Source organism: Oscillospiraceae bacterium, assembly GCA_035380125.1.
Taxonomy (GTDB): domain Bacteria; phylum Bacillota; class Clostridia; order Oscillospirales; family JAKOTC01; genus DAOPZJ01.
Genome location: DAOSWV010000003.1, coordinates 1840 through 58789, shown reverse-complemented (window position 1 = coordinate 58789; position 56950 = coordinate 1840). Strand labels below are relative to the sequence as shown.

The window sequence follows — 56950 nt, the reverse complement described above, 5'->3', positions numbered from 1 at the left end:
GACCGGAATTTCTTTTTTATAGGCCAACCCGTGCTTGTACAGCTGCAAAAAGATCCACTGCGTCCATTTATAATAGGACGGGTCGGTAGTGTCGACCTCGCGGTCCCAGTCGAACGACATGCCCAGTGCTTTGATCTGCTTACGGAACCGGTCGATATTGCGTTTGGTGACCTTAGCGGGGTGAATTTTGTTTTTGATGGCGTAGTTTTCGGTCGGGAGGCCAAAAGCGTCCCAACCGATCGGGAACAGGACGTTATAGCCCTGCATCCGGCGTTTTCTCGCAACGATGTCCATCGCGGTATAGGGTCTCGGGTGGCCGATATGCAAGCCCTCTCCCGAGGGGTACGGAAATTCGACCAACACGTAATAGGGCGGCTTTTCCCCGCCCTGAACCGCATGATAAGGTTTTGTGATCTCCCAGTTATCCTGCCACTTCTTTTCAGTGGCGGTAAAGTCGTAGCGTTCAGCCATGACAATGAACAATCCCTTCTGATTTATGATATCTATGTCACTGATTCAAAATCTGCTCCGCGCTGTATTTCGGCGCGTCGCCCCAGATGCCGATCAGGTTATAAAAGTCGCGTGCCGTGGAGTAAAACACATGGATGATGATGTCGCCGTAATCGAGCAGAATCCAGTTGGAGGAGGTGTCGCGTTCGATATGTTTCGGCTCGTGTCCGGCCTTGGAAAACGCCTCGTCGATTTCATTCGTCAGCGCCTTGACCTGCGTAAAACTCGAACCGGACGCGATGATGAAGTAATCAGCCAGCGTGGACAGCTGTGTGACGTTGAGCACTTCAATGTCCTTTGCTTTTTTGTCGTCGAGTGTCTTGACCGCGAGTTTCACCAGTTCCATTGTCGTCATTTTCTTGACCGTCCTTTCAATGCAAGTTTCGGTTCCAGCCGGCTTTCATAGTCGAATGCCAACCGGAATCGGATTCCAGCCGGAATTCGATTTGGTATGAGATCTGATTCCGGAGGAAAAAGAGTATATATTCAGCTTATGATATTGGCTGCTCATACTTTCCCTCCGATCTTAATCAATCAAGTCCGCAAAATTATTCTTCTCGCTCTGATAGGTCTCGCCGTAATTGAGTCCGGAAACCACCGTCGCGCCGATGTCCGCAAGTGTCAGCTGCTCGTCTTCTCCGTAAAATTCGGTGTTCAGCAGCGATAAAAGGGCTTTTCGATTGACCGCGTAACAAGCCAATCCCTCGACACTGTCGAACTCTACACCGGGCAGTGTATAGCCATTGACGTTTTCCAATGAAACTTCGCGTAAAAACCGAGCAAGTTCCACAAGCTGCCCTGCTGTTAAATCGCTCTCAACCTCGGAGATCACTTCGCCGGTCATCAATGCGGTCAGCTCCGCTGCCGAAAGCTCTTTGGCCCGCTTCATCGCTGCGGCCAAAAACCGCTTTTGGGCCTCTACCCTGCCCAGATCGCCTTGAAAATACCCGCTGCGAAATCGCACAAAGAGTTCCGCCGTGGTTCCGTCGAGTACATGCTCGCCCGCCGTCAGCACCACTGATTTGCTGTGCGTGTCATAAAGCGCCTTGGGCAGATAGATCGGGATGCCGCCGATGGCGTCAACCGCATTTCGAAATCCCTCGAAGGTCAGTTTGAGATAACCGTCCGGCTCGACGCCGAGTTGGGTTTTCAGAACCCAGGCCAGATTGCGGATATCGTGGTTCTGTGTGTAGGGGTATTTGGCGTGGGCATAGACGGCATTGATCTTTCCGGTCGGAATATCACCGCCCACATAGGTGTCGCGCGGGATTGACAGCAGTTTGACCGTCCCGTTTTCGAGATCGCAGAATGCCACAATCAACGTATCTGTGAGACCGTTTTCGTCCTCACCGATGATGAGATACTTCTTTACATCGGGCGTTTTTACCTCGGACGGCACGCTCTCCGCTTTACTGCTGACCGGCGTGGATTCGCTCTCCGGTGCCACGGTCTGCCCGACCGAAAACGGCTTGGAGCTGCACAGCACCGCCGACGTCACCGCGATAATGGCCGCCATGATGGCCAACGCGGCCAGCACGACTTTGATTCTCGTATTTGAAATTGTCACCGACAAATTCCCTCCCCGTCTGTTTTCACAGACAAAATCCGAATAAATCGGACCCCGAAAACTCGGGATAAGAGTTATTTTCTGCCGGTCAGCGCCCAATATTCGGCGCTGTTGCCATTATATCACATTCGCCCCCCGTAATCAATCCATGCCGGCATGATGCCGGTTTCAAACGCGTCCTAAAACCTGCGTTTCTTAAACTTGATAGCGCGCGCTTCCCCACTCGGTGTTTCTCTGTAGGGAGCGACGCCCCCGTCGCTCCGACGGCGAGACACCGGTTTCAAACGCGTCATAGAATCTACAACCCGTAACCCTAATAACTCGGGCTTCCGACCCTTATGTTACCGTAGGGGCGGCCCCATGTGGCCGCCCGCAAAAATTCCCCTCCTTAGCGGGGTTTCCGCAGGCCGGGGTGGCATGAAAAATGAAGACTACCCTTGAAACGCCGTTTTTAACGTCTGTAAACTCGCGTTTAATTTCTCAAAATCCACTGTGCCGTCCTGACGCAATCCGGGTGACTCCATCGTGACCGCGCCGCTGTATCCGGTCGTCTTCAGCTGATTTGCCAGACGGGCAATATCGACTTCGCCTTCACCGGGATGCAGGATCTTTCGGATCGCCTCATACTCTTTGAATCCGCCCGAAAAATCGGCGAAATGGACGTGAGCGATATGCCCGTCTGTCCAATACGGCAGTGCATACGACGCGTCGAATTCCTTGTGAAACGCGCACATGCGCGCATCAAATGTAAACCGCACATCGGGATAACGAGCAATCAATTCTTTCCAAACTTCCAGCGGATCGCCCGCAGCGCAGACGATATTCTCGACCGCCAGCGTCACGCCATGCTGATCGGCGATTTTTTTGCATTCTCCGAACAACTCGATATTCCGGCTGATGTATCGGTCCGAATTCGGCGCACCCCACAGGTGCAGTACCGCAATTTGAATACCCAGTTTTTCGGCTAATGCACAGTTTTCTTCTAACCGCCGCAGTGCGTCCGCACGCTTTTCCGGGTCTTCTTCGGACAAGTCGCTGCCGATACCCTTTTCGGTATGCATGCTGCCGAAAAACAATCCGCTGGCTTTCAACGCGTGAGCCAGTTCATCAAATTCGCCGTACCAGTTGGAAAAGACCATCAGTTCAAAGCCGTCGGCTTCTATATGGGACGCCAATTCAGGTAAAATCCGCCACTCACGGCCGTTATAACGGCCCAAAAACGTGCCGGTGGAACAATAGACGGGGATGCTCAATGTTGATTACCTTCCTTGTATGAAAAACAGGCAGAGCAACCGCCCTGCCCGCTTAAAGAATCGGGGTTGGGGAATTATTCGTTGAAAAACTCTTCGTCTTCCTTATCTTCTTCGTCCTCGTCATCGTCGCCGCAGCAATCGCAGTCGTCGCAATCGCAGCCGCAGACGTCGAATTCGAGCGGTTCGCCGCAGTTGGGGCAGTCGATTTTGCCCGTCATGATGGTGTCTTCGTCCAAATAGACCTCGTCGCCGCATTTCGGGCAGGTCACTTTGTATAGGTCGTTGTCGGCCTCTTCCTCGTCTTCGTCCTCATAGACAAAGCCCTCGAGATCATCCAGATCCTCATCGATTACGCCGATGGCCTCGTCGAGTTCCTCGACGCTCTCCGACAAATCCTCGATGCCCTCGGATAGATCCTCAACCTCAAGCGCCATCTCGGCCAGCAAATCGCAGATCGCAGCATAGATTTTGCCCTCGTTGGTATCGGCTTTGATACCCATACCCTCGATCAGACCCTTGATATACGCAGCTTTTTCAGTCAGATTCATTTGAAACCTCCGTTAGTTTTACTATACTCTCGACATATATTCGCCCGTACGGGTGTCGACGCGAATGGTCTCGCCCTCGTTGACGAACAACGGCACCTTGATCGTGACGCCGGTCTCGAGTGTGGCGGGCTTGGTGGCGTTGTTGGCGGTATCGCCGCGCACACCGGGCTCACATTTGGTGATGAGCAGCTCGACGAATGTCGGCGGCTCGATGCCGAACACGTTGCCCTTATAGGACAAAACCGTGACGTCCATGTTCTCTTTGACAAAGTCGAAAGAATTGCCGACCACGGCTTTGCCGATCGGGACCTGTTCATAGGATTCTTTGTCCATCATGTAATACAGATCGTCATCGCTGTAGAGATATTGCATCTGCTTGCGCTCGACGAACGCGGTGGGGAATTTTTCGGTCGGGTTGAACGAACGCTCAACCACGCCGCCGGTGATAACATTGCGATATTTGGTGCGTACGAACGCGGCGCCCTTGCCGGGTTTGACATGTTGGAATTCGATCACCTGAAAGACGTTTCCGTCCATTTCAAAAGTGACGCCGTTTCTGAAGTCGCCTGCACTGATCATATATTGACCCTCCGAATTTCATTTTGTGCCACAGGCAAAAATTTTATGCCAAAGGCAAAAATATATACCTTTTGCCGTATGCAAAAATACACGCCCTTATTTTATACCAAAAATCCCCGTTTGACAAGCCCTCTCCACGGGATTTTTACGAATTGCAATTCATTAAACCTGTTTCCCGGATTATAAACCCGATAAAACTCCCTTCAGGCGATTGACCAAAGCAAAAGAAAGTGGTATTATAAGGAAAATGATCCATCAAGGAGAATCGTTATGCCAAAAACCTGTGCTTACTGTGGAACAGAACTTTTTGAAGATGACGTCTTCTGCCCCGAATGCGGAAAAGGCCAAAGCGACATTCCCGAAAATACAACTGCCGTGTCTATGCGAAAGGGTTCACTGATTCTGCCCAGAAACAGCAAGTGTTCCCTTTGGGCTGTGATCCTTTTACTGGTTGGAGCTGTCGGCCATTTATTGGAATACCTCCTTTACCTAATTAACAATCATACGATCAGTGAATTATTATGGGGAACAATGTCATTATTTCTTTTAGCTGCTGCTGTTGCGCTGCTTATTTCGCGTTTTACCGGTATGACAATTAAAATCCCGCTTTTCATTCTCTTTTCTTGGTCTGTTTCTAATTTGATATTTAATATGCAGCCCGCGATCCAACTTTTTAAAAGCATTTCTTCTCTCTTCCGCGCGGGTTTCTCTCCCTATCTTTTCGTTATTGATGGTGTTTTTCCTTTTATTTCAACCGTCATGATGCTGCTCTTTTCTTTCCGTCTGGTTAAAAGATCAACAACCGCAATTACAACAGGAATATTGATGTTCACTCTAATGGCGATTCAATTTTGTCAGAAAATATATTATATGGTTGGTTTTTATCCTTATGTCATTTCCGTTTCGAATCCCACTTTAGATGATTTATATCACCCGTTGACACTCCTTTTCGGTGTTATTTTTATTCTCGGTTGTGCGCCCGGTATGTTCCTTACTATCCTCTCCGCCAAGGAGAAGACGAGTTTACATAACGGACAGTAAATTATAAAAGGAGAAATAGATATGCCAGAGAATGAAAAACTTGTGCAAAATCTTTCGAAGAGCAATACCGCATTCGCCCCGAAACCGGGCTGCGCCGTCTTACCCAAATCCCGCCTCTCGCTATGGGCTGCCGTTCTCACGCTGATCGGCGCGCTCGGATTGTTGGGGTATCGGTTGGTTGACCCGATCAATTTCAGCTTCTCTTGGGAATATTTCACGTCATTTTCTCGCGGGCTTGAACTCCTCGAAGCCCTTGCGCTGCTGACCGTATCAATTTTGCTTTTCACAACGCGTGCTTCAGGGAGGAATTTAAAAACTCCGTCGCTGATCTGGGGCGTGGGCACGCTGTTTATGCTGCCCGCTGCCATTTACGGGTTTGTCCAAACACTGCGGCAATATGATTTACTGATGGCCTATTATATTCTGTTGATCTATGCAATACCGGTCGCAGCCGCAGTCTTTGCAATTCTTTATGCTTTCAACGCCCTTAAAAAGCGCCCCGTTTTAATCATCATCGGGGTGCTGCTCGGTGCGGTATTCATCGCGGGGACATATTCGCATATTATTGCGTTGTCGGCTTATACCAATTACCCCATTTCACCTTTTGATCCCCTTTATATCCGTTTCGGCTTCATCCTGCTATATTATCTGCTCTTTCCCACCGGTATGTTCCTCGCCTTTCTTGCCTCCAAACCTAAAGCAGCGGAGTAAATTGAATTTAAGCAAATCAATATATAAGGCGCGGCGGGCAAATGCCCGCCGCGTTTTTAGTCATTTCTGTAATTGTTAAGACGGGGATTTCGCCTTCAGAAAAGATGTAACATCGTTCATTGCGATTCAAAACGGGGGTCAGTGACCCCCGAACCCCCATTAAGGGGGTTAGAACGACCCTCTTAATAAGCCCCATATTTTTTATAGGGAAAAGATTTCGCGCTCTGCGGAGCACGACAAAGGGACCCCGTCCCTTTGAATCTTGCGCTCTTTTTGAAAAAAGAGCGGCAAAAATTTTATGCTTTGGTTTCCTTACTTAATCAAGCATTTTTTACCCATGCCGATCAAATCCTTGCGCCCCGCTTTTTCCAGCGCCTGCTTCACCAGCGGCCTGTTTTTCGGCTCCCTGTATTGAATCAACGCACGCTGCATCGCCTTTTCATGCGCGTCGGTCGGCACGAATACCGGCGACATATCCCGCGGGTCGATACCCGTGTAATACATGCAGGTCGAAACCGTCGACGGCGTCGGGTAAAAATCCTGCACCTGCATCGGATTCAATTTGTGGTCACGCAGATATTCCGCCAACGCGATGGCCTCTTTCAACCCGCTGCCCGGGTGCGACGACATCAGATACGGCACCACATACTGTTTTTTCCCTTCTTTTTCGGTACGCTTCTCAAACTCTTTACAGAACTTATCATACACTTTCGCGGGCGGCTTGCCCATGCGTTTTAAAACTGTATCACACACATGCTCCGGCGCGGCGCGCAACTGTCCGCTCACATGGTGCTTGACCAGTGCATCGAAAAATGCCGGATTCGGGTCGGCCAATAAATAATCATACCGTACGCCCGAGCGTACAAACACCTTTTTCACGCCCGGAAGCGCTCGCAGTTCGGTGAGCATCTTTAAATATCCGCTGTGGTCGGCTTTCAGATTCGGACAGGGCTGCGGGAACAGGCACTGCCGGTCTTTGCAAGCACCGCTTTTGAGTTGTTTGTCGCAGGCCGGGCGGAAAAAGTTTGCGGTCGGACCGCCCACATCGTGGATATATCCCTTGAATTCGGGGTCGGCGATCATCAGTTTTGCCTCCCGCACGACCGATTCGATGCTGCGGCTCTGCACAATCCGCCCCTGATGGAACGTGAGTGCGCAAAAACTGCACCCGCCGAAGCAGCCCCGGTTGACCGTCAAGCTGAACTTGACTTCAGTCAACGCCGGAATGCCGCCCGCAGATTCATACATCGGGTGATAGTTGCGTATATAGGGAAGTTCATACACCGCATCCAGTTCCGGCGTGGTCAGCGGAAACTGCGGCGGATTCTGTACCACATAGGTCCCGTTTCCGTAGGCCTCGACGAGCGGTTTGGCGGAAAACGGGTCGGTGTTTTCATATTGTAGCGCAAAGCTGCGGGCAAACGCCTGTTTATCGGTTTTGACTTTATCAAACGACGGCAGGGTGATATGCCCGCGCATCCCGGTCATGTCGTGGGTGCTGTAGACCGTACCACGGATATGCGTAAGATCGCCGCCGTTTTTGAGCGCGTCGGCAGCCTCGACAATGGCCTTTTCACCCATACCGTATACCAGTAAATCCGCCGCGCAGTCAAGCAAAACCGATCTGCGGACGCTGTCGGACCAGAAGTCGTAATGCGACATGCGGCGCAAGCTGGCCTCGATGCCGCCGATGATGATCGGGACGTCTTTATAGGTGTGCCGGATCAGGTTGCAGTAGACGGTCAGTGCACGGTCGGGACGCTTGCTGACGGTACCGCCGGGGGTGTAGGCGTCATGGTCGCGGCGGGTCTTGTTGACGGTATAGTGGTTGACCATGCTGTCCATATTGCCGCTCATGACCAAAAAGCCCAGCCGAGGTTTACCGAAGATGTCGATGCTCTTCGGATCGTTCCAGTCGGGTTGGGGAATGATACCGACGCGGTAACCGGCGTGTTCAAGCACGCGGCTGATGACGGCATGTCCGAAAGAGGAATGGTCGACGTAGGCATCGCCGATGACGAAGGCGAAGTCGACGTTGTCCCACCCGCGTTTTTTTAAGTCGTTTGCGCTGACCGGCAAAAAATCTGTCATTAAAAATGCCTTTCTAAACATGAAAGTTTTAATCAACTTTTTTCAAAAAGTTGCGAGGTTGAGGGGCAGAGCCTCTCATCGCACTCCGCAGAGCGCGAAAAACTAATACTTCAAATAACGGGGGGATTAGTAAGGGGGCCGTAACAGCCCCCTTACTGGGGGTTCGGGGGCAGTGCCCCCGTCTTGAACTTATCAAACAAAAAATTCATTCAGCTTTTTCTTTGCCGCCTTGATCTCCGTATCAAACGGAAGCATAACCAGCAAATACAAAGCCACGCCGATCCCGAACGGTATCAAAGAAAGTGTCCATTCCCTTTCGATCAACCCCGAAACCGTTGCGTATAACAAAAACGCCATGCCGATCCCGTAAAAAACGCAGGCATAAATCGCTATACGCGCTCGGATTTCGATATTGACCCCTTCACCATCGGCAGAAATTTTACCGTTTAAAACAGGAAGAGACGAATTACGATACTGAATACACCGCATCAGTTTAAATTTATCCTTCGAAAAACTGCCGCAAAACGGTTTCTCTCTGTCTTGCTTGAAAAATTTCCGTGGCTCTGCAATATTCGCTAAAATTGCATACACTTCATCGGCTGTTTTGGAAGTTTTAATTAGAAAATTTTCGTATGGAATTATATGCATGCAACTCCCCCTCAAGACGGGGAAATGTTCCCGTCTTGAATTGTAATCCAAATTATCAAACGGAATGGTCAAGACCATTCCCTACAGTGCCTATTTAAAAAACTGATCCCCGTAGCCGTATTTCTCTTCCACGAAATCAATGTCCTTATCACCGCGGCCCGAGAGGTTGACGAGAATCGAACCCGTTCCGTGTTCTTTGGCATACTTCATCGCATAGGCCAGCGCGTGCGAACTCTCGACGGCAGGGATAATACCCTCCAGACGGCAGAGGTTGAAAAACGCCTCCATCGCTTCGTCATCCGTGACAGAGACATAGTTGACCCGTCCGCAGTCGTGCAGATAGGCATGTTCCGGCCCGACCGACGGATAGTCCAATCCGCTCGCAATTGAGTAAACCGGCTGCGGATCGCCTTTTTCATCCTGCAATAAATAGCTCTCAAAGCCGTGCAGAACACCCTTTTTGCCCAGCGTGATCGACGCGGCGTTATCGCCGACAGCCAGCCCGCGACCCATGGGTTCAACCCCGTAGATCTCAACCGGCTCGGGTAAAAACGCTGTGAACAAGCCCATCGCGTTGGAACCGCCGCCCACACACGCGGTGATGGCATCGGGCAGCATGCCCGTCATCTCCTGAAATTGTTCCTTAGCTTCGATTCCGACCACCATCTGGAAGTCGCGCACCATCTTGGGGAACGGATGCGGTCCGACCACCGATCCGATGCAATAAATCGCATCGTTATATTCTTTCAAATAGGCTTCGAACGCGGCGTCGACGGCTTCTTTCAGGGTTTTCAAACCATGCGAAACCGGCACCACGCGCGCACCGAGCATCTTCATGCGGGTGACGTTGGGGGCTTGCTTCTTAATATCAACCTCGCCCATATAGATATCGCATTCAAGGCCGAAATAGGCCGCCGCTGTGGCAAGTGCGACGCCGTGCTGACCCGCACCGGTCTCGGCGATAATCTTTTTCTTACCCATATATTTGGCCAAAAGACCCTCACCCATGCAGTGATTGAGCTTATGTGCGCCGGTATGGTTCAAATCTTCACGCTTCAGGTAAATCTGGCAGTGCCCGAATTTCCGCGATAACCGCTCACAATGATAAACCGGGGTCGGGCGGCCTTGAAATTCGCGGCGAATGCGGCGAAGTTCGTTGATAAACTGCGCGCTGCGGCAGATGGTCTCATAAGCGTCGTCAATTTCCTTAAATGCGGGGATAAGCTCCGGCGGCAGATATTGTCCGCCGTATTCGCCGAATCGCCCGTCCTTGTCGGGGAAATTTTTCAGGTAGTTGTCAAAATCGCGGTAATTCATGTTCGATTTCCTTTCTTTTTATGCTTTAAAAGTTTTCGTCGACCTTTTTCAAAAGGACGTGGGGTTAAGGGGCAACGCCCCTTACCGCACTCCGCAGAGCGCGAAATACTTTTAATTAAAAACCTGAGGGGATTGTCAAAGGGGCAGGAATGCACCCTTGACGGGGGTTCGGGGGACAGTGTCCCCCGTCTTGAACTTTAATTAACAGGGGTTTGGCCATACGGCAAAGGTGGAACAGGGGGCTCCCAGCCCCCGAGGCCTGCTGGCCTCTCCCCCCTATTAAGGGGGTTAGCAACAGACCCCCTTAATAATCCCCCCTGTCGTTTTATAGGGAAGGGATTTCGCATTCTTCGGAATGCGCCGAGGACTCAAAAAAAGGTGGGCGAAAACTTTGAAGATTTTCGCCGAAATTCACACGCTGAACAGGACATCCCCGTAACTCGGGAACGGCCAAAATTCGCGGTCGGTCAACGTCTCGGCCTCGTCGGCTGCGGAACGCAGTGTAGTCATCGCCGGAATAATCCGGTCGCGACTGTATTCGGCGCGCTTCTTCAAGTCACCGTTCGGTGCATCCGCAATCGCATTTTCAAGCTCCTCCGTTGCTTTATAAATTTGATTGGCCAACTTCGACAGCTTATTGCAAAGTGCAACGCAGCAGTCCTCCCCTGCCAAAATCCCGATCTCCTTCTTTGCCGCTGCGGTCTCGGAGAGCTTGCGCGTGTAAGCGTTGACGGCGGGCAGAATATCCCGCTTTGCCAGTTCGAGCATCGTCTGTGCCTCGATCCCCAGCACTTTGCAGTACGAGTCCAGCATGATCTCACAGCGGGAATGCAGCTCACTTTCGGTGAAAATTTTATGCCGCGCAAAGAGATCAATGTTTTTTTGATCGTCAAGACGGGGAATCGCATCGGCTGCCGTACGCAAGTTCAGCAATCCGCGCTTCTCGGCTTCGACAACCCATTCGGCGGCATAGCTGTTGCCGTTAAAGATGATTCTTTTGTGTTCTCTGACGGCCTGATTCAACAACTTGTCGATTTCCGCTTCAAAATCGCCCGCCTTTTCCAACCGGTCGGCATATCCGGCCAACACGTCGGCGACGATGGTATTTAAAAACGTGTTGGGATCTGCAATTGATTGGGGTGCGCCCGGCATACGGAATTCAAATTTATTTCCGGTGAAAGCCAACGGCGAAGTACGGTTTCGATCGGTGGTGTCCTTTTTGAGATTGGGCAGCACATTGACACCCGTATCCATATCACCGGGTCTGCATTTATCATAGATTCCGCCGCACTCTATCGCCTCGAGAATACCCGTCAGCTCATCGCCCAAAAACATTGAAACGATGGCCGGAGGGGCCTCATTTGCACCTAAGCGATGGTCGTTTCCGGCGCTTGCAACCGAGATGCGCAGCAAGTCCTGATGCTTGTCGACCGCCTCAACCACGGCGCATAAAAACAGCAGAAACCGCTTGTTGTCCTGCGGCTTCTTGCCCGGGTCAAGCAGATTGATGCCGGTGCCGGTCATCAACGACCAGTTGTCGTGCTTGCCGCTGCCGTTGATGCCGTCGAACGGTTTTTCCTGCAGAAGGCAGGCCATTCCGTGCCTATCCGCCACTTTTTTCATCAATTCCATCGTCAGCTGGTTGTGGTCGGTGGCATTGTTGGCGCCGCAAAAAACCGGCGCAAGCTCGTGCTGTGCGGGTGCGACTTCGTTATGTTCGGTCTTGGCGTAGATGCCAAGCTTCCAAAGCTCGAGGTTGAGCTCCTGCATAAAAGCCATCACCCGAGGCTTGATTACCCCGAAATAGTGGTCTTCCAGTTCCTGACCCTTAGGCGATTTCGCGCCGAACAGCGTGCGTCCCGTCAAGACGAGATCCCGGCGTTTACGCCAGACCTCTTTATCGATCAGAAAATATTCCTGTTCCGGTCCGACCGTGACGTTGACGCGTTTGACATCGTCCATTCCGAACAATTTTAAAATTCGCAGCGATTGTCTGCTGAGTGCTTCCATAGAACGCAGCAGCGGCGTCTTTTTATCGAGCACCTGACCGCCATAGGAATAAAATGCGGTCGGAATGCACAATGAATCATCTTTTATAAAAGCATAAGAAGTCGGATCCCAGGCGGTATATCCGCGGGCCTCAAAAGTGGCGCGCAGGCCGCCCGACGGAAAACTCGAGGCATCCGGTTCGCCCTTGATCAGCTCTTTGCCGGAAAACTCCATCAGCACTTTACCGTCTTTGCGCGGTGAGATAAAGCTGTCGTGTTTCTCGGCGGTGATGCCGGTCATCGGCTGGAACCAGTGCGTAAAATGGGTCGCGCCTTTTTCGAGTGCCCAGTCCTTCATCGCGGCGGCGACCGCGTTTGCGACGGTGATATCAAGTTCGCGCCCGTCCTGAATCGTCCGCTGCAGCGAGTCGTAAATATCTTTGGGAAGCCGTTCACGCATGACATCCTCGCCGAAGACCATGCTGCCGAACAGCTCCGGAACCCCACCACTCGAATAATCCGGTTTCATAGTAAGATCACACCCGCTTTCTCACACGTATCCATTGTTTTCTTATCCCACAGCGAAACTTGTACCTCGCCGATGTGCGCTTTCTCCAGCAGCAGCATGCACAAGCGTGACTGGCCGATGCCGCCGCCCATCGTCAACGGCAGCTTATTCTCGAGTAAAAGTTTGTGAAAATAAAGGTTTTTACGGTCGGTTGCGCCGGCTTCTTCAAGCTGCTTTTCGAGCATTTTTTTATCCACCCGAATACCCATCGAAGAAATTTCGAACGCACAGCCCAGCAGATCGTTATAAAACACGATATCACCGTTCAAAGTCCAGTCGTCATAATCGGGCGCCCGCCCGTCATGGCGCTGACCGGACTTCATTTTACCGCCGATCTGCATGATAAAGGCTGTCCGATGGGCTTTCAAATATTCGTTCTCACGCTGTTTCGGCGTCAGATTCGGGTATAAATCCTCCAGTTCCTGGGTCGTCACAAAACTGACCCGGCGGCACAAATTCACTGTGATCTGCGGAAACAATGCCTTTAACTCGTCGAGGGTATCACAGATTGCGCCGACTTCCTTTTCGACGATCTGCTTTAAAAATTCCGCCGTGCGGTGTTTTTTATCGATCACAAGTTCCCAGTCCCACTGGTCGGTATAGACCGAATGCAGGTTATCCAGTTCCTCATCGCGGCGAATGGCGTTCATATCTGTTACAAGACCTTCGAGCATTCCGAAGCCGTAACGCCACAGTGCCAGCCGTTTCCATTTTGCAAGCGAGTGTACCACAACGCCTGTCAAATCGCCGTCTCTGATGTCGAAACTCACGGCGCGTTCCACGCCGTTCAAGTCATCATTGATACCGGATTTCTGATCGACAAACAGCGGCGCCGACACGCGCTTTAAGTTGAGCGAAGAACACAGCTTGTCCTCAAACGCCCTTTTGACAAAACTGATGGCGCGTTGGGTGTCATACAGCGACAGCGCCGATTTGTAACCCTCGGGTATGGTTGTGATGCTCATATTAATTACTCCTTCTAATGCAGGGGCGCGCATTGCGCGTCCGTGGTTGCTTTTATTTTTCGTATTCGCATATTTCGCGTCCGTTGCAACGGGTTTTTTCCATCATCTGTTTCAGCTGCCTGAACGCCCTCCATTCATCCTGTCTTAATAAGGCGGTCTTTATTTTTTGTACATTTTCCTCCGTCGTGTTGGTTGAAGTGCTGATTACAACGTCATAAAACCCGTGTTTGTGCATTTGAGCCAACTGACGGTCGATTTGGTTTAACCGTTCCGGCGTTTTATATCCCCGTTTCTTAGCGCGCTTGAACAACTCGTCCCGGTCACAATCGACCCGCACAAACATAACGGGATATTCGAATAATGCATCAACGCAATCATAAAACCAATCGCCGCCGTCGCATAAAATATGGTCAACAATGACGTTAAGCCCTTTTTGTGAAAAATCACGGATCAGCATATGCATCACGGGCACCGCCCTGTTCATGATCTGAGGGTCTTGAAACTTTTGTCTGTTTGCCGTGAACGGACATATAACATCATTAAGGGTATCTAACGCTACGTAATAGTACGGCTCGTCAAAGGCCGCTTGGAGCGCTCTTGACAGCGTGCTTTTCCCCGCGCTTGTCACACCGTTCAATATCACGATGTTCCCATTTTTCAAAATCTCTCACCTCCGGTCATAAATCACTTTAATTGCTTCCTCATGACAAGTCCTTGTTTCGTTTCAAAAAACACGGTGAATCCGGATTTTTCGTACATCTCGGTATAACCATTGAAATCAGAGGATTGATCGCCGTGTTCTTTGTATGGATATGCCTCAACAAAATCAAAACCCTCTTGAGCCGCGTCTTCACACACCCGCTCCAATAGCCGCGTGGCAATGCCTTTTCTTTTCATCGGAGGCGCAATCATAAAACAGTATATAGATTTCACCTTTATTCCCGAACTCGATTCTTCCACAGGTATGTCGCTCATAAAACGCCGCCAGGAATAACACCTCAGGCAATCCGCTTTCGTATTGGCGTTGCACCACCCCACGATTTCATCGCCGCAATAGGCGAGATAACCCTGTATGTGACCGCCTTTGACACAATGTATGGCGTAATTTCGCCTTTTTTCCCGCGAAGAGAGGTTTTTACTTTCGTAACCGCCGCTGCTGCTGTCCTCATTACACCAGCACACGCAATAACATTTGTGTTCATCTACGTTGTCCTCATGCGGCGTCGCATCAAAAAAGCGTACATAATCTTCCGCAAGATCCGGTGTCAGCTTTCGTATTGAAATATCCATTCCATTGCTCCTATAAATTTACAGTGGCTTTTTTAAATAATAAAGCGCTGCGGAACTTCCGCAGCGCCTGACCGCAGCGTCCGTTTATGCGTGCCCGCCGATTGAGGTCGATTTTTCAGGCCAAAGGTTTTCCGCAGCCGCTGCAGAATTTTGCGCCCGCAGGAACCGGTGCGCCGCAGTGGATGCAGAATTGCGGCTTCGGAGCATCGGCGGGAGCCGGAGCGGGTTCGCCGAGTTTCTTTCCGCACTGGCGGCAGAAATTATAACCCTCGGGATTGACAAAACCACAGGCTTTGCAGGTGGACTTTTCAAGTGCCGCCTTTTTCTCCTCCTCGGCTTTCGCCAGGTCGGCCTGCAGGGTCTCCAGTTCGGCTTTCAAGGTGCCGATTGCGGTTTTTGCCTCGCTGTATTTGGTATAATCGTCGCCGAACCGTTCGGGATTCTCCTCCTCGACCGCCTTTGTCCCGATATCGGCCAAAGCTGCATACTGCTTTTTCAGCAGTTCGGGGAGCTGTGCATTCTTTTCTGCAATCTGCTTTTGGATGGCCTCAACTGTGATCGTCATGTTTTCTCCTCCTTAAAAAATCCGCCCGATGAAAAACGGGTTGTGCAGGAAAGTTTATGCCGCCGTCTGTCCGGCCATTCCGCGCGCACGTCAAAGCGGCGCCGGACGATTCGTCATGCGTTTTTATTTTATCATAATGAATTGCAAAATGTAAAGGGGTACGCTTGCAAAATGAGGTAGAATCATTTATAATGAAGAAGATGAAAATGTCCGCCGGTACGGGGGTGCAGGCCCTGCGCGGCAGACCGGCGTGAACCATGTCAGGCGGGGAACCGAGCAGCATTAAACGCCAGTGTCTGTGCGATGCGGTGTGCTTGCATCTCCATACGAGCGGACATATTCATTTAAACTCTATAGATGAATCCGAATCCGTCTGTTGTTAGCAGCGGCATTTTTAAATATATGCCGTAGGGGCGGCCCCATGTAGCCGCCCGCAAAGAATCGTATCCGGATATTAAACAAAGATTGATCCATGGAATCGAATGATCCATGGAATCGAAAAGGCTAGACAGAAGACTATATTCTTGTATTGAAAAGGACGGTTAACATGTACAAAGCGCTTTACCGTAAATACCGTCCGCAGACGTTTGACGACGTCATCGGGCAGCCCTATATCGTCCGCGCGTTGAAAAATCAGGTCGCAGCGGGCCAGACCGGGCATGCCTATCTGTTCACCGGTGTGCGCGGTACGGGCAAAACCACCTGCGCCCGTATTCTGGCCAAAGCCGTCAACTGCCAAACGCCCGTTAATGGTGAACCTTGCGGCAAATGCCCAAGCTGCCTGACCATCGCTGAGGGCTCGACTGCCGATATCTGCGAAGTAGATGCCGCCTCCAATAACGGCGTAGACTATATCCGCGAACTGCGCGATGAGGTGATTTTCGCCCCGGCGCAGGTCAAATACCGCGTCTACATCATCGACGAAGTGCATATGCTTTCGGGGGCGGCCTTTAACGCCTTGTTAAAAACCCTCGAGGAACCGCCGGAACACGTCAAATTTATTCTTGCGACAACCGAAGTACAAAAACTTCCGATGACGATCCTCTCCCGCTGCCAACGCTATGATTTTCGCCGCATCCCCGCATCAGAGATGGCCGATTTATTGATGAATATCGCCAAGCAGGAACAGATTCCGCTGGAACAGGACGCCGCATTATTGCTCGCTTCCTCCGCTGACGGCGCGATGCGCGATGCGATCTCAATGCTGGAGCTGTGCGCCGGAAGCGGCGAGACCATCACCGCCGAGATGGCGGCTAAGACACTCGGTGTGGCTTCGGGCGAACACATCGCGGAACTGGCCGAGGCGTTTTCGCAAAAAGATCTCGCAAAAGCGACTGCCTGTTTTGAACGCGTCTATGCAGACGGCATCGATCCCGAACGGCTGTGCGAAGAACTGCTTGAATTTTACCGGGAATTGTTATTGTCCAAAATCGGCGCTGCCGGACCTGAGGGCGTGCGCGGCGACGAGGCTCGCAAACTGGCTGCCAAGGTGAGTTATGATGAGATCAGCGGCTGCGTGGCTGCGATACAGGATTGTTTTGAGCGCATCGGGCGCAGTGTCGCCCCGCGGCTCGACGTCCAGCTCTTAATCGTCAAACTCTGCCGGGGCGCAGAACGCAAATCCGAACCTAAACCCGCCGAAGCGCCCATTGCCAAACCCACACCAGAACCGCAAAAGCCCGAATCAAGACCTGTTGAAAATCCCGAACCCGCCAAAACGGAAAAAGAGGAACCCAAAGACGACGGCGCAACCGAGCCCCTTGCCGAATGGCAGGACATTCTGACCAGAATCTCTTCCGATGAACCCGCTTTATACGGCATTTTGAACGGTTCAAGCGCTTACAAGTGCGGTGGGAAAATTTTAATTGACTCCCCCAACCAGTTTTTAAAAACGCTTTTAATGCGCGACAGCAATTTGGCCAAGCTGCGTGGTGCGGTCGACACGGTTTTCGGCCCCGACAACGAGTTTAAGAAAATCGGCATCTACTCGGCCTCGGACTGCGAAAAAAAGTCTGCCGACCCGCTCGACAAACTCATCGAGACGGCGCGTGAGAAGAATATCAAGACCAGCGTGAAAGAATAAACCATCCTTTAAAAGAAAGGACATCAAACCGATGAAAGCCAACATTCCCAAACAGGGCGGCGGCATGCCCTCCAACATGAACCAAATTCTCAAACAGGCCCAGCAGATGCAGGAACAAATGGCTGCTGCGCAGGAAGAACTCGCCCAACGCAACTACAGCGTCAGCGTCGGCGGCGGCGCGATCGAAATCACCATGGACGGAAAACATCAGGTCACCGCCCTGAAAATTTCTCCCGAGGTCGTCGATCCCGAGGACGTCGAGATGCTCTCCGATCTGCTCATCGGCGCGGTCAACGAATGCACCCGCAAGGTCGACGAGGACAGCGAAAATACCATGTCCGGGATCAGCGGCGGCATGAACATGCCCGGCATGCCGAATATCCCCGGTATGCCCCAACTTTAATGCGTTACGAGATCACGGCTCTTGAAGAGCTGACCGAGCAGTTTCGGAAACTGCCGGGCATCGGCGGTAAAAACGCACGCCGCATTGCTCTGCACATCCTCGGTTTGCCCAAAGACGACTCGAAAAAACTGGCCGACACGATTCTTACCTGCACCGAACGCATCCGTCGCTGTTCGGTCTGCCAAAACCTGAGCGACGAGGATGTCTGCCCGATCTGCAAGAGTGAAGACCGCGACCGTTCCACGATCTGCGTCGTGCAGTACCCGCAGGATATGCTGGCGGTCGAGCGCACCGGTGAATACAACGGGCTATATCACGTATTATATGGAGTACTCTCTCCGTCCTGTGACGTCAAGCCCTCCGATCTGACCATCAAGCAGCTCGTTCAGCGGCTTGGCGACGGCACGGTCAAGGAGATTATCTTAGCCACCGGCACGACCGCCGAAGGCGAGGTCACAGCGATCTATCTGTCGAACCTGTTAAAACCCATCGGCGTCAAAATCACCCGACTGGCCTATGGTATTCCGGTCGGCGGCGAACTCGAATACGCCGACGAGATGACCATGCTGCGCGCCATCGAAGGCCGCATCGAACTGGGCGGGTAGAACCCGCGGTCATTACGCGCGTTAAAATCTGCCGATTTTGTAACTTCGTAGCCGCGCTGCCAACCTCGGTGTTTCTCTGTAGGGGCGGATATCATCCGCCCGTCCAAAACTTAAAACACAACCAATCGTAAAGGTGTCATCCTGAGCGGAGCGCATTTATACGCGTAGCCGAAGGATCTCGCCACCCGCCGGTTTCCGGCAACGATTAAGGGAAAACATTATGCAACAAAAGACCAACCGCACCATTGCGGAAAACCGCAAGGCATATCACGACTATTTCGTCCTCGAAAAATACGAGGCCGGAATTTCGCTTGCCGGTACCGAGGTCAAGTCGGTGCGGGCGGGAAACGTCAACCTCAAAGACGCTTGGTGCGATGTTGATAAGGGCGTTTTACTTTTAAAAGGGGTTCACATCAGCCCATACGAACAGGGCAACATCTTCAATCAGGACCCGCGCCGCGACCGTCCGCTGCTGATGCACAAGAATGAGATCATGAAATTATTCGGGCGCATTAAGCAAGAGGGACTCACCCTGATTCCTTTATCACTTTATTTTAAAAACGGCCGGATCAAAGCCGAAATCGGGCTTTGCAAAGGCAAAAAACTGCACGATAAACGCGATACCGAGGCCAGAAAATCGGCCGACCGCGATATCGAAAGAGGCCTTAAGGAGCGTTATTAATGAAATTCGACACTTTAAATCTGCGGAGATTTTACCCGCAACTGTCCGCCGAAAGCGGTCATCCGATTCTGAAAGCTTATTGCCGAGACGTATCACGCGAAATCGATCCCGAGCGTAAATTCCCGGTGATGCTGATCTGCCCGGGCGGCGCCTATTCATTCGTCTCCGACCGTGAGGCCGAGCCGATCGCCCTAAATTACCTCGCTGCCGGTTTTAACGCCTTTGTGCTGACTTATTCGGTCGCGCCCGCACGTTATCCCTCCGCCTTACTTCAAGCGGCAGCGGCGGTGGATTTTATCCGTAAAAACGCCGTCAAATACCACGTAGACCCTGATAAAATCTCAATTTGCGGCTTTTCGGCGGGCGGCCATCTGGCAGGTTCCCTGGCTTGTTTCTGGAATGAAGCCTTTCTCGCCGAAACCTTAAATACTGCATCCGAGAATCTGAAACCGAACGCTGCGGTTTTAGGTTATCCGGTCATCACCGGCGGTGAAAAAGCCCATCGGGGCAGCTTTGACAACCTCTGCGGCGACGATGCGGCGCTGGTTAAAAAGATGTCGCTTGAAACCGCGGTAACGAAAGATACGCCCCCGATCTTTTTATGGCATACGGCTGACGACGGCGGTGTACCGGTTGAGAATTCTCTTTTAATGGCGTCGGCGCTGCGGGAAAAGCAAATTCCGTTTGAACTGCATATCTTCGCAGAAGGCAGCCATGGCCTTTCGACCTGCGGATATCAGAGTGCAGGTCCGAATTCGCCCCATATGATCAACCCCGAAGCGGCAAAATGGTTCGAACTTTCGATCGCATTCTTAAAAAAACAATTGGATTTGAAATTATAACTCGAATGTGATATGATTATACTGATATAAAAAGTTAGGAGGCATCAGCATGGACGACCCTAATCAAATCATCGGCACCAACAATTTTGTCGTACAGGTTCGTTACCGTCGCAACGGCACTTGGCAAGGCACGGTCTCCTGGATGAACGGCAACAAACAAAGCGACTTCCGCAGTGTTCTTGAGATGCTCAAACTGATGGAAGACACCATGAACAACGACGAGACCTATTTCGAGGAATCCCAAGACCTGTAAACACAAAATCAAAATGCAGCGAGCAAAACTGAAGTGACATTCCCGTGTTAAATCCGGTTATGTCACTTTCTGTTTATAAAGCCTTTAAAAAAACAAATGGTGATCTCAAACGATCGCATCGTTTTTGATCACCGAAAATAAAGGAGTGAAAAATGAGGAAAATATAAACAGAAAGGAAATTGGTACAAGCGATCGGTACTTATCGCCTGTTCCGTTGTATATAATACCCAAAAGATGTTATGAAATTGTGAGGAGTCATGTAGAATATTGTGGAAAAACTGAAACGCGTTTATATCGAAATCACAAATATCTGCAATTTGAACTGCAGCTTCTGCCCGCACTGTCCGCGTGAAAAACGTATGATGACTGTGCGGGAGTTTGAACATATCATTCAGCAGATTGTGCCGACCGGTGCGCAGGTCTATTTTCATGTCAAGGGCGAACCGCTGCTTCATCCTGCTCTCGACGACTTTCTGGCGCTTGCACATCAATACGGCATGCCGGTCAATTTGACTACCAACGGTACGCTGTTAAAGCAAAATCACACGCTTTTACTCAACACCCCTGCTCTGCGTCAGGTCAACATTTCGCTGCACTCGCAGGAAAACGGATATGACCCGGATTATCTCAAAGAAGCCGCACAGTTCGGGTTTGACGCAGCAAAACAAGGCCGCCCGATCATCTCCTATCGCCTATGGAACGGTGAAACCGGTAAAGGGATGGATCAAAATTCGCTGTCTGCACTAAATATGATTGCATCATATTTCGGGCAGCAAATCGATAATCCGAAAAGAGGACGTGAAGCGGCAAAATTCGCCCAAAACGTTTATGCGGCGTTTGAGGAACAGTTCGAGTGGCCGACGATGAGCGCACCAGAGATTGCCAAACGCGGGAAATGTCTCGGCGGAAAAGAGATGCTGGGGGTTTTATGTGACGGCACAGTGGTGCCCTGTTGTCTGGACGATGGCGGTGTAATCGCATTGGGAAACATTTTTAAAACCGACCTTGAAGAGATTATGGCTTCGTCGCGTTACAAAGCGTTGGTCGCGGGCTTTTGCGGCGGGAATATCTCGGAACCCCTGTGTCGTAGATGCCGTTATCGCACGCGATTTGATAAGTAGAAGTTTTGTTTTATTAACATAAAATTTTCGCCCGCCTTTTTTAAAAGGCGGTAGGTTCAAAGGGCAAAGCCCTTTGTCGCGCTCCGCAGAGCGCGAAACTTCTTTCCCATAAAAACAACGGGGCTTATTAAGGGCTTGAAATTTGAGCGCCGCCAGTGGCGGATACAGCGAAAATTTCAAGGCGCTGCAACAGGGAGTATCGCGAAGTGAATAACGAGCAAGACGACCATGTTGCAAGAGGGCGATGATACCTTTTTCGCCGTAACAGCCCCCTTAATGGGGGTTCGGGGGCTGGGAGCCCCCGTCTTGAATCGTTAAACCCTCATGGATATATAACTGAAAGTATTAGAGAACTTAAAGACATTACGTAGGGGCGATTCGCAATCGTCCGTATATCTTTCACATATCCAAAGGAAACTCATCTCCGTCTTTGCGAGGAAAAGCGTGGGGCAAAGCCCTACGCGCGACGAAGCAATCCAGAAATATAAGCATCCGATTACCTCATATCTGGATTGCCGCGCTTCGCTCGCAATGACGATTAAAATTTTATCATAAATGATTTGACTGCGACATTGCAAAACAAAAATCGGGGAGACATGTCTCTCCGGTTTCTTTGTGCAGTTCAGTTCAAGACGGGGAACACTGTTCCCCGAACCCCTGACAAGGGGGTTAGCAACAGACCCCCTTGTCAATCCCCCCTGTTTTTATAAGGGGAAAAAATTTCGTGTTCTGCGGAACACGATAAGGGGCGCCGCCCCTTAACCCCGCACCTTATGAAAAAAGTTGATTAAAACTCTTATGTTTTCTGCCGAAACTACTCCATCACGGCGTTGCGCATGGCCAGATAGTTTTCCAACGGCAAAAAGTCCGGTGTGCTGTTGCCAGTTCCCAGCGCATAACCCGTCGGCGCCGCTTCCAGCATCGCTTTGCAACGCTTGCTTATCTGCTCCGGTGTACTGCGTGTCAAAAAGTCCAAATCCATTCCGCCTAAAACGGCCAGCCGGTCGTGATACCGTTTGTAAAATTCCTCGACCGGAATGATCTTGTCTTCGTAACTGTGCCGCGCATCGACTTTGATGTCCTCAATTACGTCTTCGATGACTTCCAGCGGATTGCCGCAGGAATGCAGCCCGACCGGAATGTTATGTTTGTGCGCCACTTCGACAATCTTCTTGTGCCACGGGAACACATATTTGCGCATATCCGCCGGCGAGAGGAATGTCTGGGTATTGAATCCCCAATCGTCATTGTCCATAAACATGCCCACTGTGTCAAACGAAGCGCAGATATCGTAATATTTCACCAGCCGGCTGCCGATGTGATCCGCAATCTCCTTGAGCAGATCGGGGTCGTCATATAACATCATGCAGATGTTGTCATAGCCGATGATTGCGTTCATATTTTCAAGCACGCCGCAGGGCCCGCGCGCAATCAGCTTCATGCCGTCGGGCATCCAATCTTTTGCCTTGGCCAGCAGGCTGTAATCGCAGTCCTCCGGGTTCGGCCACTTATATTTTTCAAAACTCTCTCGGTCCTTAATGGTGCCGTCGCGCATCGAGACGCTCTCGGCATGTGCCCGTTCCATCGTGGGAAAAGAAAAATTGCCGCCCACGACACTGGTAAAATCATACCCGCCGACCGCGTAACCCTTGATCATTGTTTGCAGTTCTTTTGCCGGATCGTTGTGATTCAATTTTTCACCGGCGAAAAACTCCATCAGCCGTTCGCTGATAAACAACTCGAATAATACCGGTCGGTCCGGTTTTTCACGCCTCATCACTTTTTGCAGCTGGGAGAAATCGGGTTCGCGCGTTTTCATATCCTGCACCCTTTCACATTTAATCGGAACTATTACAACTGATTACCGGATTCACACAATGTGGAATTATAGCATATCGCGGGTTGCCTTTCAATATCCATTTTCGGTTTTTTCTCTTGTATGGCCCCGTTTTATGCGATATAATTAAAATTATCATTCGAGAGACCGGCACAACCTTCTGGCGCAAAGATTAACTTGATCATCTTGAAATGTCAAACCTCAAAATAAACTCTATGCAAAAGGGTTGAAAATTCGGCAGGGATGTGGTAGAATATGTCCTGCTTTGGGTGTTTAGCTCAGTTGGTAGAGCATCCGCGTCACATGCGGGAGGTCGAGGGTTCGAGTCCCCCAACGCCCACCATAAAAGAGAGACCCCTTTTGAAAGGGGTCTCTCTTTTATGGTAAGATTTTTTGCGGAGACTCGAACCAGTCCGTGGGAAGATTGTGCGACCACAAGAAGCAAAATCTGACCAAAAACAATCCGGGGGATTGTTTTTTAGGACTCCAAGCGAAGCGCGATAATGTCCCCCAACGCCCACCATAAAAGAGAGACCCCTTTTGAAAGGGGTCTCTCTTTTATGGTAAGATTTTTTGCGGAGACTCGAACCAGTCCGTGGGAAGATTGTGCGACCACAAGAAGCAAAATCTGACCAAAAACAATCCGGGGGATTGTTTTTTAGGACTCCAAGCGAAGCGCGATAATGTCCCCCAACGCCCACCAAACGAAAAGGCGTTCCGTTTATCGGAACGTTTTTTGTTTGGTGCCTTTCTCTTTTCATTCTTCTCTCTTCTATTTTCATTAAGCGCCTTTTCGAAGTGAAGAGATAAAAGTGAAAAGAGAAAAATTGCGGTGTTTTGATTTTGCGAAACAATGTTTTTATCTTTCGGGACTCGAACCGGGGTGTGGGAGGACGACGCGATCATCTGTTTATGATTATTTTATACTGCTGACATACTGACATTATTTTGATATAATAGAATCAAATAAGCGGGGGGAATTGGTATGAAAAAATTGTTTTTATCTTCTCTGTTTACGAATGTTGCGAATTTGTTTGTGACATATGCAAGCTGTGATTTGAAAGGAAAGCAAGTGACTTTCATACCAACGGCAGCAAAACACGAAAAGGTCGACTTTTTTGTCAAATCCGGCAAAAAAGCACTTGAGAAAGCGGGGCTTGTCGTCGACGAGTTGGATATTTCTACTGCGACTTCATCAGAGATCTCATGCAAGCTCCAAAAAACCGATTTTATTTATATTTCAGGGGGAAATACGTTTTTTCTGCTTCAAGAATTGAAAAGGAGCGGCGCGGATAAAATGATCCGTGAGCAGGTAGAATCGGGGAAATTTTATATCGGCGAATCAGCCGGAATCATTATTTTGTCGCCGAATATTGAATATGTGACTCAGATGGATAACCCCAAGGCCGCACTTAATTTGCTTACATTTGACGCATTAAATCTCATTCCGTTTTATCCTCTGCCGCACCGAAACAGTTTCCCTTTCAAGAAAACAGTTGAAAAAATTATTGCAAAGTATGAATCCGATCTTCCGTTAATACCTATCAGCAACTCTCAAGCCATATTCGTCGAAGACGACAGTGTGAAAATTGTATTTCAAAGGATTGGTTAAATCAAAATATAAAAAATTTGAAAAATCTATTGACCGCATCGGTCAACGGTGTTATACTGTTGTTGACCGATGCGGTCAATGGCTTGGTGAGAGGTGACTGGAAACAGATGAATACCGACAACTTTGAAAAATTATCCGAGGAAAAACAGCGTGCCGTCATCAACGCCGGGTATACCTGCTTCGGGCGGGACGGATACAAAAAAACCGCGATTTCCGAGATTGCAGAGAAGGCGGGAATTTCGAAAGCGTCGATCTTTCACTATTTCGGAACGAAAAAGGAGCTCTACCACTTTCTTTATGATTGCGCAAGCAAAGCGATTTTAGAGGCCATAACCGAGGGAACCGAGGATTTTTTCGAATGCATTACGCTTAATATGCAGGGCAGATTGCAGGTGATGGAGCAAAATCCGGGGCTTTATGATTTTCTGTTCTCGCTCGTCACCGAAGAAAACAGCGAGTTGATCGCGGAACTGGTAGCTGTCAATCAAGCCGAAGTCGAACGTAAAAAGGCGCTGTTGTTTTCGAAAGTGGATTGGGAACGTTTTAAACCCGAATACAGTCGAATTGTGATTATGAATCTGGTCCACTGGGTCACGGAGGGCTGTGTCCGTCGGTATGCAAATGAGGAAAAAATGAGCGGGGAGCAGATCGCCGCCGAAGAAGAGGTCTATTTGAACATTTTGAAAAGAGCACTATATAAGGAGGAATATCTGTGAGTGTAATCCGCATTGAACATCTCACTCGTGATTACGGCGGAGGGAAAGGCGTATTCGACCTGTCGTTCGAGGTGAAACAGGGAGAAGCCTTCGGGTTCCTCGGTCCGAACGGCGCAGGCAAAACCACCACCATCCGCCACTTGATGGGGTTTTTGAAACCACAGAGCGGAACCTGTACCATCGGCGGACTCGACTGTTGGAAATACAGCGACAAAATTCAAGGAAAGCTGGGTTATATCCCCGGTGAAATCAGCTTTTTCGATGATATGACCGGAACGGATTTTTTGAAATTCATTACGAAATACCGCAAAACCGACGCCGAAAACCGCACTAAGGTTCTCTTGGATCGATTTGAACTGGACCCGCGTGGTAAAATTAAGAAGATGAGCAAGGGCATGAAACAGAAAGTCGGCATCGTGGCCGCATTCATGCACGACCCCGATATATTGGTTCTCGATGAACCGACCAGCGGTCTGGATCCGCTGATGCAGAACCGCTTCATCGACCTTGTCGCCGAAGAAAAGGAACGCGGCAAAACCATTTTGATGTCAAGCCATATGTTTGAGGAAGTCGAGCGAACCTGCCACCATATCGCCATCATCCGGGACGGCAGACTCGCCGCAATTGACTCGGTGGATCAGCTCAAAGCCAAGCAGGTCCGCAAATATGTCGTCACCTTCGAAACCTCCAAGGCGGCTGCCGACTTTACCAAAGAACCGCTGCAGTCCCAGGTTCTGACTCATCACCGGGTCGCGGTGACCGTTCAGAACAACCTGCGCAAATTTATCGAAACGCTGAACCGTTATCCGGTCACAAATCTAGCCGCGCCGACGCAGGGCCTTGAGGAAATCTTTTTACAGTATTACGGGGAGGCGAAATAATGTTTAACGCGACATTATACAGGCGCGAGATTAAGGGCAGCTGGAAGCTGTTTGTGATTTTCGCCGCGGTGCTGACGATGTATATCGTTATGATCGTCGGGATGTATAACCCCGAATTGTCTGATATGCTCGACGAATTTGCCCAAGTGATGCCGGATCTGATGAACGCCGTTGGCATGAAAGGCGATACCTCGACGCTGCTCGGCTTTATGGCCACTTACCTCTACGGCATGCTGTTCTCGGTTTTTCCGATGGTGTTTTCCATCATCCGCGCAAACGCGCTGATCGCCAAATACGTCGACAGGGGCTCGATGGTCGCCCTGCTCGCGGCTCCTGTCAAGCGCAAAACCGTCGCGTTCACCCAGATGGCCGTGCTGGGAACCTGCATCGTCGCATTGGTTGCCTATATCACCGCCATGCAGCTCATTGCCGCACAAGCGCAGTTTCCGGGCGAGCTGGACATCGGCAAGCTCCTGTTGATGAATGCCGGGCTGCTTTGCCTTCAGCTGTTCATCGGCGGCATCTGCTTTTTCGCCTCGTGCCTGTTCTCCGACGCCAAATACAGCGTCGCGGTGGGTGCGGGGGTGCCCGTGCTGATGTATGTCATCCGGATGCTGGCCAACATGGGCGGCGACCTCGAAAAAGCCAAATATCTCACGTTTTTCACACTGTTCAACTCGGATAAAATCCTGGCGGGCGATCAATCCGCCGTTATCGAAATGCTGATTTTACTTGCCGGCGCGGTTGTCTTGTTTATTGCGGGAATCACCGTTTTCAGCAAAAAGGATCTTCATATTTAAGGCCTCGAAAGACCGCCCCGTCAAAAATCACTCTTGCTCTACCCCTTGACGGCCGCCGGGAAAAGCGATAAGCTATAATCGCAAACTGGCAGGAGGTTCCATATGGGCGCAAATTTTGTTACCGGATGATCGATGGCGGGCAGCGCCCGCTCACGACCGCGTCATAAAACATCCCACCCAAAACCCCATAGCGCGCGCTTCCTACTCTCCCGCTGACGTAATAGAAATAATTAAAAATATAAACACAGGGGGAAACTATGAGCAGCAAGTTTTATTATCGGATGATCGACGACGGCAGCTTTTGCCTCACCGGGTATGTCGGCAACGACGCCTCCGTCGTCATTCCCGAATGCGCGGGAAAGCTCACCGTAATTTTTGATGATATTTTCAAGCGCCACCCCGAGATCACCCATGTTGAAATGCCCGATACCGTCACCGATATCGGCGGTTTCGTCTTTGACGGGCTTTGGAGCTTGAAAGAACTGCGCCTCAGCAAATCACTTGTCAACCTCTGGCAGTATGCCTTCACTAGATGCGGGCTAGAGACCGTCGAGCTGCCCGAGGGCGTTAAAACGGTCAGTATGTTCGCCTTCAACGAATGCAAATATCTGAAATCGGTCTATCTGTCTGCGGGTACCGACCAAATTCTCGCCTGGGCCTTTAAAAACTGCACTTCCCTACGGGATGTCTATGTACATAGCAAAAGCATTGAAATCAACCCCAAGGCCTTTGAGGGCTGCCCGAACGTCAATGTGCATTATTTGAAATAGTACGCGTTTTTTTCTCAAAAACAAAAAAGGATAACCATCATGCAATACGGTTTCAGAAAATGCACCCAATCGGATTATGATTTTCTTTATTCGCTGAAGGAAAAGTGCTTTCGGTGGTATGTCGAAATTATTTACGGCTGGGAAGACGAATATCAAAAACGCGCACTGCAAAAAGAAATGAACAAACTCATAGATGATATGAACATCATACAAGTCGGCGGTAAAGATATCGGGCTGTTCACTTGCTATACCGATGAAAACGGCGATTGTTGTATCGGTCTGTTTGCGATCCTGCCCGAATATCAGAATCAGGGGATCGGATCCGCGATTTTAAAAGACAAGCTGGCAGAGAATAGAATCAACAACGTTCGAACTTACTTAAAAACTTATAAAGAAAACCCCGCCCGATTTTTATATCATCGACTCGGATTTACCATATACGGCGAAACCGAAACCCATTATCTTTTGGAAGTCAAATGACCCCTGAGCGTGAAAAACCCCCGGGGTTTTTCTTTGCTAAAAAATAATTTTTAATATTTTTTTATTTTCTCTATTGACATAGTGTGCGATACACTGTATAATTCAAATTACAACATCGTGTGTGAGGTGATGATTATGGAACGCGATGAAATCATATCCGGTTTTTTACTGGAACTGCGCCGGGGGACGCTGATCCTCTGCGTACTCGCCAAGCTCAGTGAACCGACCTACGGCTACAACCTGATCGCCGAACTGGCTGATACCGGCATTGCAATCGAAGCCAACACCCTCTACCCGCTCTTGCGGCGGCTGGAAAGCCAGGGGCTTTTGTTCAGCGTCTGGAATACCGACGGCGCCAAGCCCCGTAAATATTACAACACCACGGACTTCGGCAAAGACGTATTGGCTGAATTGAAAAGCCATTGGCAAGCCACTGTAACAGACCTGAATCGTATTTTGGGAAATTAGTTTCAATATCAGAAAGGATGAACTTGATATGCAAAATGATTTGATTGCACGTTATATCTATGCGGTCACGCGCTATCTGCCGGAAAAAGCGCGGAGCGATGTGGAAAAAGAACTCGACGGTCTAATCGCCGAAATGCTCGAAGCGCACTGCGGCGATAAAACCCCCGCTGAAGCCGACATCCGCGCTGTGCTGACCGAACTCGGCACACCCGAAGAACTCGCTGCCAAATACAGCGGAGACGAAAACAAAGCCCTGATCTCTGGGGCCTATCTGATGCTGTATCGGCGGATTTTGCGGTTGGTTCTGCCCATCGCAGCGGCAGGCATCGCCTTTGCCGGTCTGCTGGCCGCCTTTTTGGAATGGAACCCGGGATCTGTCACTTATCTGTTTGTCGGTGAGACCCTCGTCAAAATTCTCGGCGGCGCCTTGGCGGGCGCATTCCAGGCCTTCGGCGTCATCACCATCATCTTTGCCGTTTTGGAGCGCAAGAAAGCGGGGCTGAAAACGGACGATATGTTCACGAATTTGCTGCCCGTGCCCAAAGTAAACGCACAGATCAAACCCTATGAACCCGTTTTCGACATGATATGGGCGCTTTTCGCTGCGGTGGTTTTGATCGGATTCCCGCAGATTTTAGGCGCGTGGCTGCAAGACGTCGGCTGGGTTCCGGTATTTAACGCCGAAGTGCTGCGCGGATTTTGGTTTTTGATTCTGCTGTGGTCGGTCTTTGCTCTCATCAAAGGGGCGATTAAACTGGTGGACGGACAATACACCCCCCGGCTTGCAATCGTCACCGCCGTGGCAAACACCGTGACTTTGATTGCGTTCCCCATCGTATTCCTGAACCAAAACCTCATGAATCCCGACTTTATCGCAAACATCGGACAATTAATCTCTTTCGGAGATATTCATTTCATCTCATGGCCGCTTCAAAATCTCAACGTCCTGCTCGTATGCATTGTGTTCGTCGCATTGATTCTCGAAACATTGATTACCGCCGTAAGAACCATCAAACACGACTGATGACCCTGTATCGAAACACGCAATAAAAAAGCGGCGAAGGAAATTTCCTTCGCCGCTTCTCTCTGTGAAAAATTACTTTTTCAGTTTTTCGATTTCCTCTTCGACCTCGTCGGCGCCCTCGGCATAGAATTTCTCCTCGTCGGGTGCGAGTTCTTTCAGAAGCCGCAAAAATTCGCCCGCATGCACGCGCTCCTCGTTTGCGATATCCTCCAAAACCTCGATCGCCAATTTATCGTCTGTCGATTCGGCCAGCTGCATATACAACTGGATCGCTTCGTATTCCGCAGCCACCATAAAGCGGATGGCGCGGATCAGTTCCGGTTTTGTCAGTTTGCGGTCTTTTGCAAGTCCCGCAAACGGTTTTCCGAATTCAGGCATAGCAAACCCTCCGAACTTTTATTTTTTCTCTTTCTTGAAGCACATGAACCAGTCAAGGCAGTAGGTGTCGTCGCTCTTGCTCTCCATACGCTCCTTGGCGGTACCGCAGGAACCCGCGGTCGGGACGATGGTATCGTCGCCCGGACGCCAGTCGGCGGGGGTTGCCACGCCGTCTTTATCCGATTTTTGCAATGCCTGAATGACGCGTTTGATCTCGTCGAAGTTGCGACCTGTCGTCAGCGGGTAGTAGAGAATCAGGCGAATAATACCCTTCGGATCGATAACGAACACGGCTCTGACGGCCTGGGTATTGGACTGACCCGGTTGGATCATGCCGTACTTGTTGGCGACCTCCATACGGATGTCCTCGATCAGCGGGAAGGTGACCTCAAGATTCTTCATACCCTTCCATTCGAGTTCTTTGATCTTACGAAGCCACGCGATGTGGGCATACAGCGAGTCGACGGAAAGCCCGATCAGCTCGGTATTCATCGCCTTGAACTCGTCGATCATGCTGGTGAAGGTCATAAATTCGGTTGTACAGACCGGCGTAAAATCCGCCGGGTGGGAGAACAAGATGACCCACTTTCCCTTATAATCCTCGGGGAAATTGATTTTTCCCTGCGTCGTAACCGCTTGAAAAGCCGGCGCCTGATCGCCGATCAGCGGCATTTTGTATGTGTTGTTTTCTTCCATGACAAACCCTCCTTCGTTTTGGTTTGGTCTCATTTTACCACCTCCGGATGCCTCTCTCCGTGATGTTATCACCCTGAATGTGGAAATAGATTGACTTTATTATACCACAAACCTCTGCGGTTTGCAGCCCCTAACCAAGATTTATCATTGCTTTTACGATTTTTTATGATAAAATCAATTCAATGGGAATGAAGTGCTCCCGCGGGCAACCGAAACCGCCGAACGGCTGATGACTTCTGCAAAAAACCAACAGGGGGCTTTCGGCTCTTTTTGTGTAGAAAGAGGATTTTATGCGGGATTTGTTATTTGTGGGTATGGGCGGATTTTTCGGTGCGGTTCTGCGGTATCTGGCGGGATTTCTGCCGATCCGGTCCCAGAACGGATTCCCGGTCATCACGCTGCTTGTCAACATCGTCGGGGCGTTTCTAATCGGAATTGTCGCCGCGCTCTCGGCAAAAACAGGATTGAATCCAAAACTTGTACTATTTCTCAGAATCGGTCTCTGCGGCGGTTTTACAACTTTTTCGACTTTTTCGCACGAGACCGTTCAGCTGCTTCAATCGGGCAAAACGGGCATCGCCGCCGCCTATATTGCGGCAAGCGTCCTGTGCTGCATCGCCGCAATCTTTTTCGCCGAATGGATCATCGGCAAGCAGTACTCGTTTTAATCATCAAAGGAGAACATATGGATTTTGCTTCGAAAATTCTGCCGTTAAAATATCGCTCCGTGTTTTCGCTCGAAGGTTTTTATGTCTGGGGTGCATGTGTTCAAAAAGACCGCGACGGCCTGTATCATATGATCTTTTCAAAGTGGCCCAAGGAAAAAGGATTTAAAGGATGGGTAACCGATTCCTCATTCGGTTATGCCGTATCCAATGCCCCGGACGGCCCTTATCGCTATATGCACGATATCACGCTTTTGGGCAATCGCGCCGAAGTTCTGCACAATCCCACCATGATCAAACATGGGGGTAAATACTGGCTTTATTTTATGCAAAACAGCGGAACCCCCGAGGGTGAGCGCAAAGATGCCCTTTCAACAGAATGGGGCGATTCCCATTGGCAGACACACTGGTGGGCGCATCGAAACAACCAGCGCATCGGCGCCGCATGGGCGCTGCACCCGGCAGGCCCTTGGCATTCATCCGACAATCCGGTTATCAACGTGACGCCGGGTTCTTATGATGGGCTGATGGTCAGCAATCCGGCGGTGACCGCAGGAGGCGACGGAAACATTTATATGGTCTATAAAAGCGTAGCCGAAGGTGTCCCTCCGGTCGGCGGAGCCGTCGTCTGCGGAGCAGCATGGGCGCAAAATCCCGAAGGTCCTTTTCAAAAATTCAACGGGTCGATTATGGTCAATCCCGAAAATGCCTGGTCGGTTGAAGACCCCTTCATCTGGTATGAAGACGACCGCTTTTATGCCCTCGTGAAGGACTTTCACGGTTATTTCACCAAGACCGGAACCGTCAGCATCGCTTTATTTGAGTCAGTTGATGGGGTCGATTGGCAGCCTTCAAAGAATCCACTCGCGTATACGCTTGACGTGGTCTGGGAAGACGGCAAGACACAGCATGCGGATTTGCTTGACCGCCCGCAGCTGATATTTGAAAACGGCAAGCCGATCGCTTTGCTTTGTGCTTTTTCTTCTGATCCAGCCAGATCATCCACAGAAAACATTCAATTTCTGCTCCGAAACCCATAATAAACGAGAGACGGAATATAACTAAAAGGATCTGAGCGATTGAAAGAAAAACTGCGAAAACTGACTCCGGCGATGCTGTTCATCCTATTGTTCGGCATGGTCAGTTTGTTCTCCGACATGACGCACGAAGGCGCGGCCAGCATCAACGGGGCATATCTGACGCTGCTCGGCGCCTCGGCCGCCACGATCGGTTTTATCTCCGGTCTCGGCGAACTGGTGGGCTATTCCCTGCGTTATCTGTTCGGACGCCTGACCGACCGCTCGAAAAAATATTGGCCGATCACAATCATCGGATATATCATCGACGTGCTGGCGGTGCCGGCTCTTGCGCTGGTCGGTGAAAACGGTTGGATTCTCGCCTGCGTGTTCATCATCACCGAGCGGGCCGGAAAGGCCATCAAAAAACCGGCTAAAAACACCCTTTTGTCCTTCGCGGCCTCTCAGGAAGGCGCCGGTAAGAGTTTTGCCATTCATGAGATGTTGGATCAGATCGGCGCTTTTTTAGGGCCGGTGCTGCTGTATCTGATCATGCTGTTCAAAACGAGCGGCTCGACCTATCGGATTTATGCGTTTTGTTTTGCGGTTCTGGCTGTTCCGGCGGCGCTGACGATCATCATGCTGTTTGTGACGAAGCGCAAATTCCCCAATCCGGAACGCTTCGAGCCGGAACCCGAAAAAAGCGCGCCCTTTAAATTTGAAAAACGCTTCCTTTTTTATATCGCGGGCATCAGTTTATTTGCCTTCGGCTTCATTGATTATTCGCTGGTCCTCATGCATGTCTCGCGGGAATTCACCAATCTGACTTCCGGCCTGTCGGATACCTCCGCGCTGGTCAACAGCGGGACGCTGCCGCTGTTGTATGCCGGCGCCATGCTGGTGGACGCTTTCTCCGCCCTGATTTTCGGAATCATGTACGACAAAAAGGGCTATCGTGCGTTGATTTTATCCACCGCGATCTCCGCGCCTTTCGCATTTTTCATCTTCGCATTCAAATCCGTTCCGATGCTGCTTGCCGGTATCATCCTCTGGGGTATCGGCATGGGCGCGCAGGAGTCCGTTCTGAAAGCCGTCGTCTCTACGATAATCCCAAAGGACAGCCGCGCCACCGGTTACGGGATTTTTGAATTCGCTTTCGGCATCTTCTGGTTTATGGGAAGCTGGCTGCTGGGCGTTTTATATGATGTGAGCATTCCGGCAATGATCGCCGTCTCAATCGCTGCGCAGCTTGCAGCGATCCCGTTTTATTATCTCTCTTCGAAAAATTCTCAGAAAATTTAACCTGTGTAGGGCCGGCATCCTTGACGCGCCGTTTCAACCATTTTATTGGTCTTTTATGGTTCATCCCCTGATAAAAAACGAAAAATCTGCCGACATAGTCGACAGATTTTTCATGCGTGGTGCCGCCGGTCGGGCTCGAACCGACACGATGTTGCCATCAAGGGATTTTAAGTCCCTGGCGTCTACCAATTCCGCCACGGCGGCAAAGAATGCTTCGCATTCTCTTGAAATATTTCAGACGTTGCTGAAATATTTCTGTATTCTGTTAATTTAGGAGCGTTACGCTGCGGATCTATTAAATTTAGGAATCGCTGAAGCGATTCATTGGAAATATTTCAGACGCTGCTGAAAAGCTTCTTACTATTTTAAATTAATGAGTGTAATTCTTCGGATCTCTTGATCTGTTTTATCTTAAAATAGATGGTCGAGACTATTCCCTATGGGGAAAAACTTATTGCATCGGCTCGCCCTCGCCGATGAACTGGCCTGCGTTGGTGTAGGTACCGACGCTGACCACCGTTTTGTTGTTGACAATTGTTCCGGTTTCCAGGTTATTGAACACGCCGCCGTCGCTGGAGATTTTGAGAATCCCGTTATTGGTCACGGTCGCGGCGTTGTTGAACGTAGTATCGCGTTCCAGTCGCAATTCCCCGCCGTCATCGATCACAACCTCGCCGTTATTGACAATCGTGCTGTAACAAGGTGCCAGCATGCCGTCTGCCGCAATACGCATGGTGCCGTTGTTTTCAAAAGTCAACATGGCAAATTCAAATGTGCCGGTGATAACAAGCGTTCCGTTGTTAATAATGCCGTTGATGCTGTCTGTGCCGAAATAGACCGGCATGAAGTTATCTACCATCGTAACAGTTACACCTTGGTCAATCACCATCAAAAAGCCCTGTTTTTCAAACTCCTCGATGCTCGAAAGCCCGATGGTGATGTCAGCTTTAATGTTGACGCCGGTCGTATCACTGCTGCGTACCGCATTCATCAGGGTATCGGCGTCATAAACATCCACCATACCGGTCAGGACCACAGAAGAGGTCTGCGAGGATGTGGGCGTGGATTCCGCCGTACCGGAGCATGCCGCTAATGCCAAAACCAGAACCAATAATAACACGGGGACAAAACGCCTCATAATAACCCTCCCGTCAAACCAATCAAAGAATGGTTTACAGCTGCCATTTCGGCAGCGATTTATTATATCACGCAATTATAAAAAAAGCAAATTGACTTTTTACGAAAAACTGCTAAAATGAATATATCATAAATATATTCTGCCGAATATGGAAATTGAGGTTTTTATGGAAAACGAAGATAAACACCGGAAAGAAAAAATACACGGAGAGCTGCACAGCGGTATTTGGGAAATGTTAAGCGCTTTAAAAGCCTTTAACGAAAACATTTTGGAACCATACGCGCAAAAACAGGGGTTGACCTTTTTGCAGTCGCGGGTTCTGATGGGAATTAAACACGGTAAAATCACAACGGTCGGGGGTCTGGCTGAACATGCTTCGCTGTATCAGGGTAATGCTTCCACGCTGTGCAAGCGTCTGGAACAACAGGGATTTTTACGCCGCGAACGCAGTTCGGTTGATGAACGCGTCGTCAATTTAATCCTGACCGAAAAAGGACTCACTGCAGCCGAGAATATCATGAACCGCATGCAGTATATCGACTCTTTTATCGAACAAAACGCAAAGGACGATATTAAAACCATGCGCGATGGGGCAAAAGCCTTTTTAAAAATCGTCAGTTTAATTACAGAAAACGAACTTTAGGCGATCGTGAAGCCCACTCCTTTACGCTTGAATGATTTATGAGCGAACGCCATTCATCCGTAAAAGTCTATATTTTCAACAAAAGCGACACCAACGGAATCGTCAGTACCGAAAACACCGTGCTGATTGAGACGATTTTGCTGGCATAGACAGGTTCGCAGTCGAATTTTTCGGCGAACATGCTGGTGATCGTGGAACAGGGCGTCGAGGCGCAGATCAACACCACGGTCATTGCGGTGATATCGGCAAACCATCCGGTCAGACCGACCACACGCATAATGCCCCAGGCGATCGCCGGCAGTAAAAACAGACGAATCGCAAGCGTCTGCCACATCCATTTATCCTTGAACGCGGACTTGATTTTAACGTCGGCAAGCCGAATACCGATCAGCATCATCGCCATCGGTGCCACGGTTTCTTTCAGCGTGGTCAGACCGTCCACCACAAGCGTCGGCACATATTGATCGATCGGCAACAGGAAAAACAGCAGCCCGATGTAAATCGGCACGGTTGCGGGGTTAATGAAGACCTTTTTAGCGGATATGTATTTCTTGTCTCCGCTGTAAACCAATGCGCCCAATGACCACGCATAGATGTTAAACGCAATGATATAAACCGAAGCATAAATACCGGCTTCGTTTCCGAGTGCAGCCACAATAACCGGAATGCCCATATAACCGGCATTTGAAAATATCGCGCCGAAGCGGCTGACTTTAGCGATCTTCTCGGGCGCCTTTTTGAAAAACCGCATCATAATCAAATAAAAAAACGCGTGTACCACCATACTAAACCCGAAGACCCAAGCCGCCGTTTTCATGATGGAGGCGTCATAGGGACGAATGAACAGCACGATCAGCATCGCGGGCTGCGTTATGTATAAAATGGTGTTGGCAAAGCCCTTGGCAACGGTACCGTCGGCAAAACCCAGTTTTCGAAGCGCGAAACCGGGGATGATGAATAATATCATCAGCGCTACCGCTTTGAGCAGCGCAAGTGTGTCAACCATGAAAAATGTTCTCCCTTTCGGTTATCTGACCTGTTCGGTATAGGCGATGGCGAAGTCGGGCGTATAAGTCTCGGTGAAGCCCGAGGTCACTCTGATTTCAAGTCCGTCAGTAATCATCAGCGCGTCCCCTCCGACCACTTTCCCGGTCAATTCAAGGCCGGAGTAAAGACCGGTACGAATGATGGTCTGCGCCATGGCATAGGCCTGCGTGGCAGTCGGTGCAATCACGGTTACAGCCAGCAAATCGGTCGCCGCAGGCATCCCGGTTGTCGGGTCGAGGAATTTATGATAACGTACGCCTTCGAGTAAAAATCCGTCGTCAGCGCGCAGCGTTACCGCAGTACGGCTGCCGGTCAATGTGATCGTACCCAGTGAATCGATATCGTCGTTATAGGGCATTTCCAAACCGATTTTTTTGCCCTCTTCCTCGTTGATGACACAGATCAGGTCGCCGATGGTAATCTCGGCGCGTACCTCCAGCCCGGAGAGCAGCTCGGATAAATCAGAGATCAATTTGGCTTCTGCAAGCCCGCCGAAATCGATGACCACGCCGTTGTCAAGTGTGACGGTATTGGCTCCGAGTGTGACATTGATCATGCCGACACGCTCCAATTCCTCGTCAAGATCTTTCTCTTTCGGAACCTCCGCCTGTGAAAAATCCCAAAGCGCATCCAAGGGAGAGGCGGTAAAATCGTACATACCGCCCGAGAGTTCGTTATAATAAACCGCAAGCCGGATCATTCGCATCAATTCGTCCGAAACAGAGGTGGCTTCATCGTCGGTCAGGTTAAGCGCATACAACTCGCTGTCGGGATTTTCGGCGGAATAGATCAATTCATCCCGCTTGCACACCTCGGCAATCTGTGTTAAAATCGAATCATCGGTCTGCCGAAAAATTTTCACCGAGAGGGTCTGCCCGAACACCGTTGTGGTATACATCAGTGTAGTCGAACCGCAGCCGCTCATCGGAACAACCAGCAATAAAGCGCAAAACAGCAGACAGATAAAGCGGCGCATCGCACACCTCCGAAATAATATGTAGTTATTGTAAAACCAAACCAGCTGTTTGTCAAGGTGAAAGGCGCATAGGAAGATGAAAAAGCCGTTTCTTAAAAAACTGGATATTCTCATTGTCATCCTGATTCTCGTGGCTTCCGCTGCGGGTTTTTTGCTGCTCTCTGCCGACGGCGGTTCCGGTACCAGTGTTAAAATTACTAAAAACGGAGAATTGGTTGGCATCTACCCGATCAATCAGGACAATCTAATCGTCGTCGACGAACACAACTCGGTGCGCATTGAAGGCGGCAAGGTCTGGATGGACCACGCCGACTGTCCCGATGGCTACTGCCTGAAGATGGGTAAGATCACACGCGGCAGCATCATCTGCCTCCCAAACCGCGTTGTCGTCGAAATTATTTCCGGCAATACACCTGACGCAATAGCAGGATAATGTAGGGGTACTAGCAGCACACTCGCTAAGGCAAACGGTCCATAGATTATGACGCTTTTAAACCGGTATCATGCCGGCGGGCGCACACATAGGTGCGCCCCTACATCCGATTCGAAAGGAGGTTGCCGAATGACGGTACGCACCAAAAAAGTTGCTTATTACGGGATTTTTCTCTGCTTCTGCATTCTGATGGGCTGGCTGGAACGACTGATTGTGCTGCCGCTTCCGGTGCCCGGAATTAAGCTTGGGCTTGCCAATGCGGCGATTTTGGTGCTGCTGTATCATGACGGAATAAAACCCGCAGTAGGGATCAATTTTCTGCGCATCGTTCTTGTCAATCTGATGTTCGGCGGGCTTTCCGGCTTTATCTATGCCTTTTTCGGCGCTTTTTTGGCGATGGCAATCGAAATCCCGCTGTCACGTATCAAGCGACTGGGGGTTGCAGGGGTCAGCGTGGCGGCAGCCTCGGTGCATATTGTCGGGCAGCTGTTTGCGGCACAGCTGATGACCGCCTCAAAGGCCGTCTGGGCTTATTTACCCTGGCTGCTGATCGCAGCAGTCCTGACCGGCCTTCTCACCGGCGCGATTGCCGCAGCGACATTGCGCTATTTACCGAAAGCAAAATTGTAGATCGGAAACCGTATCGCTGATTAAAAAAGGAGGAGAATCATCATGTGTATATCTATTGAAACCAATCGTCTTATCCTGAGACAATTTACCGAAAAAGATGCAGAAGCAGCAAGTCAAAACAGCAAGCAACCTGTCGTAGCGCATTATATGTCGGATATGGTTCTCGAAACAAAAGAAGAAGCTTTGAAATGGATTAAATGGGTCAACGAGAAAAAGTTCGATATCGGTATCCCTTGTATCGTTTTAGCTGTTGAAATAAAAGAAACCCGCACATGTGCGGGTTTAATCGGTATTGCGCCCAAACAGGAACTCGACGGAGAAATCGAAATATTATTCTCATTGTCAGATGAATTTCAAAACCGGGGTTACATAACCGAAGCCGCGCAAACGCTTATTGAGTGGGCATTTGAAAACACAAAAATCCCCTACCTTATCGCGATCGTCAAGCATGATAACGCGTCTTCAAATCGTGTTATCAGCAAATTGGGTTTCAAGTACGACGGAGAACGCCGTATTGATTATGACGGAGAAATGACTGATTTTCACTATTATAAATTAACACCGAATTTCAACCGTTCAAGTGCTTTGCAATCCGATTAACAATCATCTCGAGGGCTACCGAGTTGTAGCCACCCTCGGGTACGATGATGTCGGCGTAACGCTTGCTCGGTTCGACAAAGGCCTCGTGCATGGGTTTGACCGTCTTCAGATACTGTTCCGCCACGCTCTCGATGCTGCGTCCGCGTTCCTTGACGTCACGCATCACCCGGCGCAGTACCCGTACGTCGGCATCGGTATCGACGTAGATTTTGATATTCAACAGATCCCGCAGCGCTTTTTCGCAGAAAACCAGAATACCCTCGACGACAATCACCCTTGCCGGCGGAATTGTAACCGTACGGTCGATGCGGTTGTGGATGGAGAAGTCATAAACCGGACACTCAATCGCCTTGCCGTTTTTGAGTGTTTGAAGGTGTTCGATCATCAAATCGGTATCGAATGCGTTCGGGTGGTCGTAATTGAGTTTAGAGCGTTCCTCATACGGCAGTTCGTCGTGTTGTTTATAATAATTATCATGATAGACCACCCCCACATCTTCGCCGAACCGCTCGCACAGATGGCGCGTGATCGTGGTCTTTCCGCTGCCGGTACCGCCGGCGATGCCGATCATTAGAACTTGGGACATGCTGTTTATAACCGCCTTTCGCAGATTAAAATCTTTTCTTTTCAAATTTTCAAAGCCGATTTTCGTGAAAAACGCCGATTGACTTCATCGTTTGCCACTGATATAATGACTGCGAAGCAACAGAGAAGAAAGGAAGGCCATCCTTCATGGCGAAGCTCTATTTCAAATACGGTGCAATGGGCAGTTCCAAATCCGCACAGGCGCTGATTACAAAGTTTAATTACGAGGAACGCGGCATGTCGGTCTGGCTGATGAAACCCGCGGTGGATACCCGCGACGGTGACGATCTTGTCTGCTCACGCGTTGGACTTGAAGCCAAAGCTGAAGTTGTACCGGCTTATTTTGATCTTCTCAAGGCTTTCTTAGCCCGAAAACCCGGTGAGACCTCGGTGATTATCATTGACGAGGCACAGTTTTTGACGTCCGAACAGGTCGATCAGCTCCGCTTAATCGTGGATGACTATGATGTACCTGTTATCTGTTTCGGGCTTCGCACCGACTTTTTAACGCATATGTTCCCCGGCAGCAAGCGGCTGATGGAAGTTGCCGAATCGATCACCGAAATCAAAACCATCTGCGCCTGCGGAGCTAAAGCGATTGTCAACGCACGTTTGGACGCCGCCGGCAACGTTATCACCAGCGGCGAACAGGTCTTTTTGGGCGGCAACGAAAGCTATGTCGCCATGTGCCACCGCTGCTGGCGCAATAAAATCAAGAGCCAGCAAGAGCAGGAATAAATTTTTATCTTGCACCCTTATCGTAGGGGATGCCCTCGGCTTTCGGGGCTTGTGAACTGCGTGAGCTGAAAACCAACACGACCAGCGTCGCAATATACGGAATCATTTTATAGACATATCCGGTAATATTGAGGCTCATCAAAAACGGAATCGAGGAATAAGCTGCCGAAACGGTCTTCATCAAACCGAAGAATAATGCCGCGCCTGCGATTTTCCACGGATTCCACTGACCGAAGATCAAGACGGCCAATGCAAGGAAGCCGTAGCCCGAAACCGTGGCATTGAAATTGGTGGAAGTCGGAATGATAAAAATCAGGCCGCCCATTCCGGCTAACGCGCCCGAAATCATCACGCCGGCATACCGGATGCCGTAGACCGAGATGCCCACCGCATCGGCCGCCTGCGGATGTTCGCCGCAGGAGCGCAGCCGCAGTCCGAACCGGGTCTTATACAGGACAACGGCGGCAATGATCAGAATTGCAAATCCGATATAGGTTGTAATATAGGTGTTTTGAAACAGCAGATTGCCGATGACGGGGATATCTCCGAGCACCGGCACTTTTTCTACCCGAAAGGTGTTGGTGAAGTTGATCTGCTGGACGTGGGAGGGCTGAATCAAACGGGCCGTATAGATGGCGAACGCCGGCGCAAGCAGATTTAACGCCGTACCGCTGATGGTCTGATCAGCCTTCATATTGACCGAAGCATAGGCGTGCAGGAGCGAATAGATCATCCCGCTGACCGCCGAAACCAGCAGTGCCAGTAGCAAGAGTCCCTGCCCCGACATCGTATCCTGCATCCTGTTAATAAACAGAATTCCCGAGAAACCGCCCATGATCATGATGCCCTCGAGCGCGATGTTGATGACGCCGCTGCGCTCCGAATACATGCCGCCGAGTGCGACAATCATCAGAGGGATCATAAAGAACATGGTCTGCTGGAACAAAAAATACACCGTGTTCATACGTTGCCGCCTCCTTTCGAATCACCCTCCGGTGGTGACTTCAAAGTCTCCTTTTTCACGCTTTCTTCTTCGTCCTGTTTGTTGAGCTTACGCATTCTGCGGTCGACAAAGAAGTTGCGGATCATCAGCGAGAAAGCGGCGCAGTAGATGATGATTGCCGTAATGATGCTGATAATTTCGGGTACAAATCCGACCAATTGCATTTTTGAGCCGCCGACGGTGATATAGGCGATAAAAAGACCGGCGAACAGCGCCCCGATGGGATTGGACATCCCGAGCAAGGCCACCGAAATACCGTCAAATCCCTGCGGCGCCATCGTATCAACAACCGTGATATAAATGCCCGTTCCCGACAGATAAAGCAGCCCGCCGCCGATTCCGGCGAGCGCACCGGAGAAGACCATGGCGAGAATGATACTCTTTTTCTCATTGATGCCGGCGTATCTGGCGGCGCTGCGGTTGATGCCGCAGGCCTTGAGTTCATAACCGAAAGTGGTTTTGTTCAAAATGATCGCCATAATAATCGCAACGATAATTGCCACGATGATGCCGCCGCCGACCATCGATTCCGGAAAGAGCTTATCCAGTCCCATCTTCGGGATGTTGGCGGTCTCGGCAACCGGAAGCGAACGGTTGGTATATTGGTGGAATACGGTTTCCTTGACAAGCATATTGACCGTGTACATGCCGATGTAATTGAGCATGATGCACGAAATTACTTCATTGACATTGAAGAACGCCTTTAAAACACCGGGTAAAATCGCCCAAACCGCACCGAATACCATAGCGGCCAACAGTGCGACGAACCACTGTATCTGTCCCAATGAAGACAGTTTCACACCGACCAGAACCGCTCCGTAAGCGCCCATGATGAATTGCCCGGAAGCGCCGATATTGAACAAGCTTGTCTTAAACGCGAACGCGACCGAGAGGCCGGTCATGATGATCGGCGTGGCATAATACAGGACGTTGCCGAAGTCCTTGCCCGAGGACAGGCCGCCGGTCAGAATCATCTTAAATCCGGCCCAGGCCTGCTGGGGATCGCTGATGAGCATAATGAAGAATCCGAAAATCAAGCCAACTGCGATTGCGATGATTGAAGAGATCGCGCCGGCCGCCTTGGAGATGTCGGGGGCTGCAAGCGTTTTGATGATGCTTCTCTGCTCTTTCATTTCTTCCCCACCCCTTTCGCGCCTGCCATATAGAGGCCGAGTTCGTTTTCGGTGACCTGCTCGGGTTTCACGTCAGCGACGATCTGCCCGTCGAACATAACCAGAATCCGGTCAGCCAGATTCATAACCTCCGAAAGTTCAAACGAGACCACCAAAACCGCTTTATTGTTGTCACGCGCCCGCACGATCTGGCGGTGCATATATTCAATTGCGCCAACGTCGAGGCCGCGTGTGGGCTGGACCGCCAGCAGCAATTCGGGATCTCGCGCGATCTCGCGTGCGGCGATGGCTTTCTGCTGGTTGCCGCCGGACATGCTGCGCGCCTTGGTCGAAATGCCCGCACCGGTACGGATGTCAAACTGCTGGACCAACGTCTTGGCGTAAGCGTTTATTTCACGTTTTTTCAAAAAGCCCGCGGTCGAAAAGCGGGGTTCAAAATATTGCTGGAGCACGAGATTCTCAGCCAGCGTGTAATCGAGCACCAAGCCGTATTTGTGCCGGTCCTCGGGAATATGCGACATGCCGTGGGTGTTGCGGTACCGGATACTGCGGCGGGTGATATCCTCACCCTTAAATAAAATTTTACCGCCGTCGGGACTCATCAATCCGGTCAGCGCATAAATCAACTCACTCTGACCGTTGCCGTCGACGCCGGCGATACACACAATTTCGCCCGCTTGTACCTCAAAATTGATATTTTTCAGTTTTTCCTTGGTGCTGCCGCGGGTCTTCATGGTCAATCCCTCAACCTGCAGCACACAGCATTCGGGCTTTTTCGGGTCCTTATGGACGACGAGGTCGACCTTGCGGCCCACCATCATCTCTGATAATTGCTCGACCGTAACGTCTTTCACGTTGACGGTCCCGATGTATTTCCCCAACCGCAATACCGTGCAGCGGTCGGCGACGGCTTTGATCTCCTCGAGCTTATGGGTGATAAACAAAATCGATTTTCCCTCTTTGATCAGCTCACGCATAATCTGCATCAGCTCGGTGATCTCCTGCGGCGTTAAAACCGCGGTTGGCTCGTCAAAAATTAAAATTTCGTTGTCACGGTAAAGCATCTTTAAAATTTCAACGCGCTGCTGCATCCCGACTGTAATGTCGGAGATCAACGCGTCGGGTTCGACTTTGAGGCCGTAACGCTCTGAAAGCGCGATGACTTTTTTACGGGCCTGCTCCATTTTGAGAAAGCCCAATTTGGTGGTCTCATCTCCGAGGATGATATTTTGTAAAACCGTAAAGTTATGGACGAGTTTAAAGTGCTGATGCACCATGCCGATGCCGAGATCGTTGGCAGCCTTAGGTCCGGTGATTTTCACCTTTTCACCACGCAGGAAGATCTCGCCCTCCTCCGGTTCATACATCCCGAAGAGTACGCTCATCAGAGTCGATTTCCCCGCGCCGTTCTCCCCGAGCAGTGCATGAATCTCGCCCTTTTTCACCTGCAGTGTCACATTGTCGTTTGCCCGGATGCCGGGAAACTCTTTGGTGATGCCCCGCATTTCGATGATATAATCCATCTCAGCCATTCCCTTTCAATCGGAAATCCCCATCCTCCGAAGTTTTTCCTGTTTAAGGAGAGGCGGAAAGGCGTTTTAATCAAACGCCTTTCCGCCTGCCGGTTTAACGCATTTTGCGTAACGAGCACATGCGTTTGTGTACGGATAGAGTTTTTAGTTTAGTCTGTGATCTCAGTGACAACAACGTACTTCAGACCCAGATCAGCGATCGCGATATCGGAAGCGCTGTTGACAACATAAGTACCGTCGACGACCTTGTTGAAGCAAGCGGTATAATCGGCTGCTTTGAAGGTGAGGAACTTGTTGTGATCCATCGCCAGGCCTACGCCGTTGCGGGTGGCATTGAGGGTCCAGGTTGTGCCGCCCTCGAAGGTGCCGGCATAATAGGACTCAAGGGCCTGATACACGGATACGCCCAGTTCCTTCAACGCGGAAGTGATGATGGTCGCGGACTCGTTGTACTGGTCGACGTCGACACCGATGACCCATTTATCGGTCTGTGCCTCAGCTGCGGCCATGACGGAGTTACCGACAGAACCGCCGCAGGCGAAGATGACCTGTGTGCCGGCGGAATACCAACCGGCTGCACGCGTCTGATTTTCGGGGGTCGCGGCGAAATCACCGGAGTAGTTGTATTTCACATGGATGGAGCCCTCAGCAAGGCCCATTTCCTTTGCGGCCTGTTCGGCACCCTGCAGGAAGCCGTAGCCGTAACGGATAACGGCCGGAACGGAGACGCCGCCCTGGAAGCCCATTTCGGTGAAACCGTCTTTAACTGCCGCATAACCGGCGAAGAAACCCGCCTGCTCCTCGGCAAAAAGGATGCACAGAACGTTGCTCTCGGTCTTATAGGTGCCGTAATCCTCGGTGTGGGGCTGTCCGTCAACCAGAACGAATTTGACGTCCGGATATTTGGTCTGTGCCTCATAAATCGGAACCTCGAACAAGAAGCCCGGGGTCACGATAACCTTGGCGCCGCCCTGAACGGCCAGATCAATAGCATCAAGATAAGCAGCGTTGCTGCCCTCTTTGGGCTGGTAATACTTATGGGTAATGTTGTGCTCTTCGGCATATTGGACAAGGCCTTCCCAAGTACCCTGGTTAAAGGATTTGTCGTCGATTGTGCCGAGATCGGTGATCATTGCAAGATCATATGTCTCCGTGGGCTCAGTGGCTTCGGACGAAACCGGAGCGGAAGACTCGACCGGAGCGGAAGACTCGACCGGAGCGGAAGATTCAGCCGGAACGGAAGATTCAGCCGGAACGGAAGATTCAGCCGGAACGGAAGATTCGGCCGGAACGGAAGACTCAGCCGGAACGGAAGATTCCACCGACGACGTCGTCGAAGGTGTGGATGTTTTGCTTGAGCAGCCGACAAAGGCCGCCAGCGTCACCATCATCACGACGGCAAGCAAGACAGAAAGCGCTTTTCTCATAAAAACCCTCCTAAACATCTATTCAACTTACGCTTAAAAGCGTGATTTCATTATATACCACCCTGTCGAAAAAAGCAATACAGCATTTAATAATCCCCTCGTAAAGCGATTGTTCGAATTTTACCATGAAAATCGCCCGAATTTCTCCATGGCATTTTTCGGATTGACACAACGAAGCCGGAGCGATATAATGAATGAAACCGAAACAGCATCGAAAGGCGGTAAAAAACAGATGAAAAAACGAGTGCTGGCGATTATGCTTGCAATCCTGATGGCGTTGACGCTGATCGGCGGTATTTCGGCCTATCTGTTCCGCTGAAACAGCGGGGTGAACTGATATGGACTGTGCGAATAAAAAACTACTTTTAATCGTCAATCCGACCGCGGGCCGCATGCGTGTGGTTCGATATATCGGTAAAATCAAAAAGATCCTCTCCGACGGCGGATACTCCGTCTCGGTACATATGACCTCGGCGCGCGCCGAGGCCACCCGTCTGCTCGCGGCATCGGCGGGTGACTATGACGTCATCGGCTGCTGCGGCGGCGACGGCACGCTCAACGAAGTCATCAGCGGCGTGCTGCTGTCGGGCAAGGACGTCCCGATCGGCTATATCCCCAGCGGTACGACCAATGATTTAGCAAAATCGCTGGGCCTTTCAACCTCTATCATCAAAGCGACGCTCAACCTCCTGACAGGAGAGCCCTACTTCGAGGACATCGGCAAATTCCAAGACCGCTATTTCACTTATGTGGCCTCATTCGGCGCATTCACAAGAGTCTCGTACGAGACCCCGCAAAAAGACAAAAACCTCTTCGGTCACGCCGCCTATCTGATGGGCGGCCTGTGCAGCATCGGAGACATCAAACCGTTCCGGGTCAAAGTCACCTGTGACGGGAATGTCAGCGAGGGTGACTTCATCTTCGGCGCGGTGACCAACTCGACTTCGGTCGGCGGTGTGATGCGGCTCTCCGACGATCAGGTCAACCTGCGCGACGGTAAATTCGAGGTCATGTTGATACGAAACCCCGAAAACGCCGCACAGATCGGTCAATTGATCGACGAGACGGTCAACCGGCATTACGACGGAAAACTGATTGCCCTGCACCACGCCTCCGAAATTCGTTTCGAGTCGCAAACTCCATTGGCCTGGACGCTCGACGGCGAAAGCGGCGGCGAATACACCGACTGCAAGGCTGTCAATCTGCACCACGCCGTCCGGCTGATTCTGCCGCGTTAAGCGGCGGCGAGTCGCCGCTCACAATACGCGCATTAAAATCTGCGTCTGTTTCGCTTCATAACCGCGTTGCCAACCTCGGTGTTATTTCGAATTTTCCCTGTTTCCGCTCTGATTTCCGACTTTCAATATGCATATCAGACGCTTTCTCTCAATATACTTTGACAGTATCGGAGAGGGAGCGTTTTCATATGATGGTATGGTCTTTCAAACTAAACAAGAAGATCCTCGCCTTTGCGTTGATTTTGATCGCGGCGATCATTGTGGTGGTTTTAATCGCAACCGGCGGCAGGGTCGAAGGTCCCGAGCAGACCTCCTCGCGCAGCAATGCCGTGACGACCAAAGCCGATCTGGTCGAATTTATCAAACAGTTCGGCTGGGAGATTGACGAGACATCCGAGGAGACAATTGCGATCTACATTCCGAAAAATTTCGACACGGTGCTCGAGCGGTATAATACGATTCAGAAAAATCAAGGTTACGACCTGACCAAATACCGCGGCGAAAAAGCCACCCGCTACACCTATGTCATCACCAACTACCCGGGCATCGACGACAAAGTGGTCATCAACGTGATTGTGCATGACGGTGAGGTCATCGGCGGCGACGTCTGCTGCAAGGCGCTAGGCGGCTTTATGCACGGTTTCTCGCCCGAACGCACCGAGGCGTCAACCTTAGCAGAGGTCTCGATGCCGGTCAATATCGAGAGTGAGATTGTCGAACCGACCGTTGTTCCCGAAGAAGTCATCGGCCCAAGTAATTAGCGGGTGAGAACCCGCTGTCAAACGCGGATTAGAATCATCTTGCCTTAAGGTGATCATCTTGCCTTAAGGTGATCATCTTGTTGGGTCGTCACGAATTTACGCAAAAGAACCGCTGCGGCGGTTCTTTTGCGCTTTCATTGTTGCATAATTCTATATGAAGTGATAAAATAATTTCAAGACAGACGGCCGTCCTACGCGGCCGAAAAAACAAGGAGAAACCTATCATGGAGAAAAAAATTATTGCATGCAGTTTAGCGCCCAAAGCGCTCGGTCCCTATTGTCAGGCGGTCGAAACCGGCGGTTTCGTCTTCTGTTCCGGCATGGTCGGCGTCAATCCCGAGACCAACACCGCACCCGAGGGCGTTGAAGCGCAGGCCCGCCAGATCATGGAAAACATCAAAGGGTTACTCTCTTCTCAGGGACTGACGCTCGACAACATCGTCAAAACCACGATCTTCTTAAAAAACATGGATGATTTCGGCAAAGTCAACGAGATCTACGGCTCTTATTTTACCGGTAACCCGCCGGCGCGTTCCTGCGTTGAGGTCTCGCGGCTGCCCAAGGACTTTTTAATCGAGATCGAGAGCATCGTCAAACGCTGATGCACAAATTTACCCAAAAAACAATAACGCTGCTCGCCGCTTTTATGATGACGGCGGGCGCGTTTGGCTGTTCCAAAAGCGAAAACACTTCATCTTCACCCGGTCAAATCACACTCGGTCAACTCTCGTCTGCCTCATCTTCTTCGGCAGTGTCTTCCGTCGTCTCCGTGAGTTCTGCAGAAACATCTTCATCTGCGTTCTCCACAGCGCCCTCCATGCCGCCTTCTTCGGCTGCCGCTTCACAAGAACCGCAGGAAGTGACCCTCGATGAGTTCATCGAGACCTTTATCGGCATCGCCGAAGAACAGCCGCAGTATCCGGTCCAAGACGGCAAGACAATTTACGGGGAGTTGTTTAATAATCCATATGCTCAGTGGTGCACCGAGTTTGTAATGTACTGCCTCAAACAGGCCGACAATCAACTCGGCACTGAATTTATCGGAACCATCTATCCTTGGCGCGATTCAGCCTATGCCACCGGACTTTGGTTTAAACGAGAAAATCGCTATTTCGACGCCCACGGCAGCTTTATTCCGTCGCGCGGTGATCTGATCATCTTTGACAGCGTATACGCCGGCTATCCCAATCACATCGGCATTGTGACCGGTACTGTGGTCGAGGGCGGCATCACCTATATCACCACCATCGAGGGCAACATTCCTGAAGACGAAATCAGTCAGGTTCGCCGCCGTAAAATTGCAGTGACAGACCCGATTATTATGGGGTATTGCAGCGCAGCGGTTACGACTGAATATACCGGCCCTCTTGACCAATATTGATCTCGGTCAAACCGCACTCCTCGCGGTTGCCACGCTTGCAGACCGCCAGCCGATACCCTTCCGGCTGATTGAACAGATAAAATCCGAAAGCGCCCCGGGCATCCCCGGCCAATGAAATTTCATCTCCGATAACGATTGAAAACGCCGACATCGGCGTGGTCATGCCGGTCCCGAGCGCCTTTACATAACTCTCTTTCAACACCCACAAATCGTAAAAATTCATCGGATGTTTTGCCAGCCAATCGTATTCCGGTTTTGAGAAAAACCGCTTTGCCACGGCAATTTTGGGCGGTTCGAGTTTTTCAATGTCAATACCCGCCTCTTCATCCGACAACACCAGTGCGGCGTAATCCGCGGAATGCGAGAGATTAAAATACAACCCGCCCTGCGCCAAATACGGTTTCCCGTTTTGGTTTTCGGTCATCTGCGGCGGCAGCGGAATCCCTGGGTATTGCTCGGAAAGCACTCTGCACAACAGCAGCCGTGCGCCCATCGACTGACGAATCGCCTTTTTATTGTGCATTCCGGTCAGCTTTTCCCCGCACAACCGGATGTTCTTCGGGTCTTCTATATCAATGTTGGAAATTTTTGCGTAATATGCCTGTAACATTTTCTCCCCCCTCATACTCATTTTAACATGAGACCGAACTCTGTTCAAGCAAAAAACGGCGAATGCCGCTTCACAAGTTATATGGTTTCGGCAAAAGCCGGATTCATCACACAAACCGTTTCGGACACAGGGAAAGGATGGTCACAATGAAAAAGGCATTGATATTGCTGCTGGCGCTGCTGGTTTTAACAGGCGGCTGCGCGGCACGGGCGGAAGAATCAATCATGCCCGAAAATGATAATTACAGTTACAGTTATGACAAAGCCGGCGGCATGACAACAACGGAACAGGCCGCTTCCAGCACCGACGCACTTGAAATGACGGCGGGGCGGAAGCTGATCTACACCGTCTCAATCACAATGGAAACGCTGGAATATGAGGAGACCCTTCCGGCGCTTAAAGCACGCTGCACGGCGATAGGCGGTTACATCGAAAATTCCTCGGAGACCGGCATTAACCTCAACTCGACCGGAAGACGCAGGGCTACGCTGACAATGCGTATCCCCGCCGCAAATCTCGACGCTTTCATTGAGGATGTCTCCCTGATGGGCAATGTCATCTCCAATGAAAAAGGCACACAGGACATCACGGACAGCTATTACGACGTCGATGCGCATCTGAAAACCCTACAGCTTCAGGAGGAACGCTATCTGGCGCTGCTGGAAAAAGCCGACTCGATGGAGGACATCATCACCATTGAACAGGCGCTCTCCAACGTACGCTACCAAATCGAGTCCCTGACCGGCACGCTTCAGCGGTATGATTCTCAGGTCGAATATTCGACCGTGACCGTCTATCTGCAGGAAGTCGGGGAGACCACCCAGCCCAATCCCGAGACCTTCTGGCAGCGAATCGGCAACGGGTTTGTCAATTCGATCAAGGCGCTGTGGAAATTCGCCAAATGGTGCGTTGTGGCCCTCGTTACGGCGCTGCCGTTCCTCGTGATTCCGGGCCTCGTTACCTGGCTGGTGCTGTGGCTTGTGCACCGCAAAAAGGTCAGACACGCAAAAATCGATTCAAACAATCACCCTGATACAAAATAAATCATGAGATGCGGGAACCGTTCTTTCGAACGGTTCCCGCATCATTTTAGTTATTAAAAGCATACCTTTGCCAATCGATCCATATCTATTTATATCTGTAACAAGAAAGGATGCTCATCATGGACAACGACGATTATGCGCGCAAGCTCCTGTCCTCGACCCGCGTCTGCGCTTTCTGCGCGGTGGTGGTCATGCTTCTGCTGGTGGGAACGGCGGTCGTGTTGGTACCCCGCGCCCTCACCGCCATTGATAACCTCAATCAAGTCACCGCAAACCTTAACGCGGTCGACTGGAAAGGCCTCGTCGACAACGTGGATAAAGTCGCCGACAGTCTGGAAAAATTCAATCTCGACCAACTCGCACAGATCATCGAAGACCTTCAAAACGCCATCGCTCCGCTGACCTCTCTCTTCGGCGGTTAACATCCGGCATGATGCCGGTTTCAAACGCGTCATAGAATCTGCTGTGCGTTAACTTGATAGCGCGCGCTTCCCACCTATGTGCGTCACTATATTTACAGATATTTTAGTTTTATCTCGTAGCCGCGTTTCCAGCCTCGGTGTTCACCTGTAGTCAAACGGAACGACATGATGCTATCGGGAAACCACCGAATCGGTTTCCCGTGTCTCAAACGCTTCATAGAGGCTGCTGTGCGTAAACTTGATAGCGCGCGCTTCCTACCTCGGTGCTGTTTTCAGTAGTCGCTTCCGGGAGACTCCGCGGGTGAAGAACGCGGCGGGTAGAGCCCGTATGCGGCTAAAGCCGCTTACAAACGCTTCATAGAATCGGTTGTGCGTTAACTTGATAGCACGCGCTTCAGACTTATGTGCGTCACTATATTTACAGAATTTTTAGTTTTATCTCATCGCAGCCGCGCTTTTACCCCTATTCCCCTCTGTGGAGGGAAGGAATTCATAAAAATGAATTTCCTTGAAGAATGTCTTTTACGCGACATTCTTTTTGTGTCCCGCAGGACGGGATGGTCTCAAGTGAGAAGCGAAACCTTCGTCGCTCCGCATGAAACCGTAAAACGAGAAGCCGCGAGGGTTTTCAAAACAAAAAACACCCGCAAAATAGTGGGTGTTTCTTATTGGTGAGCCATCGGAGGCTCGAACTCCGGACCCCAGGCTTAAAAGGCATGTGCTCTACCAACTGAGCTAATGGCTCACGCGAACAGACCGCATTATACCACATTAAAATTTTAATGTCAACCGTTTTGATTTGTTTTATCTGCAGATTATTTTTCGTTCTTTTTTGCGTTGTCGCGGGTGACAGTGCCGTCCAGTTCGTCCAGTAGTTTTTTGCTGCTCACGTTGACTGATCGTTTTTCGGGTTTGACGGTCTCCGCTGAAACGGGAACCAGCAATTTAGGCACAAGCATTGCGCAGACGATTTCTCCGGCTGAAATCAGCAGCGTTAAATACGGAATCACCGTTGCGGTTCTGGTGAAATCCGAAATGCGTTCAAATGCCGCACTGATCCCGAAAATCGCTATAAACAAAAACAGAAAAGCGCCGAGGAAAGTCACACCGCCGGCCAGCAGCGGAATTACAGGTGAAGGCCTTGAAAAAGTGACAATCCACATGATCATTGCGAGCAGCTGCAGACATAACACAATATAAGTTCCGTAAGTGAACCAGTTCGCCAAATCGGTCTCAAGGGAATACATATCGGTCATCTGAGCCAGCGTATAGGATTCACCGATACTGGTTGCCTGCCATTTTAAATAGATGAATATCGTGACGAGAATTGCACAGATAAACAGTGCGGCATACAGCAGCCGACCCAGTTTCGGCCCCGGTAAAGCGGCGGTTCCGATCGAACTTGCTTTAAATTTCGTCTTACAGCCGGGGCAGCTTTGACTGTCGTCCGGAATTTTTCTGCCGCAGTTTGGACACTTCATCTGCTTTCCCTCCGATAAAAAATTGCTGTGTCCATTTTATCAAACCGAGGCCGTGATGTCAATATCACCTCTCTTTTCACACGCCGTCATATATATGATTCATATAAAAGAGGATATCGCTTGCGCAATATCCTCCTTGCAATAACATTCGAATCCTCAACTGCAAAATATATGATCCCCGATAACGACAATTACAGGACGTGAGAGCATCCATTTGTTTGAGGTTTTGGCGGGATTATAATAATAGATTGCACCGCCGCTGGGATCCCAGCCGTTCAAAGCGTCTCTTGCGGCGTTGTAAGCGGCGTCCACAACGGGTTGATTGAATTGGCCGTCGGTGAGCGCGGTAAAGGCCCCGCTCTGATAGATCACTCCGCTGATGGTATTCGGGAAAGACGAGTGTTTGACGCGGTTCAGCACGACGGCGCCGATGGCGACCATGCCCGTATAAGGCTCACTTCGCCCCTCGGCTGAGATGATACGCGCAAGCAGTTTATAGTCGCTGTCGGAATATCCGGCCACCCCGCTTGTGCTGGTCGAGCCGGAGGAAATCCCCAGAGCCCGGAAAGTCGCAACACCGACAATACCATCCTGCGTCAGACCGTTATTACGTTGAAACCAGATGACCGCCGCCTTTGTTTTCGGCCCGAATATCCCATCGATGCTCCCGCTGTAATACCCCCAGTTTTTCAAGCGTGTCTGTACTTCTTTTACCTTAGAACCGGTACTGCCCTGTTTTAAGACAACGGCGCCCGCAGTAAATGCCAGCCCTGTCGCCGTCATGGATATGCACAAAATTAACGCGGTTACAAAAACCGCCAGTCGTTTTGCTTTTGTTCGATACGGCATAATGTTCTCCTTTATAACGCGTAGAATTCGCGGTTTTGTGCTATTTTTTGTCGTTTTTGCGTTTTTTATCCTCTTTTACGGATAAATTCCCAAAAAGAAAGAGAGCGCCTTTCAGCGCTCTCTTTGCCGTATATTTGCCGGATTTAATTATTTCTTGACTTTGCGGGTCTTTTTACCGACCAAGATCACTGCGCCAAGCATCAGTACCGAGAAGGTTGCAATCACGATGGTCGCCATGATATCGTCGTCTCCGCCCATATTGATGACGTCAAGCGGAGCCTCGTTGTCGTTAATGGACACCGTGGGCTTGGAGGAAGTGACTCTGGAACTGGACGGTGTGCTCGACGGAACGCTGCTCGGAACGCTGGAAGGCACCGAGGACGGCGTGCTCGACGGTTCGGACGGAACGCTTGAGGGCACCGAGGAGGTCTCTTTAACCCATCTGCCGACCAAAGTGACGTCGTGATCCGGCATAATGAACTTATGGTAAACAACCGCAACATCGGACGAAGTCCAGCCATAGAAGGCATACCCTATCACGCCGATCGGTGTGGCAACCGTGACCTCTGTGCCGACCTCATAAGAACCGCCTGCCGGAAGCGCCGGCGCATTCGCCGGAATTTCACCCGTATAGATATAGGTGACGTTGAAGACTTTCTTGGTAAAGTAACCGGTGAAGAGGACGTCGCTGTCAGGCATCAGATAATTGCCGCTGCCATCGGGTATAACCTGACCGCTGGTCCAGCCGTGGAACTCGTAGTTGGTCGCCGAGAGCGAACCCGCAACGAGCATCGCGGTGTTGTAATCGACATCCGACGCGCCGAGTGTGGCCAGAACCGAGGTATCGAAGCCCTCCGGAATTTCGCCGGTCAGCTGATAGGTGACGTTATGCTTGTTAATCGTCCAGCTGCCCGTGAAGACCACGTCGTTGGCGGGCATCGAGAAGCTGCCGCTGGTGATATCTCCGCCGGTGAGACCCGATGTGGGTACCCAGCCGTTGAAGGTGTAACCCGTAATGTCTCCGATTGTGGTATCGACGAAGACGGTGTCTTCGAACGGCACGACCTGTGCTCCCGGAACTGCCGGAGCCGTTGTCGGAGCTGAAGAATCATACTGATAGGTCACGTTGTAGGAGTTGCGAACCCAGTTGCCGATGACCTTGTATTCACCGGTTGCGCCGATCGTAAATCCGGTTGTCGGAGTGCCGCCGTAGGTCCAGCCCTCGAAGGTGAAGCCGGTAACGGCTGCCGGGTTGGCGGCGATCGTCACGGAATCGTTGATGTTGTAGTAAGCCGTTGCGGGAAGCGCATCCGCCGTTGTGGGCACGTCGCCGGTGTATTCATAGACCACCCACGCGGGTTTGAGTGTGAACGAGCCGGTAAAGACGACGTTCTTGTCAGGCATCGTATATTCGCCCGAAGCGCCTACTGTAACGTCACCTGTGACCCAACCTGTGAAGTTGTAATTTTCGGCAGAAAGGTTGCCTGCCCGTGTCATTGCGGTACCGTATTCCACACCGGACGCACCGAGTGCAGCGAGCACCGAGGTATCAAAGCCCGTCGGAATCGTGCCGGTCAGCTGATAGGTAACGTCGTGTTGGTTGGCTTTGTAGATGAAGATCAATGTCTTGCCGTCGGCATCAATGGTGATGTTCTGAGACAGCGGCGCCTGTGCCGTATAGCCGGTGATGGCGATGGCATTCTCGGTGTAGGTCTGACCCCACATGCGGTTGCTGACCGTATTGGAGTCAAGCAGCGTACCGGTGGTGCTGTCTTTGCGGTATTCGACATTGTAGCTGTAATTGGTGTTACGGGTATAGAAGAGTTTGATGACCAGCGAACCGTCGCCTTTGATGATGAAGTTGCCGGTATTGGTAGTCGTGGCGGAACTGTCATAGGTGAATCCGGTATAGGTCTTCGCCGAATACGCCGCCGTTGTTCCGGTTGTGCCGGTCGGGTTCTGGGTTTCATCAGGTGTGGCATTATAGGTTCCGCTTAGGGTCTGCTTATAATGCTCGACTTTATATTCGGTATTGCTGTTGGGGGTAAAGCCGCCGCTGAATTCGACATCCTTGGCGGGCATTGTGAAGGTGCCGCCCGTGACGCTCGCGCCGAGTGTGGTCCAGCCGCTGAAGGTATAGCCGGAAGCCGAACCGTCAGGTTCAACCGTCACACTGTCGCCGAAGGAATAACCGAGAGTCAGCGGGAGAGCCGAAGCACCCGGAACGGTGTTGGTATAGCTGTAGCTGACATTATAGCTGTTGCGCAGATAGTAGAGACTGATAACCAGCGAGCCGTCGGCCTTGACGATGAAATCATCGTCGATCGTATTGGTTGAAGTCGTCAGGCTGTTTTCGTAGGTGAATCCGGTATAGGTCTTCGGCGTGTAGGAAGCCACTGTTCCGATGTTGCCGGAAGCACCGATGGTGTCAGCCAGCGTGTAGTTCACGCCGTCAAGATTCTGCGTGTAGTGCTTAACCGTATAACTTGCGGCCGCCGGTGAGAACGAGCCGGTGAAGACGACGTTATTGGCGGGCATTGTGAATGTTCCGCTCGAAACGCCGATCCCTGTCGGTGTCCAGCCGCTGAAGGTGTGCGTATTGGGATAAGTGGCCGTCAGAACCGTTACGTCAGCACCGTAAGACGCACCGATGGTGTAATCCTTAATCGGCGTAACGCCCGCAGGTACGACTCCTGTGTAGGTGTATTTCACCTCGTAGCTGTTGCGCGTATAGTAGACATTGAGCACCAACGAACCGTCGCCCTGAATGGTGAAGTCCGTGTTATCCATAAGGTTGGACTCGGCCTTTTGGAAGGTGAAGCCCGTGAAGGCCTTACCCGTGTCATAAGAACCTGCTGTTCCGGTCGTACCGGTCTTGCCCTCACTGGCGCCCAGCGTGTAGGTTGTACCGTTGAGGTTCTGCAGCCAGTAGTTGACCGTATAATTGACGGTTGCCGGTGTAAAGGAACCGCTGAATGTGACGTCCTCGTTCGGCATTGAGAATG

Annotated in this window: 61 protein-coding genes, 3 tRNA genes, 1 other RNA gene and 1 riboswitch (1 of these 66 cut by a window edge); of the genes, 34 read left to right on the top strand and 31 right to left on the bottom strand. The window is 50.7% G+C overall.

Features of this window, described 5'->3' with window-relative positions:
• From leuS to efp, 6 genes are all read right to left on the bottom strand, one after another.
• On the bottom strand, positions 1–471 hold the 5' end (the start) of the coding sequence (leuS, locus tag PK629_01565) for a leucine--tRNA ligase (GenBank protein ID HOP10157.1). Its footprint begins 1938 nt before the window's first position; the window shows 471 of its 2409 coding nt (coding positions 1–471); the start codon lies at positions 469–471; the stop codon falls past the left edge of the window.
• A gap of 37 nt (positions 472–508) precedes the next feature.
• Entirely contained in the window at positions 509–865 is a 357-nt protein-coding gene (gene rsfS / locus PK629_01560) for a ribosome silencing factor (protein HOP10156.1), read from the bottom strand.
• A gap of 171 nt (positions 866–1036) precedes the next feature.
• Positions 1037–2077 carry an LCP family protein gene (locus PK629_01555; protein ID HOP10155.1) on the bottom strand — a complete coding sequence of 347 codons (1041 nt, stop codon included), beginning with the start codon at positions 2075–2077 and terminating at the stop codon, positions 1037–1039.
• Between the two features lie 431 nt (positions 2078–2508).
• Positions 2509–3330 (bottom strand): sugar phosphate isomerase/epimerase family protein, encoded by an 822-nt coding sequence (locus tag PK629_01550; protein HOP10154.1) that lies wholly within the window; start codon positions 3328–3330, stop codon positions 2509–2511.
• Positions 3331–3404: 74 nt separating this feature from the next.
• Positions 3405–3878 carry a hypothetical protein gene (locus tag PK629_01545; protein HOP10153.1) on the bottom strand — a complete coding sequence of 158 codons (474 nt, stop codon included), beginning with the start codon at positions 3876–3878 and terminating at the stop codon, positions 3405–3407.
• A gap of 21 nt (positions 3879–3899) precedes the next feature.
• The gene (gene efp / locus PK629_01540; protein HOP10152.1) at positions 3900–4457 is read right to left on the bottom strand and encodes an elongation factor P; all 558 of its coding nucleotides are present in this window, start codon (positions 4455–4457) and stop codon (positions 3900–3902) included.
• A gap of 270 nt (positions 4458–4727) precedes the next feature.
• On the opposite strand from efp, the gene PK629_01535 reads away from it, so the two are divergent.
• Together PK629_01535 and PK629_01530 are read left to right on the top strand one after the other, a co-directional pair.
• Positions 4728–5498 (top strand): zinc ribbon domain-containing protein, encoded by a 771-nt coding sequence (locus PK629_01535; GenBank protein HOP10151.1) that lies wholly within the window; start codon positions 4728–4730, stop codon positions 5496–5498.
• 21 nt (positions 5499–5519) lie between these two features.
• A complete protein-coding gene (locus tag PK629_01530) occupies positions 5520–6209 on the top strand; it encodes a hypothetical protein (GenBank protein ID HOP10150.1) in 690 nt (229 codons plus the stop codon).
• Positions 6210–6521: 312 nt separating this feature from the next.
• Here the strand turns inward: PK629_01530 and PK629_01525 are convergent, their stop codons facing one another.
• The 8 genes from PK629_01525 to PK629_01490 form a co-directional block, all read right to left on the bottom strand.
• Positions 6522–8300, bottom strand: coding sequence for a YgiQ family radical SAM protein (locus PK629_01525; GenBank protein HOP10149.1), 1779 nt, complete (start codon positions 8298–8300; stop codon positions 6522–6524).
• Between the two features lie 192 nt (positions 8301–8492).
• The gene (locus PK629_01520) at positions 8493–8789 is read right to left on the bottom strand and encodes a hypothetical protein (GenBank protein ID HOP10148.1); all 297 of its coding nucleotides are present in this window, start codon (positions 8787–8789) and stop codon (positions 8493–8495) included.
• Positions 8790–9038: 249 nt separating this feature from the next.
• On the bottom strand, positions 9039–10265 hold the full coding sequence (gene trpB / locus PK629_01515; protein ID HOP10147.1) for a tryptophan synthase subunit beta: 1227 nt from the start codon (positions 10263–10265) through the stop codon (positions 9039–9041).
• 411 nt (positions 10266–10676) lie between these two features.
• Positions 10677–12782: a glutamine synthetase III gene (locus PK629_01510; protein HOP10146.1), complete on the bottom strand. Its 2106-nt coding sequence runs from the start codon at positions 12780–12782 to the stop codon at positions 10677–10679.
• Positions 12779–13786 (bottom strand): aspartate--ammonia ligase, encoded by a 1008-nt coding sequence (gene asnA, locus PK629_01505; GenBank protein ID HOP10145.1) that lies wholly within the window; start codon positions 13784–13786, stop codon positions 12779–12781. Before asnA ends, PK629_01510 begins: the two co-directional genes overlap by 4 nt.
• 52 nt (positions 13787–13838) lie before the next feature.
• Entirely contained in the window at positions 13839–14447 is a 609-nt protein-coding gene (locus tag PK629_01500) for an AAA family ATPase (GenBank protein ID HOP10144.1), read from the bottom strand.
• A gap of 23 nt (positions 14448–14470) precedes the next feature.
• The gene (locus PK629_01495) at positions 14471–15076 is read right to left on the bottom strand and encodes a GNAT family N-acetyltransferase (GenBank protein HOP10143.1); all 606 of its coding nucleotides are present in this window, start codon (positions 15074–15076) and stop codon (positions 14471–14473) included.
• 115 nt (positions 15077–15191) lie between these two features.
• Positions 15192–15641 (bottom strand): zinc-ribbon domain-containing protein, encoded by a 450-nt coding sequence (locus tag PK629_01490; protein ID HOP10142.1) that lies wholly within the window; start codon positions 15639–15641, stop codon positions 15192–15194.
• Between the two features lie 224 nt (positions 15642–15865).
• On the opposite strand from PK629_01490, the gene ffs reads away from it, so the two are divergent.
• The 8 genes from ffs to PK629_01450 all read left to right on the top strand — a co-directional run bounded on the left by ffs (position 15866) and on the right by PK629_01450 (position 21630).
• Positions 15866–15964: signal recognition particle sRNA small type (gene ffs / locus PK629_01485), an RNA gene on the top strand.
• 224 nt (positions 15965–16188) lie between these two features.
• Positions 16189–17724 (top strand): DNA polymerase III subunit gamma/tau, encoded by a 1536-nt coding sequence (dnaX, locus tag PK629_01480; GenBank protein HOP10141.1) that lies wholly within the window; start codon positions 16189–16191, stop codon positions 17722–17724.
• Between the two features lie 31 nt (positions 17725–17755).
• Complete coding sequence (locus PK629_01475; GenBank protein ID HOP10140.1) at positions 17756–18127, top strand: YbaB/EbfC family nucleoid-associated protein; 372 nt, start codon at positions 17756–17758, stop codon at positions 18125–18127.
• Positions 18127–18732, top strand: a complete 606-nt coding sequence (recR, locus tag PK629_01470) for a recombination mediator RecR (GenBank protein HOP10139.1) — start codon at positions 18127–18129, stop codon at positions 18730–18732. The genes PK629_01475 and recR overlap by 1 nt, the downstream gene beginning before the upstream one ends.
• Before the next feature lie 220 nt (positions 18733–18952).
• On the top strand, positions 18953–19414 hold the full coding sequence (smpB, locus tag PK629_01465) for an SsrA-binding protein SmpB (protein ID HOP10138.1): 462 nt from the start codon (positions 18953–18955) through the stop codon (positions 19412–19414).
• Positions 19414–20256: an alpha/beta hydrolase gene (locus tag PK629_01460; GenBank protein HOP10137.1), complete on the top strand. Its 843-nt coding sequence runs from the start codon at positions 19414–19416 to the stop codon at positions 20254–20256. The genes smpB and PK629_01460 overlap by 1 nt, the downstream gene beginning before the upstream one ends.
• 49 nt (positions 20257–20305) lie before the next feature.
• Positions 20306–20509 (top strand): hypothetical protein, encoded by a 204-nt coding sequence (locus PK629_01455; protein ID HOP10136.1) that lies wholly within the window; start codon positions 20306–20308, stop codon positions 20507–20509.
• Positions 20510–20778: 269 nt separating this feature from the next.
• Entirely contained in the window at positions 20779–21630 is an 852-nt protein-coding gene (locus PK629_01450) for a radical SAM protein (protein ID HOP10135.1), read from the top strand.
• Between the two features lie 814 nt (positions 21631–22444).
• Here PK629_01450 and PK629_01445 read toward each other — a convergent pair.
• A complete protein-coding gene (locus tag PK629_01445) occupies positions 22445–23449 on the bottom strand; it encodes a uroporphyrinogen decarboxylase family protein (GenBank protein ID HOP10134.1) in 1005 nt (334 codons plus the stop codon).
• A gap of 285 nt (positions 23450–23734) precedes the next feature.
• On the opposite strand from PK629_01445, the gene PK629_01440 reads away from it, so the two are divergent.
• From PK629_01440 to PK629_01400, 9 genes are all read left to right on the top strand, one after another.
• Positions 23735–23810, top strand: a tRNA-Val gene (locus PK629_01440).
• A 642-nt stretch (positions 23811–24452) separates the two neighbouring features.
• Entirely contained in the window at positions 24453–25079 is a 627-nt protein-coding gene (locus PK629_01435) for a Type 1 glutamine amidotransferase-like domain-containing protein (GenBank protein HOP10133.1), read from the top strand.
• A gap of 17 nt (positions 25080–25096) precedes the next feature.
• Entirely contained in the window at positions 25097–25795 is a 699-nt protein-coding gene (locus PK629_01430; GenBank protein HOP10132.1) for a TetR/AcrR family transcriptional regulator, read from the top strand.
• Entirely contained in the window at positions 25792–26676 is an 885-nt protein-coding gene (locus PK629_01425; GenBank protein ID HOP10131.1) for an ABC transporter ATP-binding protein, read from the top strand. The genes PK629_01430 and PK629_01425 overlap by 4 nt, the downstream gene beginning before the upstream one ends.
• Complete coding sequence (locus PK629_01420; GenBank protein ID HOP10130.1) at positions 26676–27476, top strand: ABC transporter permease subunit; 801 nt, start codon at positions 26676–26678, stop codon at positions 27474–27476. The genes PK629_01425 and PK629_01420 overlap by 1 nt, the downstream gene beginning before the upstream one ends.
• Before the next feature lie 257 nt (positions 27477–27733).
• Positions 27734–28246 (top strand): leucine-rich repeat domain-containing protein, encoded by a 513-nt coding sequence (locus tag PK629_01415; GenBank protein HOP10129.1) that lies wholly within the window; start codon positions 27734–27736, stop codon positions 28244–28246.
• A 39-nt stretch (positions 28247–28285) separates the two neighbouring features.
• The gene (locus PK629_01410) at positions 28286–28726 is read left to right on the top strand and encodes a GNAT family N-acetyltransferase (GenBank protein HOP10128.1); all 441 of its coding nucleotides are present in this window, start codon (positions 28286–28288) and stop codon (positions 28724–28726) included.
• Positions 28727–28861: 135 nt separating this feature from the next.
• On the top strand, positions 28862–29194 hold the full coding sequence (locus PK629_01405) for a PadR family transcriptional regulator (protein HOP10127.1): 333 nt from the start codon (positions 28862–28864) through the stop codon (positions 29192–29194).
• Between the two features lie 28 nt (positions 29195–29222).
• A complete protein-coding gene (locus tag PK629_01400) occupies positions 29223–30218 on the top strand; it encodes a hypothetical protein (GenBank protein ID HOP10126.1) in 996 nt (331 codons plus the stop codon).
• A gap of 72 nt (positions 30219–30290) precedes the next feature.
• On the opposite strand, the gene PK629_01395 is transcribed toward PK629_01400, so the two are convergent.
• Together PK629_01395 and PK629_01390 are read right to left on the bottom strand one after the other, a co-directional pair.
• Positions 30291–30596, bottom strand: a complete 306-nt coding sequence (locus tag PK629_01395) for a ferritin family protein (GenBank protein ID HOP10125.1) — start codon at positions 30594–30596, stop codon at positions 30291–30293.
• Between the two features lie 18 nt (positions 30597–30614).
• On the bottom strand, positions 30615–31292 hold the full coding sequence (locus tag PK629_01390; GenBank protein ID HOP10124.1) for a peroxiredoxin: 678 nt from the start codon (positions 31290–31292) through the stop codon (positions 30615–30617).
• A gap of 175 nt (positions 31293–31467) precedes the next feature.
• Positions 31468–31538, top strand: a riboswitch (Fluoride riboswitch).
• Positions 31539–31582: 44 nt separating this feature from the next.
• Between PK629_01390 and crcB the strand changes: the two genes are divergently transcribed.
• Genes crcB through PK629_01375 form a run of 3 tightly spaced genes read left to right on the top strand, consistent with a single transcriptional unit; the run spans position 31583 to position 34275 of the window.
• A complete protein-coding gene (gene crcB, locus PK629_01385) occupies positions 31583–31960 on the top strand; it encodes a fluoride efflux transporter CrcB (GenBank protein ID HOP10123.1) in 378 nt (125 codons plus the stop codon).
• Between the two features lie 17 nt (positions 31961–31977).
• Positions 31978–32997 (top strand): glycoside hydrolase family protein, encoded by a 1020-nt coding sequence (locus PK629_01380; protein ID HOP10122.1) that lies wholly within the window; start codon positions 31978–31980, stop codon positions 32995–32997.
• A 39-nt stretch (positions 32998–33036) separates the two neighbouring features.
• A complete protein-coding gene (locus PK629_01375) occupies positions 33037–34275 on the top strand; it encodes an MFS transporter (protein HOP10121.1) in 1239 nt (412 codons plus the stop codon).
• 117 nt (positions 34276–34392) lie between these two features.
• Here the strand turns inward: PK629_01375 and PK629_01370 are convergent.
• Together PK629_01370 and PK629_01365 are read right to left on the bottom strand one after the other, a co-directional pair.
• Positions 34393–34479, bottom strand: a tRNA-Leu gene (locus PK629_01370).
• A gap of 247 nt (positions 34480–34726) precedes the next feature.
• A complete protein-coding gene (locus PK629_01365; protein ID HOP10120.1) occupies positions 34727–35413 on the bottom strand; it encodes a hypothetical protein in 687 nt (228 codons plus the stop codon).
• 166 nt (positions 35414–35579) lie between these two features.
• On the opposite strand from PK629_01365, the gene PK629_01360 reads away from it, so the two are divergent.
• Positions 35580–36056, top strand: a complete 477-nt coding sequence (locus tag PK629_01360) for a MarR family winged helix-turn-helix transcriptional regulator (GenBank protein HOP10119.1) — start codon at positions 35580–35582, stop codon at positions 36054–36056.
• Positions 36057–36123: 67 nt separating this feature from the next.
• Here PK629_01360 and PK629_01355 read toward each other — a convergent pair whose 3' ends face one another.
• Positions 36124–37062 (bottom strand): AEC family transporter, encoded by a 939-nt coding sequence (locus PK629_01355; GenBank protein ID HOP10118.1) that lies wholly within the window; start codon positions 37060–37062, stop codon positions 36124–36126.
• Between the two features lie 21 nt (positions 37063–37083).
• Entirely contained in the window at positions 37084–38079 is a 996-nt protein-coding gene (locus tag PK629_01350) for an FAD:protein FMN transferase (protein HOP10117.1), read from the bottom strand.
• Between the two features lie 76 nt (positions 38080–38155).
• Between PK629_01350 and PK629_01345 the strand changes: the two genes are divergently transcribed.
• The 3 genes from PK629_01345 (at position 38156) to PK629_01335 (ending at position 39742) form a co-directional block, all read left to right on the top strand.
• Entirely contained in the window at positions 38156–38512 is a 357-nt protein-coding gene (locus PK629_01345) for a NusG domain II-containing protein (GenBank protein HOP10116.1), read from the top strand.
• 129 nt (positions 38513–38641) lie between these two features.
• Positions 38642–39142 (top strand): Gx transporter family protein, encoded by a 501-nt coding sequence (locus tag PK629_01340; GenBank protein ID HOP10115.1) that lies wholly within the window; start codon positions 38642–38644, stop codon positions 39140–39142.
• Between the two features lie 42 nt (positions 39143–39184).
• Positions 39185–39742, top strand: a complete 558-nt coding sequence (locus PK629_01335) for a GNAT family N-acetyltransferase (protein HOP10114.1) — start codon at positions 39185–39187, stop codon at positions 39740–39742.
• On the opposite strand, the gene udk is transcribed toward PK629_01335, so the two are convergent.
• Positions 39711–40328 (bottom strand): uridine kinase, encoded by a 618-nt coding sequence (gene udk, locus PK629_01330; protein ID HOP10113.1) that lies wholly within the window; start codon positions 40326–40328, stop codon positions 39711–39713. The genes PK629_01335 and udk overlap by 32 nt on opposite strands.
• 146 nt (positions 40329–40474) lie before the next feature.
• Between udk and PK629_01325 the strand changes: the two genes are divergently transcribed.
• A complete protein-coding gene (locus tag PK629_01325) occupies positions 40475–41065 on the top strand; it encodes a thymidine kinase (protein ID HOP10112.1) in 591 nt (196 codons plus the stop codon).
• 4 nt (positions 41066–41069) lie between these two features.
• Here PK629_01325 and PK629_01320 read toward each other — a convergent pair whose 3' ends face one another.
• The 4 genes from PK629_01320 to PK629_01305 form a co-directional block, all read right to left on the bottom strand.
• Positions 41070–42029 (bottom strand): ABC transporter permease, encoded by a 960-nt coding sequence (locus tag PK629_01320; protein ID HOP10111.1) that lies wholly within the window; start codon positions 42027–42029, stop codon positions 41070–41072.
• Complete coding sequence (locus tag PK629_01315) at positions 42026–43201, bottom strand: ABC transporter permease (protein HOP10110.1); 1176 nt, start codon at positions 43199–43201, stop codon at positions 42026–42028. Before PK629_01315 ends, PK629_01320 begins: the two co-directional genes overlap by 4 nt.
• Complete coding sequence (locus PK629_01310; protein HOP10109.1) at positions 43198–44724, bottom strand: ABC transporter ATP-binding protein; 1527 nt, start codon at positions 44722–44724, stop codon at positions 43198–43200. The genes PK629_01315 and PK629_01310 overlap by 4 nt, the downstream gene beginning before the upstream one ends.
• A 158-nt stretch (positions 44725–44882) precedes the next feature.
• The gene (locus tag PK629_01305; GenBank protein ID HOP10108.1) at positions 44883–46160 is read right to left on the bottom strand and encodes a BMP family ABC transporter substrate-binding protein; all 1278 of its coding nucleotides are present in this window, start codon (positions 46158–46160) and stop codon (positions 44883–44885) included.
• Between the two features lie 190 nt (positions 46161–46350).
• Here PK629_01305 and PK629_01300 point away from each other — a divergent pair, with 190 nt between their 5' ends.
• The 5 genes from PK629_01300 (at position 46351) to PK629_01280 (ending at position 49540) form a co-directional block, all read left to right on the top strand.
• Positions 46351–46479: a hypothetical protein gene (locus PK629_01300; protein HOP10107.1), complete on the top strand. Its 129-nt coding sequence runs from the start codon at positions 46351–46353 to the stop codon at positions 46477–46479.
• A gap of 19 nt (positions 46480–46498) precedes the next feature.
• On the top strand, positions 46499–47398 hold the full coding sequence (locus PK629_01295; GenBank protein ID HOP10106.1) for a diacylglycerol kinase family lipid kinase: 900 nt from the start codon (positions 46499–46501) through the stop codon (positions 47396–47398).
• A 188-nt stretch (positions 47399–47586) separates the two neighbouring features.
• On the top strand, positions 47587–48159 hold the full coding sequence (locus tag PK629_01290; GenBank protein ID HOP10105.1) for a DUF4830 domain-containing protein: 573 nt from the start codon (positions 47587–47589) through the stop codon (positions 48157–48159).
• Positions 48160–48383: 224 nt separating this feature from the next.
• Positions 48384–48761: a RidA family protein gene (locus PK629_01285; GenBank protein ID HOP10104.1), complete on the top strand. Its 378-nt coding sequence runs from the start codon at positions 48384–48386 to the stop codon at positions 48759–48761.
• Positions 48761–49540 (top strand): CHAP domain-containing protein, encoded by a 780-nt coding sequence (locus tag PK629_01280; protein ID HOP10103.1) that lies wholly within the window; start codon positions 48761–48763, stop codon positions 49538–49540. Before PK629_01285 ends, PK629_01280 begins: the two co-directional genes overlap by 1 nt.
• On the opposite strand, the gene PK629_01275 is transcribed toward PK629_01280, so the two are convergent.
• On the bottom strand, positions 49503–50150 hold the full coding sequence (locus PK629_01275; protein ID HOP10102.1) for a 4'-phosphopantetheinyl transferase superfamily protein: 648 nt from the start codon (positions 50148–50150) through the stop codon (positions 49503–49505). The two genes, PK629_01280 and PK629_01275, sit on opposite strands and share 38 nt — an antisense overlap.
• Before the next feature lie 146 nt (positions 50151–50296).
• On the opposite strand from PK629_01275, the gene PK629_01270 reads away from it, so the two are divergent.
• Together PK629_01270 and PK629_01265 are read left to right on the top strand one after the other, a co-directional pair.
• Positions 50297–51193, top strand: coding sequence for a DUF4349 domain-containing protein (locus PK629_01270; GenBank protein HOP10101.1), 897 nt, complete (start codon positions 50297–50299; stop codon positions 51191–51193).
• A gap of 119 nt (positions 51194–51312) precedes the next feature.
• Complete coding sequence (locus PK629_01265) at positions 51313–51615, top strand: hypothetical protein (GenBank protein ID HOP10100.1); 303 nt, start codon at positions 51313–51315, stop codon at positions 51613–51615.
• A gap of 669 nt (positions 51616–52284) precedes the next feature.
• On the opposite strand, the gene PK629_01260 is transcribed toward PK629_01265, so the two are convergent.
• The 4 genes from PK629_01260 to PK629_01245 form a co-directional block, all read right to left on the bottom strand.
• A tRNA-Lys gene (locus PK629_01260) sits at positions 52285–52360 on the bottom strand.
• A 70-nt stretch (positions 52361–52430) separates the two neighbouring features.
• Positions 52431–53096: a hypothetical protein gene (locus tag PK629_01255; protein ID HOP10099.1), complete on the bottom strand. Its 666-nt coding sequence runs from the start codon at positions 53094–53096 to the stop codon at positions 52431–52433.
• A gap of 156 nt (positions 53097–53252) precedes the next feature.
• Complete coding sequence (gene sleB, locus PK629_01250) at positions 53253–53945, bottom strand: spore cortex-lytic enzyme (GenBank protein HOP10098.1); 693 nt, start codon at positions 53943–53945, stop codon at positions 53253–53255.
• A 147-nt stretch (positions 53946–54092) separates the two neighbouring features.
• Positions 54093–56950 (bottom strand): hypothetical protein (locus tag PK629_01245; GenBank protein HOP10097.1); only part of this gene is annotated, 2858 nt, incomplete at its 5' end.

Bases quoted from the DNA above. Each gene is read 5' to 3' on its own strand.
- rsfS (HOP10156.1), bottom strand. From the start codon at position 865: ATGACGACAATGGAACTGGTGAAACTCGCGGTCAAGACACTCGACGAC.
- PK629_01545 (HOP10153.1), bottom strand. From the start codon at position 3,878: ATGAATCTGACTGAAAAAGCTGCGTATATCAAGGGTCTGATCGAGGGT.
- efp (HOP10152.1), bottom strand. From the start codon at position 4,457: ATGATCAGTGCAGGCGACTTCAGAAACGGCGTCACTTTTGAAATGGAC.
- PK629_01535 (HOP10151.1), top strand. From the start codon at position 4,728: ATGCCAAAAACCTGTGCTTACTGTGGAACAGAACTTTTTGAAGATGAC.
- PK629_01530 (HOP10150.1), top strand. From the start codon at position 5,520: ATGCCAGAGAATGAAAAACTTGTGCAAAATCTTTCGAAGAGCAATACC.
- PK629_01525 (HOP10149.1), bottom strand. From the start codon at position 8,300: ATGACAGATTTTTTGCCGGTCAGCGCAAACGACTTAAAAAAACGCGGG.
- PK629_01520 (HOP10148.1), bottom strand. From the start codon at position 8,789: ATGCGGTGTATTCAGTATCGTAATTCGTCTCTTCCTGTTTTAAACGGT.
- trpB (HOP10147.1), bottom strand. From the start codon at position 10,265: ATGAATTACCGCGATTTTGACAACTACCTGAAAAATTTCCCCGACAAG.
- PK629_01510 (HOP10146.1), bottom strand. From the start codon at position 12,782: ATGAAACCGGATTATTCGAGTGGTGGGGTTCCGGAGCTGTTCGGCAGC.
- asnA (HOP10145.1), bottom strand. From the start codon at position 13,786: ATGAGCATCACAACCATACCCGAGGGTTACAAATCGGCGCTGTCGCTG.
- PK629_01495 (HOP10143.1), bottom strand. From the start codon at position 15,076: ATGGATATTTCAATACGAAAGCTGACACCGGATCTTGCGGAAGATTAT.
- PK629_01490 (HOP10142.1), bottom strand. From the start codon at position 15,641: ATGACGATCACAGTTGAGGCCATCCAAAAGCAGATTGCAGAAAAGAAT.
- dnaX (HOP10141.1), top strand. From the start codon at position 16,189: ATGTACAAAGCGCTTTACCGTAAATACCGTCCGCAGACGTTTGACGAC.
- PK629_01475 (HOP10140.1), top strand. From the start codon at position 17,756: ATGAAAGCCAACATTCCCAAACAGGGCGGCGGCATGCCCTCCAACATG.
- recR (HOP10139.1), top strand. From the start codon at position 18,127: ATGCGTTACGAGATCACGGCTCTTGAAGAGCTGACCGAGCAGTTTCGG.
- smpB (HOP10138.1), top strand. From the start codon at position 18,953: ATGCAACAAAAGACCAACCGCACCATTGCGGAAAACCGCAAGGCATAT.
- PK629_01460 (HOP10137.1), top strand. From the start codon at position 19,414: ATGAAATTCGACACTTTAAATCTGCGGAGATTTTACCCGCAACTGTCC.
- PK629_01455 (HOP10136.1), top strand. From the start codon at position 20,306: ATGGACGACCCTAATCAAATCATCGGCACCAACAATTTTGTCGTACAG.
- PK629_01445 (HOP10134.1), bottom strand. From the start codon at position 23,449: ATGAAAACGCGCGAACCCGATTTCTCCCAGCTGCAAAAAGTGATGAGG.
- PK629_01435 (HOP10133.1), top strand. From the start codon at position 24,453: ATGAAAAAATTGTTTTTATCTTCTCTGTTTACGAATGTTGCGAATTTG.
- PK629_01420 (HOP10130.1), top strand. From the start codon at position 26,676: ATGTTTAACGCGACATTATACAGGCGCGAGATTAAGGGCAGCTGGAAG.
- PK629_01415 (HOP10129.1), top strand. From the start codon at position 27,734: ATGAGCAGCAAGTTTTATTATCGGATGATCGACGACGGCAGCTTTTGC.
- PK629_01410 (HOP10128.1), top strand. From the start codon at position 28,286: ATGCAATACGGTTTCAGAAAATGCACCCAATCGGATTATGATTTTCTT.
- PK629_01405 (HOP10127.1), top strand. From the start codon at position 28,862: ATGGAACGCGATGAAATCATATCCGGTTTTTTACTGGAACTGCGCCGG.
- PK629_01400 (HOP10126.1), top strand. From the start codon at position 29,223: ATGCAAAATGATTTGATTGCACGTTATATCTATGCGGTCACGCGCTAT.
- PK629_01395 (HOP10125.1), bottom strand. From the start codon at position 30,596: ATGCCTGAATTCGGAAAACCGTTTGCGGGACTTGCAAAAGACCGCAAA.
- PK629_01390 (HOP10124.1), bottom strand. From the start codon at position 31,292: ATGGAAGAAAACAACACATACAAAATGCCGCTGATCGGCGATCAGGCG.
- crcB (HOP10123.1), top strand. From the start codon at position 31,583: ATGCGGGATTTGTTATTTGTGGGTATGGGCGGATTTTTCGGTGCGGTT.
- PK629_01380 (HOP10122.1), top strand. From the start codon at position 31,978: ATGGATTTTGCTTCGAAAATTCTGCCGTTAAAATATCGCTCCGTGTTT.
- PK629_01365 (HOP10120.1), bottom strand. From the start codon at position 35,413: ATGAGGCGTTTTGTCCCCGTGTTATTATTGGTTCTGGTTTTGGCATTA.
- PK629_01360 (HOP10119.1), top strand. From the start codon at position 35,580: ATGGAAAACGAAGATAAACACCGGAAAGAAAAAATACACGGAGAGCTG.
- PK629_01355 (HOP10118.1), bottom strand. From the start codon at position 37,062: ATGGTTGACACACTTGCGCTGCTCAAAGCGGTAGCGCTGATGATATTA.
- PK629_01350 (HOP10117.1), bottom strand. From the start codon at position 38,079: ATGCGCCGCTTTATCTGTCTGCTGTTTTGCGCTTTATTGCTGGTTGTT.
- PK629_01345 (HOP10116.1), top strand. From the start codon at position 38,156: ATGAAAAAGCCGTTTCTTAAAAAACTGGATATTCTCATTGTCATCCTG.
- PK629_01340 (HOP10115.1), top strand. From the start codon at position 38,642: ATGACGGTACGCACCAAAAAAGTTGCTTATTACGGGATTTTTCTCTGC.
- PK629_01335 (HOP10114.1), top strand. From the start codon at position 39,185: ATGTGTATATCTATTGAAACCAATCGTCTTATCCTGAGACAATTTACC.
- udk (HOP10113.1), bottom strand. From the start codon at position 40,328: ATGTCCCAAGTTCTAATGATCGGCATCGCCGGCGGTACCGGCAGCGGA.
- PK629_01325 (HOP10112.1), top strand. From the start codon at position 40,475: ATGGCGAAGCTCTATTTCAAATACGGTGCAATGGGCAGTTCCAAATCC.
- PK629_01320 (HOP10111.1), bottom strand. From the start codon at position 42,029: ATGAACACGGTGTATTTTTTGTTCCAGCAGACCATGTTCTTTATGATC.
- PK629_01315 (HOP10110.1), bottom strand. From the start codon at position 43,201: ATGAAAGAGCAGAGAAGCATCATCAAAACGCTTGCAGCCCCCGACATC.
- PK629_01310 (HOP10109.1), bottom strand. From the start codon at position 44,724: ATGGATTATATCATCGAAATGCGGGGCATCACCAAAGAGTTTCCCGGC.
- PK629_01305 (HOP10108.1), bottom strand. From the start codon at position 46,160: ATGAGAAAAGCGCTTTCTGTCTTGCTTGCCGTCGTGATGATGGTGACG.
- PK629_01300 (HOP10107.1), top strand. From the start codon at position 46,351: ATGAATGAAACCGAAACAGCATCGAAAGGCGGTAAAAAACAGATGAAA.
- PK629_01295 (HOP10106.1), top strand. From the start codon at position 46,499: ATGGACTGTGCGAATAAAAAACTACTTTTAATCGTCAATCCGACCGCG.
- PK629_01290 (HOP10105.1), top strand. From the start codon at position 47,587: ATGATGGTATGGTCTTTCAAACTAAACAAGAAGATCCTCGCCTTTGCG.
- PK629_01285 (HOP10104.1), top strand. From the start codon at position 48,384: ATGGAGAAAAAAATTATTGCATGCAGTTTAGCGCCCAAAGCGCTCGGT.
- PK629_01280 (HOP10103.1), top strand. From the start codon at position 48,761: ATGCACAAATTTACCCAAAAAACAATAACGCTGCTCGCCGCTTTTATG.
- PK629_01275 (HOP10102.1), bottom strand. From the start codon at position 50,150: ATGTTACAGGCATATTACGCAAAAATTTCCAACATTGATATAGAAGAC.
- PK629_01270 (HOP10101.1), top strand. From the start codon at position 50,297: ATGAAAAAGGCATTGATATTGCTGCTGGCGCTGCTGGTTTTAACAGGC.
- PK629_01265 (HOP10100.1), top strand. From the start codon at position 51,313: ATGGACAACGACGATTATGCGCGCAAGCTCCTGTCCTCGACCCGCGTC.
- PK629_01255 (HOP10099.1), bottom strand. From the start codon at position 53,096: ATGAAGTGTCCAAACTGCGGCAGAAAAATTCCGGACGACAGTCAAAGC.
- sleB (HOP10098.1), bottom strand. From the start codon at position 53,945: ATGCCGTATCGAACAAAAGCAAAACGACTGGCGGTTTTTGTAACCGCG.